This window comes from Pseudoalteromonas sp. APAL1, assembly GCF_021532475.1.
In the GTDB taxonomy this organism is placed as follows: Bacteria; Pseudomonadota; Gammaproteobacteria; order Enterobacterales; family Alteromonadaceae; genus Pseudoalteromonas; species Pseudoalteromonas lipolytica_C.
The window spans coordinates 57672-115342 of the sequence record NZ_JAKGAW010000008.1 but is presented as its reverse complement, the minus strand read 5'-3'; the positions used below and the strand labels follow the sequence as shown (position 1 = coordinate 115342).

The following is a 57671-nucleotide window of genomic DNA, read 5'->3' as shown; positions in this document are numbered from 1 at the left end:
CTTGATGTTATTCGTAAATATGTGAATGTAAACAGTGATGCAGTTCAGGTGCAGTTTGACCAAAACGAAGATGACTTAGCGGTACTTGAGCTAAACGTCACTTTACCTGACGAAGAAAAGAAATAGTCAAAATTGGGCGCTTAGTTATTCTTAACAGCGCCCTTTTTTTATTTCTGCTGTATTTATTTTTGCCACTGCATATGAAACTCGTAGTCATCTTCGCCTAGAGTTTTAAACCCTGCCCGTTGATATAGCCCATACGCTGGGTTCGCTTTTAGCACCGTTAAATTAATTTCTGATGTTTGCGCTTTTAGTGCATCTAACACCTGAGTGCCTAGCCCTTTGCCCTGCTCTTTAGGTACAATTTGTAGCTGTAATAAACTAATTGCTTGGTCACTAACTATGAACTTGGCAGCGCCTACACATTGGCCGTTATTTAACACTAAATGACTGTGCTCAAAGTGCTCTGCCACTCTTGCTTGATGCTGCTCAAGTGATAAAAATAATTCCTGATTCTCTAAGTGCTCAACCATGGTATTTAACCTTAAGTCGAGTAAATAGGCTTTGTCTTGCTCGGTAGTCGCTACAAATTCAATCATTATTGTCTTTAAAAAAAAGGTACTTTTATAAAAGTACCTTTTTAGGTTGCAACAAACAACATATCTAAGATTAGAAGCTATAATTTGCGCCTAAGTAAAAACGGCGGCCTGAATATTGGTTATAGGTAAAGCGATTACTTTGTTTCCAATAACCTTCTTCTAACTCTTCTGTTAGGTTTACAACTGACGCGGTAAACGAAAGATCCTCAGTTAGGTTATAAGAGGCATTCACATCAAGCTGACCATAGTCTTTGGTATATAAGTTGTAGCCTTGGTGAATACCGTTGGCCCGGTCGTCTTTCCAGTTATATGACGCACGAACACTAAAGTCGTCATTCTCAAAATACACCGACACATTATATTGGTGCTTAGCCGTGCCTGGAATTTCAGCCTTTGTTTTTTGCCCGTCAGTCGATACTTCGCTGGTGCTGGTATCTGTGTAGGTATAGTTGGTTAAAATACCAAAACCATTATCAAATGAGTGCTGGAAGAACAGCTCTAAGCCTTCTGATTTTGCATCACCGCCACCCACTTTGGTGTTCATTTCAACTTCAATTGGGCCATTACAACAATTGTGCTCACGCTCAACTATTTCCACTGATGAAATCGGTAAATTAGAAATATCCTTAGAGAATAAAGTTGCCCCTAGCGCAGAGCCATCATCGTAATACCATTCAATACCTAAATCGAATTGATCAGATAGCATTGGCTCAAGCCCGGTGTTTACAGAAGTACCTGTACCACGACCAGTCCATGAATCCGGCGAGTTAATGTTAACTGGTGGTCCGTATGATTCCGCTTGGCTTAAGTCTGAATAACTCACTCTTGCCATTGTGCGCGCTGCAGCAAAGCGAACGACAAGGTCTTCGGTTGCATCCCATGCTAAGTTGAAGCTTGGTAATACTTCACTGCCATCACTACTGCGTTCATTCGGGTCTGTATCATTATCATCATGGCCAATGACTTCGTCGTAAGTCAAAGTACTAAGCTCTGTGTTTACATAGCGCACACCAACATTACCGCGGAAATCTTGCCATTCGAAATCAGCTTGTGTGTAAACAGACCAAATTTTCTCTTCAAGGGCATAGGTACCCGACAGTGAAGGTACAACTGTCTGGCTAAAGTTCTCTTTTAAGTAGTTATCAAGCGCTCCAAAATCAAACGCTAAGAAGTTAAATGCACCGGTATCACCCGCACTGTTATCAACCACATGGTCGCTCACCAATGTTGGTGCATCCGGGTGAAAATCTGGATTATGGAACCACTCAGTTCCTGGTAAATAACCACGGTAACCACCGTTATCCGCTATGCCGTCATCCCAACGAAAGTCGTTACGAATACCTTTAATTTCGTGGTCGCGGTATTTAGCCCCCACATAGACACGGGTGAAAAAGCTGCCATCAAGGTCAAATTTTACATCAGTTTGAATGTAATCTTCTGAGTCTTCATTTTCAGATGAATAAGAATCAAACCAATCATAATATTGGTACGCTTGTTTATCGGTAGCTAAATCAGTCGACACTTCGTAGCTTGGTTTTCCGCCTTTGGTTGACCAGTGCCAACTATTTACTGAACCTAAACGCGCATCTATATTGGCGTAGGTTTCTTTTGAAGTACCGCCTTCAGCTTCGGTATGACCAAGCTTTAATGTCACGCTGTAAGTATCGCCATAATAAGTGCCTTCAAAATCATAAGTATTTGATTTTGACTCGCCAAAACGTTCACGCCCTGTCAACTGCGGCGATAACAAACCACGACGAACGGGCACACCGCCATTTACATCGGCATCACCCCAGTTATTGTCATTCAGTAAACCGTTATCAGCATTACCATAGGCAACCACCGTATCACCATCTAACACAATACCGTAATACGGGTTGTGGTTATCGTTCCACTCAGCAAAAGTAATGCTTTGCCCTGATTGGTCATACCCTAGCTTGGCACCAAAATAGTTAAAGTTTAAGTCAAGTCTGTCACTTGGCGCCCACTGAATGGCCACTTGATAACCATCACGTGTGCGGTCTTGGTTTGAGTTTGTAACGTACATAGCCCGTGGTGCCCACACATTGTTGTACACTTCGCCAGTTGCTTGGTCTACAAGCGCTGGGCGCTCTGCCCCTTCAACCGTATCTGAGTGAAAACGCCAGTGTGAGGCGTTGTTAGTGATGGTTGTTACGGTGCGATCTTGACGAGTAAATCCGGCAAGCACACCAAAGTTTTCGTCGTCATTTTTCCATGAATACAGCACATTAACTTGCGGCTTAGTGTCTTCAGACACATCATCGTAAGTTACCTCAGCGCTCAACGCCCCTGAGTTTGCTTCCATTTCAAGTGGTTTACGGGTGTGTAAAATAACTGTACCACCAATACCGCCTTCATCAATGCGAGCTTCAGCACTTTTGTATACTTCTACACTTTTGATCATGCTTGAAGGCAATAGCGTGTAATTAAAACTACGGGTAGGAGTACCAGAACCTGATGAAGCGATATAGTTACCGTTTAATTGGGTAAGTGTCCAATCAGGTGACGTACCGCGAATACTGACACGGCTACCTTCGCCACCATCGCGGTCAATCAAAACGCCCGATACACGTTGCAATGAATCAGCGACATTTTTATCAGGAAATTTACCAATATCCTCTGCTGTAATTGCATCGACAGTTGCAGCTGAAAGTCGTTTTATTGCTAAGTTTTCTGCGGTTGAAGAACGAATACCACGTACTTCAATCACTTCTACATCGTCATTTACTTGCTCTGCCGCGTAACTTGTATTAACTGCAGCCAATAACGAAATCAAAATTGCATTACGCTTGAAATGCCTTCCTTGCCCTTTTGTTTTTATTACAGTTTGCTTGCCCATGCCTATCTCCAGTTGTGTGTTCGGTTTTTGTTTATGAGGCTTTAGCCTCTGCAAAAACGATTTATTGTTGTCGGTTTTTAAACTGATTTTTGGTAGTTAACAGCTTGTTAAACTCAAACTCAGAATAGGGGGAGGTGGTCAAAAAGTGATAATAAAAATTCGGTGACAGATATGACAAAATCGGCGTTAAGAATATTTTATCTTATTTTTTGTAATTTATGTTTTATAGTGAATCACAAGTTTATAGAGTCAAAAACACTTGCATTTAAAATAGGAACTAAATAATAAGTCACTGATTTATAATTAAAATACTAACATAAACAATACTATCATTATGGTTCTTAAATAGATACTTTAAAGCTGGTGTAATAAACATGGCAAACAAATAACAATGAGCAATGGTAAAATTCTTGAAGTCTGCTTAAATGAAACAGACACAAAGCAGCTGACAAACAATGTTTTAATGGCTGGCAACTTAGGTGTAAGCCGTTTTGAGCTATGCAGTAATTTACATTTAGGTGGCCTAACACCGAGTAAACCTGCAATTGACAGTGCTGTAAAAAGCCTAACTAATGGCGCAGAGTTATTGGTGATGATCCGCCCTGAAGCTGGTGATTTTATTGTTAGTGCCGAGAGTCACAAATTAATGGAAAAACAAATAATAATGACAGCTAATGCGGGGGTGCATGGCGTGGTATTCGGTGCAGTAAAGCATGGCAAACTTGATTTAGAGGTGACCCGCTCTTTAGTTGCCACAGCCAAACAGCATGGCCTGATGGTGACCTTTCACCGTGCATTCGATAGCCTAACAAACTCGTTAAGCGCACTTGATAAACTCATTAGCTTAGGCGTTGATCGCGTTTTAACAGCAGGCACGCCGTGGCAAAGCGGCCAAAGTGCCGTAGATGGCTACAAGCTGCTCAACACATACTTAGCGCACTGCGCTAATCAAATTGAAATTGTTATGGGTGGTGGCGTTACTTTAGAAAACGCGGAAGCTCTTTGGCAATTAATAGAAAATCATTCAGCACATGCATCTGTGCATGTACACTCATGCGTGCATAACGAAAATGGTGCAATTAACGCTGAGGCTATCAAAAAGCTTCTTTCAAAGGATTAAGCATGGCAAGCAAAGCAACGTATTTTTTAGGAATTGATGGCGGTGGCAGTAAGTGTAAAGTCCGTTTAGAAAACGAAAACGGCACTCTACTCAGCGAAGCTATAAGTGGCTCTGCAAACGTGGCCACCAACTGCCAACAAAGCCAAGAATCAATACTCCACGCCACTGAACATGCTTTTCATGTGGCTGGGCTTGCCCTAAGCGAGCTAAAAAACACTTATGTGCATGCAGGACTTGCCGGAGCTAATATCGACTCAGCTTACCAAGCTATGACCAAGTGGCAGCACCCTTTTGCCAAGTTTACCCTCTCAACAGACATGCTAATTGCCTGTAAAGGCGCTCATCAACACCATGATGGTGCGGTGATTATTCTTGGTACGGGCTTTTGTGCGGGTTACCAGCTGCAAAACCAATTTAGCGAATTAGGGGGTTATGGGTTATTACTGAGCGATAGTGCCAGTGGTGGTTGGTTAGGTTTACAGCTTTGTCGAAAAGCATTTGAAGTTCTTGATGGTGTTGAAAAATGTTCAGCGGCTGTAGATGCCCTGCTCACCCAGCTTAACTGCTACTCGAGCCAAGCGTTAAGTCAACGTTTAATATCGGCTCGCCCTGCTGAACTTGCCAAATTTGCGCCGCTTGTTTTTAGTCATTCAGACGACGCTTTTTGTCAGCAATTAATCAGTGAAGCTTGTGCATTCATTGCGCGCTATATCACTTACTTTGAAAAACAAGGTATTAAAAAAGTCAGCTTGATGGGCGGCATTGCCAGTGCCATCACCCCTTACTTACCTAATGCCAGTAAAGCGCGTTTAACCCCTGCCCTTGCCAGTGCTGAGCAAGGGGCTATTTTAATGGCGAGAGAGGCAATTTAATCGTCTAATTGTTCACGCATTTGCGAAGGTATTTCACCAAACAAACGCCGAAATTGTTTGCTGAAGTAACTCGGTTCAGAAAACCCGCACTGATAAGCGACTTGTGAAATGGGCAGTCGCGTTTCGATAAGCAGCTTACGGGCATTTTCGAGACGCACTTCGTTAATAAATTGATTGGGTGTTTTTGCTAAGTGCTTTTTAAAACGACGCTCTAAAGCGCTAACCGACAAGTGTGCAAGCTCTGCCAATTCATCAATACTGATCTGACGATGAAAATGCTCACGAATAAATTTTACCGGCTCTTCAATTGCCCTGACATGAGAAAGCGCTTTTGAGGTTTTTTGTAAATGTCGGGTCACCCCATAGGTGCCAATCACATTGCCATCGTGATCTTTTAAAGCATGCTTTGATGTAGAAAACCAACCAAGCTCACCTTGTTGGGTTTGGTTAAGCTCTAAACGGTCAGTTACTATGTAGCCTTCCATCACCCGTTTATCATCATTGACGTACTGAAACGCAAGGTGCTTTGGCGAAAAATCAAAGTCAGTTTTTAGCAATATTTGCTCCAGAGTTTTATAACCCTGATGCTCAATAAAATGTTGATTACAATGCACGATTCTACTATCTGTATCTTTTACCCAAAAGAGGATATCTGGCAGTAAATCAAATGCAGCAATCAGCTGATTTACGCCAGCTTTTTTAATTATTTCTTGAATATCCATCGCTTTAATTTGTCTCTATAAAGAACAATCCTATATATTTTAAACGCCGATTTTGTTGCATTGTCAACCGAATTTTTATTAGCGCTTATCGCTTAAGCTTTCCTATTATCAATAACATGATATTAACAGTAGCCGACGCTATTTAAATTAGGAGCGCTTAAGATGAGCAAAGCTAAGATCCGCATGGCAATGGTAGGCGGTGGCGATGGAGCCTTTATTGGCGCTATTCATCGAATTGCAGCGCGATTAGACGGAATGATAGAGCTTGTTGCAGGCGCATTCAGTTCAGACGCAAACAAATGTAAAGCAACCGGCGAACTACTCGGGCTTGATAGCAGCCGCTGCTACGACAGTTACCAGACACTATTTACCGAAGAAGCAAAATTACCCGCTGATGAGCGTATCGATTTTGTAGCTATTGTCACGCCAAACCATTTGCATTTTCCGGTCGCGAAAATGGCGCTTGAGCACGGCTTTCATGTGTTATCAGATAAACCTGCAACGCTTACTCTTGCAGAAGCAGAGCAATTACAAAGCATTATTGCAAAACAGCAAGTTTTATATGGACTGACCCACACTTATACCGGTTACCCAATGGTAAAAGAAGCCAAGCATCGCGTTAAAGCTGGTGAGCTTGGCACCATACGAAAAGTGATTGTTGAGTACACCCAAGGTTGGTTAGCACACAGCGAAGACGAAGGTTCAAAACAAGCGAGCTGGCGTTTAGACAGCAGTAAGTCTGGCATTAGTTGTTGTATGGGCGATATTGGCGTGCATGCTGCTAACTTAGCCGAGTATGTTTCTGATCTCGAAATCACCGAGCTTTGCGCCGATTTAAATCATGTGGTTGAAGGCCGAGGCCTTGATGATGATGGCACCGTGCTACTTAGATTCAATAATGGTTGTAAGGGCGTTTTACTGGCAAGCCAAGTTGCTATTGGCGATGAAAACAACTTACGCCTGCGTATTTATGGCGATAAAGCCAGCCTTGAATGGTCACAACTTGAGCCTAATAGCTTATGGCTAAGAGGCCACAATCAAGCCGCTACGTTACTAAGAGCTGGCGTGGGAGAATTACACTCTGACACACACAATGCCCTGCGCACCCCTGCCGGTCACCCAGAGGGCTACCTTGAAGCATTCGCCAATATTTACCGCAATTTTGCAGCGCAAATTCATGCATTTCAGCAAGGCGAAAACGCAACAAATTCAGCATTTGATGTACCAGGCATTAAAGATGCCGTGCGCGGTATGGCGTTTATTGAGCACGTTGTAGCTTCTTCAAAACAAGACACTAAATGGCACAAATTACAGATTGGATAATAAAGAATGAATAAAATCAAAGGGCCAGCAATATTTTTGGCGCAGTTTATTTCAGAGCAAGCGCCCTTCAATAACTTTAAAGGTTTATGTGAGTGGGCAAGTGGTTTAGGTTACAAAGCGATTCAAGTGCCAACCTCAAACCCAGACATTTTCGATTTAGAAAAAGCAGCTCAAAGCCAGCAATACTGCGATGAAGTCACTGGTATTGTCACAGAGTATGGACTTACAATTTCAGAGTTATCAACGCATTTGCAAGGTCAGCTAATTGCTGTACACCCTGCCTACGATGAAATGTTCGATAACTTTGCCGCAGAACATGTAAAAGGTAACCCTGCTGCGCGTACCAAATGGGCAACAGAACAACTAATGCTAGCTGCGAAAGCGAGTAACAACCTTGGCTTAACCACCCATGCGACTTTCTCGGGTTCTTTTTTATGGCATACCTTTTACCCGTGGCCACAGCGTCCACAAGGACTTGTTGAACAAGGCTTTAGTGAACTTGCTAAGCGCTGGTTACCCATTTTAGATTGCTTTGACGAGTATGGCGTGGACGTGTGTTATGAATTGCATCCGGGTGAAGACCTACATGATGGTGTGACATTTGAGCGCTTTTTAGCAGCAACCAATAATCACCCACGCGTTAATATTCTTTATGATCCGAGCCATTTTGTATTGCAACAGCTCGACTATTTAGCGTTTATCGATATCTATCATTCGCGCATTAAGGCATTTCATGTCAAAGATGCCGAATTTATCGCAAATGGCCGCTCAGGTGTTTATGGCGGATTTCAGAACTGGCAAAACCGACCGGGGCGTTTTCGTTCTTTAGGTGATGGCCAAGTAGATTTTAAGCAAATCTTTAGCAAGTTAACTCAATATGGTTTTGATGGTTGGGCTGTACTTGAATGGGAGTGTTGCTTAAAGCACCCAGAAGATGGGGCAAGAGAAGGCGCTGAGTTTATTAAAGCACACTTGATAAACCCAACAGACAAAGCCTTTGACGATTTTGCCAGTGGCGCAACAAACACTGAGCGTAATAATCGAATTTTAGGTTTATAAAACCGACAACAATTGAACACACAGGACACACAGGACACACAATATGGACAACAATAATTATAACCGCATAGTCTTTCGGCTTTGCTGTATAGCACTGATTGTGACCTCTATGACCTTTGCCATTCGTGCTGGTATTTTGGGTCAACTTGGTAGTGAGTTTGGCTTAACCGATACCGAACTAGGTTGGGTTAATGCCATGGCATTTTTAGGTTTTCCCGTTGCGACTATGGTCGGCGGTATTATTTATAATGCCATTGGCGCTAAGAAATTAGTGGCTTTAGCGTTTATTTGTCATTTACTTGGTCTTGTTTTAACTATCACTGCTGATGGTTTTTGGGGCCTACTGGTTTCTACCTTTTTGATTGGTTTTGCCAACGGGGCGGTTGAAGCGGGCTGCAATCCACTGATTGCAGAAATGTACCCTAAAAATACCACCACTATGCTAAACCGTTTTCATGTTTGGTTTCCTGGAGGCATTGTGATAGGCGCACTTGCGTCGAATTTTATGTCGGGAGCGGGTTTAAACTGGCAATGGCAAGTGGCTTTAATTTTAGTTCCTACGGTTATTTATGGCGCTATGCTGATCAAAGCGCAGTTTCCACGCTTTGATACACGTACTCACTCAACTAGCAGCAATATTCGCCACTTATTCACGCCGTTATACATCTTTTTAATTGCCTGCATGACATTCACCGCAACCACTGAGTTTGGCACACAGCAATGGATTGAGCGTATTTTAGGGTCTTCAGGCGCCTCTCCTATGGTGGTGTTAGCCTTGATCACCGGCTTAATGGCTGTTGGTCGCTTCTTTGCTGGCCCAATTGTACATAGGCTTAATCCTACCGGTGTGTTACTTGGCTCTGCCATTTGTGCAAGCTTGGGGATTTTTATGATGAGTCAGGCCGAGGGCAGCATGATTTATCTGGCAGCGATGCTGTTTGCACTTGGCGTTACCTATTTTTGGCCGACCATGCTTGGCTGCGTTGCTGAATATATTCCAAAGTCAGGGGCGCTGGGTATGTCGTTAATGGGCGGTGCAGGCATGTTTGCTATGAGCATTTGGAACCCTGTAATTGGTAGCTGGATAGATACCGCACGCTCATCGGCACAGGCAAGTGGCGCAAGCGCTGAACAAATTGAAATTTTAGCCGGACAGGCTGTATTACAAAACCTACTGATCTTCCCAATTATTTTAATCGTCGCATTCATTGGGTTGCATCTAGTAATTAATAACAACAAACGCACCGAAAAATGTGCGTCTTAAGCAAGTAAATCGTCGAGGAACACTATGTTTAAATCTCTTAAAGCACTGACTTTAATGCTCACCGTTAGTAGCTGTGCACTCGCTAATGCGGCTGATAATCAGCTTACACAACAAGAAAAGCAAGCTGGCTGGCAGTTATTGTTTGACGGCAAAGATATGTCGCAGTGGCGTAACTTTAAAAGCGAATCTTTAAATCCTGCATGGGTCGTTGAAGACGGCGCTATGACATTAACCAAAGGTGGTGGCGACCTGCTTACTAAAAAGCAGTACCAAAACTTTGAATTACAGATTGATTGGAAAATCTCTACCAAAGGCAATAGCGGTATTTTCGTATTGGCTGATGAAACCGGACAGATGATTTACTCTCATGCGCCTGAAATTCAAATTATTGATAACGAAGAGCATCCAGATACCGAAATTGACTCGCACTTAGCTGGTTCGATTTACGATTTATTTGCTGCGCCAGTTGCGGCGCACAAGCCAGCAAATAGCTGGAACCACGTGCGTATAAAAATGCAAGACAACCACTTGCAAGTTTGGCAAAACGGTATTAGCACCACCAGCATTGTGATTGGTAGTACAACATGGAATACCCTTGTTAAAGGCAGTAAGTTTGCAACTTGGAAAAACTTTGCAACGGCTGAGCAAGGTCATATTGGGCTTCAAGACCACGGTGACAAAGTGTGGTTTAAAAATATAAAAATCAAGGAGCTATAAGATGTCTGAATTTAAACACAAGGTATTGGTTGTTGGCTCTGGTGCTGGTGGTGCAATGGCCGCTTATACGCTAACTAAACTTGGTCACAAAGTGTTATTACTTGAAGCGGGCCGTAATTATGACCCGAAAACAGAAAGCCCAATGTTTCGTCGTAACAGCGAAGCCCCGCTTATGGGTGCAGGTAACAAAGACAAAAACTTTGGCTTTTACGATGCAACCGTTGATGGCGGCTGGCAAGTACCTGATGAGCCATACACCAGCGCCAAAGGTAGCGACTTTTATTGGTGGCGCGCACGTATGTTAGGTGGTCGAACAAACCACTGGGGCCGCTATTCATTACGCTTTAGTGAGCACGATTTTAAAGGTAAAAGCCGTGATGGTCACGGTGCCGACTGGCCATTTGAATACGCTGATTTAGCACCTTGGTACGATAAAACAGAAGAGCTTGTTGGCGTATGTGGCACTAATAGAGGCCATGAAGATATGCCAGATTCGTCACCAGGTATTTTACAGCCGCCACCAAAACCGCGTGTGCCTGAACTTCTAATTGCCGCTTCTGCAAAGAAAATGGGCATTCAAGCAGTGCCGATGCATCGCGCTGTATTAACTCGCCCGAAAGATGATCGCATGGCGTGTTTTTATGCAACACCTTGTGGCTCTGGTTGCTCAATTGGTGCTGCTTTCCAAACTACGACATCATTACTGCCAATGGCAAAAGCCACCGGAAACTTAAAAGTCATTACCGATGCTATGGTTAAATCAGTTAAGGTTGATGAGCAAGGTAAAGTCACTGGCGTCACTTATGTTGATAAACACACAGTAACCGAACACGCTATTGATGCCGATGTGGTTATCTTAGCCGCCAGCGCCTGTGAATCAGCACGTATTTTATTAAACTCAAAGAATAAAAAGCACCCGAAAGGCCTTGCTAACTCAAGTGGCCAAGTAGGTCGAAACTTAATGGATTCGACGGGTGCGTGGTTAGGTGCGCAAATTCCGGCACTTAAAGGTCGCCCACGTTATAACGAAGATGGACATACCGCAAACCACTTATTTATTCCTTGGTGGGGTCATCAAGCACAAGCTAACAATGAATTAGATTTCCCACGTGGTTATCACTTTGAAATTGGCAGTGGCTTTGGTCAGCCGGGCTCGGGGGTGTCGGGTGATAAACAAGGTTATGGCCCTGCCCTTAAACAACAAATTCGTGATGCATATGGCTCTTACGTTGGCTTTGCCCTACGTGGCGAGATGCTACCGAACAAAGATACCTACATGGAAATTGACGAAAACGTTAAAGACAAATGGGGTATTCCGGTATCAAAGTTCCACTTTAAGTGGTCTGACAGAGAGTTAAAGCAAATCGAACATGGTTTAAAAACCGCGAAACAAATCCTAGAAAACATGGGTGCGACCGTTGGCGAACTCCCGCCTGCTGAAAAGGCAATTTCAAAAGGTGGCGAAATCATCCACGAAGTGGGCACCACACGAATGGGTAGCTCGAAGAAAGACTCGGTCACCAATCAATGGGGTCAAACATGGGATTGTAATAACCTATTTGTAATGGATGCGGGCGTATTTGCTTCTAACCCTCATAAAAACTGTACGCTCACCATCATGACACTGGCAATGCGTAATTCAACTTGGCTTGCTCAACAAATTGATAACGGGGTACTTTAATTATGCATCATCGTAACGAACACGACTCATATAACTATGTTTCTAACATGAGCCGCCGTGAGTCTTTAAAATGGCTTGGCTTATTAGCTGCAGGCTCGGCGGTTGGTTTAACTGCAGGTTGCACAAAAGCACTTGAAGATGATGGTGCAGTCTCTGCAAAAGAGCATTGGCCTGATTTAGATATTAAGCCTGTGACCGCTAAAGGCTATGGTCAAGACCCTAATTTGGTGATGCCACCAGAATCACCTTGGCCACTAACCTTAACCGCAGACGAGCTTACGTTAGTAGCATTATTAGCTGATTACATTGTGCCACGCGAAGGCGCTATTCCTTCAGCCAGTGAGCTAGAAGTACCGGCAGTTATTAATGAGTGGGTGAGCGCGCCTTATGAAGGCCAACAACGTGATAGAATTAAAATTTTAAACTCTCTAGCGTGGCTTAACGATGAAGCGCAGCTTCGCTTTAAAAAGCAATTTGTTGCACTTAATGAAAAGCAACATCGTGCGATTTTAGACGATATTGCATTTTTAAACGAGCAAACACCTGCGCAATTTCAGCGTATTGGTAAAGCCTTTTTACGCTTTAAAGAATTAGTGCTGGCAGCATTTTTCTGTACGACTGAAGGCTGTAAAGACATAGGCTACCTAGGCAATGTTCCTATTGCTGGTGATTACCCAGGGCCTTCAGATGAAGCAAAAGCCCATTTAGATCAGGTTTTAGCTGAGCTTGGTTTAAGCGAGTACGCCTATACCGATTAACTTTCCCCCTTGTGTTGTTTAATAACACAATTTAATGCAGGGGGTCACTCCCCTGCTTTTTTAGGATTTGAGTATGTTTAAAACCCGCATTTTATTGCTTATTATTAGCCTTGTATTTAGTGGTCAATTATTCGCAAAACTGCCAGTTAGTGTGCAATTGTGGTCAGTCAAAGACACCTTAAAAAGTGACTTTCATGGTACGCTTAAATCACTTGCCGAAATGGGATTTGACGGCGTTGAGTTTGCCGGAGATTTTGGCCCTTATTCTGATAACCCAGCGGCCTTAAAAGCAAAGCTCTCTGAGTTAGGTTTAGTTGCCAGTAGTGCCCACATCGGCTTTGATGCTCTCACCGAAAGCACTATTGATAGCACCCTACTGTTTTACAAAACCCTTGGTGTTACCACACTCTATGTACCTTGGGATGAGCGAGCATGGCATCCTGAAGGGGTTAAGTCACTGGTTAAAGAGCTCACTAAAGTTAGTGATTATGCAACTCGCTTTAATATGAAGATCGGTTTTCACAATCATAATAAAGAGTTTAATGCATTTAATAACGCTACATTTTGGGATTATATTGCCAGTAACACACCCAAGACCATGCCATTGCAGTTAGATATTGGCTGGGTCAATTACGCAGCTAAAGATCCAATTTACTTCATTAAACAGTACCCTAACCGCACACTTGCTACGCACATTAAAGTACGTACGATTGAGGGAAGCAACATGAGCCCGATTATCGGCGAAAACAACATTGATTGGCCTGCCATCATCGATACTTTAGAGTCGCACGGCAACACCAAGTGGTTAGTGCTGGAGCAAGAAGAATACCCGAGCGGACTAACACCGCTACAAAGCGTTGCGAAATCAAAACAAAATCTGGATAAGATTTTATTAAATAAGTAATTGATTTTGATCTCTAGTCTGAATTAATTGTTTGTTTAAAAGTAAGTGAATTTCATACTAAAAACCTAAGAAATCAATACTGACACTATTTATTTTTTATACTTATAAAATCCGTTTTTTATTCGTCTGTGTCGGTTAAATAGGCATGCAGCTATTAGTTGCATGCCATATTACTTACTATTCACTTTATTGTAAGCAATAACGAAGCTTCCTTTATTTTTCAGTATAGTAAGTTTAATTGGTACTAATAATAAGCTGATATTAAGTTATCTATAAATAACATTATTCACTTTTTTTGCATTAACCTGCTCTGACCTTTGGTCAATTTCAAGTTGTTTCAAAGCGGCTATAAAACAGCCCTCACAACCACATAATATATTGATTAAAAATATATTATTCATCATTCCTAGTAAAAAACATAGATAAAAAAATAATAATAAAAGCTGAACACTTGTCCCTATTTTCATTTTTTTGGCAGATTGCTTTAAATTCTTGGAGAGGTAGCATTAAGCTATAAAAATCTCAAAGGATGAGTATGAAAGTTCTAAATCTTAAGAAAAGGTCAGAAAAAAAGGTTTATTCTTTTTTAGCCTTATTATTGTTTTTCACATTGATGTTGTTAAAGCTTTTTTCTCCACAGCATATTATTTATGAGCTAATCGCTGCGCTGTGCTTTTTTATCGCGCTGGTTTTGTTCTTTCTAGCAATTAACTGCAAACATGCTCTTACTGTTTGCCGACACGGTATTTATTATCATTCAATTTGGGGGCACCACTACATTGCAGCGCAAGAAATAAAATTGATTCAGCATTACTCAAAGTTTGGTTTAAGCTGCATATTTATAATAGGTCCTAGGTTTATTATATTCGCTCCCTTTTATTGTTTAACATCAAAACAAATGCACAGATTAAAACGGTACGATTACAACCTATTACAATGGCTGCAAGTAAGTAATAAACGCGACAAATTTTATGGCTCTAAGCTCTGAGCAATTGCTTAGAGCCAAATTTTTAGTTATCCCACTCTTTAAGGGTGTCTTTTACAAGCTCATAACGCCACGAGTTTAATAAGTCGGGTTTTGAACTGTCTTTACGCTCTTGTGCATCTAGCTTCCAATTCCAACTAATCAATTGATTGATTTGCTTTTTAGATGCAAGCACATCTTCTGGGATTCCATTTGCTTTAGCAGCTTTGGTAATTTTTTGTTTTATATCTTTAGCGGCTTTTTTGTATGCCGGAAAATCAATAAGTCGTTTTAGTTGTGCTGGTTGCTCTTCTGGCGCAACCGCTTTACCCAGTTCGATGCATTTTAAAATTTCAACACCTGAACGGTTTACTTCCATTGGCTCAACACCCGGAACGCGGCGAAGTGCATTAAGACTTACTGGTTTACGTTTAGCTATTTCAACCAAGTTATGTTCTTTTAACACAAAGTTAAGAGCGAGATTTTTGCGCTCTGCCTTTTCACGGCGCCACTTAGCAAGTTCACGTAATACCGCTAAATCATGCGGTCGTAACTGCCAAGCATTTTTAATGTCTTTGTAAAGCTGCTCTGCAGGTGTTTGATAAGCACGTTTTTGCGCGACTAACTCACTTTCACTGATCACAATGTCAAAAAAGCCTGCTTCATCAATTTGTTTTTTAATAATTTCAAAGCATGGGAGTAAATGAAAGGTATCGGCAGCGGCATAATCTAGCTGTTTTTCTGTAAGCGGGCGCTGCAACCAATTAGTGCGCGATTCACTTTTATCAATTTCGATATCTAGTAACTCTTTGACCATATGCGCAAAGCCCATGCAGTTACCATGACCTAAAATTTGCAATGCAAATTGGGTATCAAATAGCGGTGTTGGTACAAAGCCAGCGTACTTTTGAAACACTTCAATATCTTCTGACGGTGAATGCAGTACTTTTAACACCTCTGGGTTTTTAAGTACTTGCCAAAAATCATAGAGCGATAACTCTGCCAGTGGGTCGATTAACGCTAAATGCTCACCATCATATACTTGAATAAGTGCAACTTCAGGGTACAGGGTGCGGCGGCGCATAAACTCAGTATCAATTGCTAATACTGGTTTTCCTATTATTTTTTCTACAAAATCATTTAACTGATTTTGCGTTTCGATCAGTTGGTATTGCACTTACACCCCTTTGTTTCACATAAAAAAGCCGGCTAATGCCGGCTTTTATTATTTCTCTTCGTCCTTTAAGGCTCTTCTAAGAATCTTACCAACGTTGGTTTTTGGTAATTCATCTCTAAACTCAACGAGTTTAGGCACCTTATAGTTCGTTAAATTATCACGACAATGCTTTATTATATCTTTTTCAGTTAAAGATTGATCTTTTTTCACGACAAAAACTTTAACTTGCTCGCCACTTACTTCATGCGGGACACCAATAGCAGCTACTTCAAGCACACCATCGTGCATTGCGACAACTTCTTCAATCTCATTAGGGAATACATTAAAGCCAGATACGATAATCATGTCTTTCTTACGATCAACAATGTAGAAGAAGCCTTCATCATCGTAAGTTGCAATATCACCGGTTGCAAACCAACCGTCTTTTAAGCATTCAGCTGTTGCATCTGGACGGTTATAGTAACCTTGCATAACTTGTGGGCCTTTAACCCAAAGCTCGCCTGGCTCACCTTTCGCTGCTTCTTCGCCGTTTTCAAGCATTAGTTTAATGTCAGTACTTGGAGCTGGTAAACCAATTGAGCCGTTATAACCATCAAGGTCGTATGGGCTTACAGTTACAAGTGGTGCGCACTCAGTTAAACCATAACCTTCCATTAATTTGGTTTTAGTTACAGCTTGCCATTTTTCAGCAACTGGACGCTGTACCGCCATACCACCGCCAAGTGACATTTTTAAGCTTGAGAAATCAAGTTCAGCAAAACCCGGGGTATTTAGTAAACCATTAAATAAGGTATTTACACCCGTTACCGCAGTAAATTTGTGTTGTGCTAACTCTTTTACAAAACCCGGCATATCGCGTGGGTTTGTAATAAGTACATTTAAACCACCATATTTCATAAATGTTAGGCAGTTAGCTGTTAAAGCAAAGATATGATAAAGCGGCAGTGCCGTGATAACGACTTCTTTGCCACGCTCAAGCACGTTATCTAAACAGCCCGATACTTGCTCAAGGTTACCAACCATGTTGCCATGCGATAGCATTGCACCTTTAGATACACCCGTAGTACCACCAGTGTATTGTAAAAATGCTAGGTCGTTTAAATCAACATCAGGCTTTTTGTAGGTTGCTTCGTTACCAGCAAGTGCATCTGCAAATTTAATTGCATTTGGCAATGAGTAGCTAGGCACCATTTTTTTAATGTGCTTAACCACAAAGTTAACGATGTGCTTTTTAAGGCCACCCACCATGTCACCTACTTGGGTAACCACGATGTGCTTAACGTTGGTTTTTGGTAAAGCCTTTTCTAGAGTATCTGCAAAATTAGCAAGAATGAAAATTGCTGATGATTCAGAGTCATTTAGTTGATGCTCTAATTCACGCACCGTGTAAAGTGGGTTTACGTTTACCACTACACAACCTGCACGAAGAACACCTAGAATAGTCACAGGCGTTTGCAGTAGGTTCGGCATCATAACCGCTACTTTATCGCCTTTTTTCAGACCAAGATCATTTTGAATGTACGACGCAACACGTTTTGTAGCACTGTCTAACTCACTATAGGTCAACACTTTACCCATGTTGGTAAAGGCTGGAAGGTCACTATAGTCAGCAAAACTTTTTTCAAACAAGTCGAGTAGCGAGTGATAATGCTCAGGGTCGATTGTTTCAGGCATACCTTCTGGGTAGCGTTTAAGCCAGATTTTTTCCACTCTTAGCTCCTGTTTATAATTATATTTTTTTAATAACCTTAATCTAACTAAGGCCGTTTCTCAATGGAGTAAATACTCTAATGGTGCAGATAATCCCACATTTGGTGCAATTATACAATTAACTTGCTTTATACTGCCCAATAAATGCATGAATGTGCTCTAAGGTTAATGCAGGACTTTGCATATGGCAATGGTGACCTCCAGGTATCTCATGAATTTTTAACTCCTTGTAATATTTACCATATGCCTCTAGGTTATCTTTCACAAAAGGATACCCCTTATCCCCTAAGATAAGCTGACATGGTGCGTTTATTTGTTTGATGGTTGCAATACATTGTGCCTCATCAAAGCGAAATCCTGAGTGATTTTTAAGCTTTGGATCGGTTGTTAAATACCACTTCCCTGCTTTTTCGTAACTATTGCGTGTCATTAATAGCTCAGCTTGTGGGTATTCAAGATCCCCACTTGCAAGCCTTGCACTAATAATGTGCGCTATTGAGTCAAATGCACGTGGCCCTTTAGTGTTTACCCGCGCTCTATTTAAAATTGCTTTACGAAGTTGGCTGCTCACTTCATTACTGTTTGTTGTAACGCAGCCTATTCCTTCAATAAAATTTACCGTTGCTACCTTTTCAGGAAAACAGCTGGCAAAAACCCCGGCAACCATGGCCCCCATTGAGTGGCCAACTAAGTGCACTTTCGTTACATCAAGTGACTCAATAAACTTATATACGTCATCAATATAGTCAATAAAGTAATAGTGGGCATCACTACTTCGCCAATCAGATAAACCATGGCCAGGAAAATCGAGACAATACCAACGCTGATTAAGCTGCACATTTTGTAACATAGGTATGTAACTATGTGCGTTATCAAGCCAACCATGTAAGGCAATCACAACTTCTTCGCCATGACCAAAGGTTAGGCCATGCATTGCCTGACTGCCAGTTTGAAAAGAAAAAGGTTGCACAATTGCTCCTATTTATTAAGCGTTTCAACTTAAAGGCGTTTATTTATCGTCTGGCTAGTATACAATAATCCTCGCAGTATAAATAAGGGCACAATAATAAGGTTACATCAATGAAATTAAAATTAAGTCTTTTAGCATTATTATGCTCAGCAGGCTCAGTAATGGCTGAATCAGCACCAAAAAATATCATTTATATGATTGGTGATGGTATGGGCCCGGCGTACACAACTGCATATCGTTACTTTAAAGATGATCCAAATACTAAAGTTGTTGACCCAACTGTTTTCGATACTATTTTACGTGGTATGGCACATACCTACCCTGATGATCATACCTATGTAACAGACAGCGCAGCAGGTGCAACAGCACTGAGCAGTGGCCATAAAAGTTATAATGGCGCAATTGCCGTTGATACTGATAAAAAACCAGTAAAAACCATGCTTGAAGTTGCAAAAGAACGCGGTATGACAACAGCACTCGTAGCTACTTCGCAAATCAATCATGCCACACCAGCAAGCTTTGCTTCGCACAACGAATCACGCCGCAACTACGACGAGATTGCTAACGACTATATCGATAACAAAATCGCAGGTAAATTACCGGTTGATTTAATGTTAGGTGGCGGCACTAAATATTATGTTCGTGAAGACCGTAATCTAGTTGAGGAGTTTAAAGCTGCAGGTTATCAATACAGCGATGACTTCGCAGCAATGAGTGACTTAAAACAAGTTCCTGCACTTGGTTTATTCGCTGAAGTAGGTTTACCGTTTGCGCTTGACGAAAATCCAACGCGCCTTACGCAAATGACAACTAAAGCACTTGATTTACTTGATGGTCAAAACGACAAAGGTTTCTTTGTGATGATCGAAGGTAGCCAAATTGATTGGTGTGGTCATGCAAACGATATTGCTTGTGCGATGGGTGAAATGGACGACTTTGCTAAGTCAATTGAGCAAGCAAAAGCGTATGTAGATAAAAACCCAGATACTCTACTGGTTATCACCGCCGATCACTCAACAGGTGGTTTAACGCTTGGTGCTCATGGTCAATATAAGTGGGAAACTGAGGTGATTAAAGGTGTTAAAGCAACAGCTGGCACTATCACAAAAGATCTACTTGAAAGCGATGACTTAAAAGCAGTATGGCAAAAGTATTCTGATATCGAATTCACTGATGCAAACAGCATTAAGCTTAGCGAAGCTAAAAAAATGGGCGAGAAAGCACTGCTACTTGCAGTAAAAGATATCATCAATCATGCCAGCTTCACCGGTTGGACTACTGGCGGTCACACGGCTATCGATGTGCAAGTATTTGCCTATGGTAAACGTGCTGAAGATTTCTACGGTTCGCAAAACAATACTGCGATTGCCGACAAGCTGATTGATTTTATTAAACAGTAATTTATATTGAATACTGTCCAAACATAAAAAAAGCCTAAACAATTAGTTTAGGCTTTTTTTTGTGAATTCAGTTTTAGCAATTAGCTAAGCATATACATCAACGCCAATGAGGCTTTGCACTTCGGCGCGGCGCTCTAAGTTAGCAAATTCCGTGTAGGTTGAAATTGCCCGGCTGATTTTTGGGTTGCTTGGTTTGTCATAAATTGTTTGCTGATAGTTTTGCGACTCAGCTTTAAATTCATCGGCAATAGCAACAGCTTGAGGGCTCGATTTAACATATTCGGTTGACGATTTTTGCTCAGCCGTTTGGACTGATATCGCCTTAGGCTTATCAGTAACGGTATTTTTACGGCTATATTGACCGGGAATGTCACCGGTATAAAAGCCTGAGCCAATTGGTAAAGTCAAACTCGTAATTCCACATCAAACATGACTAAATTATGTGCCATAACTGACAAGCACGCAAGTCCCGTTATTTTCTCAGTTAATATCTCAGTTACTCTCGGCCTGGTAGCTTTTTCCAAGTCACTGTATCACGAACATATTTAGGCTGTGCATTGGCTGCTGTCACTGTTTCACCGTTAGCAAAAGCCGTTGCAACCGAGGCCAGCATATACTTCGCATCAGGCAGTAGAATAGTTTCATTTAAACTTACATTTGCAAGTTCTGAAACAAGCGAAGGATAGGTCTGCCAGCCAGTACCCACCGCAGTTGCTGCTGTTTCGGGTAGCGTTAGCAACTCAGGTTTAATAACTTGCTCTTCATCAACAAGTAGCATTAAGCCATTATCATCTGCTTTGTAGTGAGCGAAATAAATCTCACCCATACGCGCATCAATCGCAGAAAACACATCACTTGCTTGGTGTTGTTCAAATGCTTGTTGCGCCATCATCTGCAATGTTGATACGCCAACCAAAGGTAAACGTGCGGCATAAGCTAAACCTTGAGCAATTGCAACACTGATGCGCACGCCCGTGAAGCTACCCGGCCCTTGACCAAAACCAATGACATCTAAGTCGGTTAATTTACATTGCGCCTTTGCGAGCAACTCATCAATTAAAGGCAAAATCTTTTGGCTGTGCTGCTGAGGGCACTCTTCAAAATGATGAAATGTTTGCCCTTGATAATGTAGCACCAGCGATAAAGCTTCAGTTGATGCATCTAAGGCAAGAATATTGTGTTTAATCATCTAAGTTACTCTAATTGATCTGTTCTAAAAACGCGTTTGCCATTGCTAAGTCGCGCGTGCGGCGCATGGGTGGCAAACTTTTTAAAAATACTTGGCCGTAATGGCGTGTTACTAGGCGGTTATCGCAAATAACCAATACACCTTTATCTTTACTATCGCGAATAAGTCGCCCTACCCCTTGCTTTAATGCAATCACCGCTTGGGGTAATTGAATATGCGCAAATGGGTCTTTGCCTTGTAACTGGCAATCTTGCATTTTTGCTTGCAATAATGGGTCATCAGGTGCGGCAAACGGCAATTTATCAATGATAACACAACTTAATGTGCTGCCTCTAACATCTACGCCTTCCCAAAATGAGGCTGTGCCGAGTAAAACGGCATTACCGTGACGGGTAAACTTCTCAAGGATAATGCGTTTAGACATTTGCCCTTGCATATAAACCGGATAATCCATTTGTGTAGTTAACCCTTCCGCCACTAAATGCATCATACGATAGCTAGTAAACAGCACAAAGCAGCGACCTTTTGCTGATTTAATCAACTCAAGGGTCAGCTTGATAATTGCGTGGGGCATATTATTCGCATGAGACTCAGGTAAGTAGCGCGGCAAACAAAGTAGTGCTTGTTGTTGATAATCAAACGGACTTTCAACAATCATGCTTTGCGTTGGTTTTAAGCCAAGGCTAGCGTTAAAGTGCGCTAAGTCGTTATCGACCGATAAAGTCGCCGATGTAAACACAAAACCTGCCCCAGTGTCTTTCATCATTTGTGCGAATTTAGCCGATACATTAAGTGGTGTAATGTTTACCGTTAGGTATCGGCGAGTGGTTTCGTACCAATAACTATAGCCCGTTTGTGCGGTATCAAATACCCGCTCTAACTGACCTTTAAAGGCCAGTGTACGCTCAAACGGATGCTCTATTTTTTCGCTACGGTCTAAGCATAACTTTAAAACTTGGTATAAAAAGTCGAGGTCGCTAATGACCCGGTGCAGTGCAGCACAAATCTCTTTATCGGCCAGTTTTTCACGCCAGTCACCACGGCTACCATCAACCCCGAACTGTAAGCGTAAATCTGCCACGCTGGTTTCTAACTTGTTGAGGGTTTTACCTAATTGCAGCATATCTGGGATATCTGCACGGTATATTGCTCGTAAGTCATTAATTAAATCCACCAGCTTTTTAGTGCTAACACTTTCACCAAAATAGTCACTGGCAATTTCACTAAGCTGATGCGCCTCATCAAAAATATAGGCATCTGCCGTAGGCATTAATTCAGCAAAACCCGTGTCTTTTACAGCCATATCGGCAAAGAATAAATGATGGTTGATCACCACCACATCGGCTTCCATGGCATTTAAGCGGGCTTTACGAATATAGCAATCTTGAAAATCGGGGCACTCTTTACCCAAACAGTTATCAGCGGTTGAGCTAACATAAGGCAGTACCTTGGCATCTTCTTCTATGCCAATACAATCTGCCAAATCGCCGGAACGGGTTTCACTTGCAAACTTTGCTACCATCGCGAGTTGATGCATTACATCAGGATCATCAGTTGGCACATGCGCAACATGCTGACTTAAACGATACGTACACAAATAATTTGCGCGGCCTTTTAAAAGGGCGACTTTTTTAGTGGCGCTCAGTGCTTTGACTAAATTGGGTAAATCACGGTGAAACAACTGCTCTTGTAGTGCTTTTGAACCCGTAGAGATGATGGTTTTGCCTTTTGATTTTAACGCAGGCGCTAAGTAAGCATAGGTTTTACCCGTGCCTGTGCCCGCCTCAACCACTAATTGGTGACGTTTTTTTAAGGCATCGTCAACTGCAACAGCCATATCAATTTGTGGCTGCCGAGGAGTATATCCATCAAGAGAAAGTGCAAGGGGGCCAGTGGCACTGAAAAGTTGTTTGATAAACTTCGCCAATAGATTAAAAGTGATGGGCAGATTTTACGTAACTGACTTGCCAAGGGCAAGACTAAATGAGGAAGCAAGGCTTCCTCATGGTTAAAAGTATGATTGCATTTAAATCATTGTCCTTGAATCGTTAATGTCACGCCTGATGCAGCTCGGTAACCCTGTAAATCTATGTACCAAGTTCCACTTTGTGGGTTATCAAATTGACAACTTTCTTCGTTACCATTTTTGTAAGGCCGACATAGATAATTTGAACTTGTTGACGCTGAGCCATAGTTAACATACAAATCTGAATCGCCACTACCGCCAGTAATCGTCACCGTTAAATTACTAAGGCCTGCCGGTATTTGTTGAGTAAAGCGCTGCCAACTACCGGTAGCGACACTCACGTTTGTCTCAGTTCGATCAACGTTGTCGCCGCCACCTGAGGTGCTATAACTTCCCGTGAGTGACACATTCGAAATCTCATTCCACGCTTCAACCATTACATGATACGTGCCAGTTTGAACTGACGACATCACACAGCTTTCATTACTTGTAGAGGTTGTGCTTTTACAATCAAAGTCCTGTAAGGTCGGCTTACTGCCAAATTTAACGTATAAATCGGCATCACCAGAGCCCCCCTCAGTTACAAACTCAAGGTTACTGCTCATTGCAGGTACTTCAAGCGTAAAGAATAGCTGCTCTTTTGCTGCGCCCGCCAAACCCGTTTTAGCTACGCCATTTTCAAGCTGATTAGTCGGCTCAGTTACCACATCACCAGCGTTCTTTGCCATTTCAGCAACATAGCTCACAGCTAGTTTTGCAAACTTACTCGCGTGAGCCGCATCAAATTGGGCATCATTTGATGTGTGGATCAAAGGGTTAATGTCACTCATTGTTGATTCAAATGGCATTGAGGCGGCAAACCCTTGTTGATACCAAGAGGCATGATCTGAGCAGCCATAACCACATTGATCAAAGCCATAGCTCACTGTGGGCTGATAAGCATCAAGCAACTGCGATAAATACTGATTTTGCGATGAGTTTGTGTAATCCGTCATCATCACAATATCTGTGCTGCTGCCGTTATTACCAGTCATATCAAACTGCACCATGCCTACAACATTCTTACCCAGTGTTTTATAACTTTGAGCAATATCTTTTGAGCCTCTAAGGCCTACTTCTTCAGCGGCAAAACCCATAATTTGTATGGTCCGCTGAGGTTGGTAGTTATTTTCCACTATTGCTTTTAGGGTTTGTGTGAGCACTGCAATACCCGAGGCATTATCATCTGCACCAGGAGCTCGACCATTACTTGGATTAGACTGATTGATTGAGTCTAAATGACCACCAATAATGACGATTTCATCTGCTTTTTCTGCACCAGGAATGGTCACAATAACTGATGATTGAGAAAAGCTATGGTTAAAATACTCAACAGTTATATCACTGCGGCTACTGGCTATTTGTTGCCAATGGCCCTTTAACCAATCTGCTGTATCAACACCACTTTGCACTGCATAATATCGGTTATGAAAGTTCATCATGCTATTAACCGTATCACTCAGTTCACTACTATCAATCGATGATAGTAGCGCATTAACTGTCGCGGCATTATCAATACTGTAATTAACAAGGCTCGCATTCATTGTACCTTGCGAAACCGCATTTAATTGCTGAGTATAAAGCTCGGCATCTGCTAATGATTCATGGGCGACAAAACCACCGCAGCGATGATAGTTATCGTGCATAAACTCACTTAAACCAGCAATATCCTGCTTGTTAACGCGCATAAAATTAACTTGATTCAAAGCCGATTTTTGCATCGCAAAATTACTGCTTTGTTTACGTTTACTCACTGTATCTTGTTGAAAATGTTGTGCAGCAAGGGCATCAATGGTGACCCAAATTGTTTCGTCTTGCGCTGCATAACTTACTTGGCTCAGTGATAGCGTGGCAAAACCCACGAGGCACTGCGTTAGACGGGTTGTCATAATCAATCCTTTTATGATCTGTATTTTAATAAAATAAAAAAGGGAGCCGAAGCTCCCTAAAAGGGTGGCTAGTTAGCCGAAATGGTGAGAGTTACACCACTTGCAGCGCGATAGCCGCGAAGGTCGATATACCAAGTACCCGCTTGTGGGTTTGTAAATGTACAGGTTTCGCTATTGCCGTTTTTATAAGGACGGCAGTCATAGCTAGATGTTGTCGATTGCGAACCAAAGTTCACATACAAGTCAGCATCACCAGAGCCTCCAGAAATAGTCACATCCAGTGACGAGTAACCCGCATCGAGGTCTTGCGTGAAACGAGTCCAGCTATTTGTACCAACACTTAAGTTAGACTCAGTGCGGTTAATTGGTGTTACACCACCACCGCTGCCCGAATCAAAGCTACCTGTAAGTGATACACCTGAAATTTGATTCCACGCTTCTACCATTACATAGTAAGTACCCGCTTGCACATTACTAATAGCGCAGCTTTCTGTGCTAGTAGATGAAGTGCTTTTACAATCAAAGTTGCTCAGTGTTGGTTTTGCGCCATACATAACGTAAAGATCTGCATCACCACTTCCACCAGTTGTATTGAATTGTAAATTCGTTGCACCTGCTGGCACTTCAAGAGTAAAGAACATTTGATCTTTCGCTGCACCACTGATCCCTGTGCGCGCAACGCCATTAGTTAGTTCTTCATCACCGCTTGGAGGTGGCTCAGTCGTGCCACAGCTACTACCCGCACTTAAGCTTGAAGTCACACCCACCGCCGCAAGTGCCGCTTGAACATCGGCTGGGTCATAGCTTAAATCACACGCCGCATCCATCACGCCATTACCTGCTAAATCCCAGTTTGTGCTGGCTGTCCAGTAAAGTTGGTTAGCACGCGCCATCACAACAAATGCCTTTTGCGTATCCCAACCTGGTGTGGTTGCAAGGTTATAAAATGCCTTGTTGAATACACCTGAGCTGTAGTGCACATCCATACCAGAGTAGTAATTGTTTTGATGGTCAATCGAGCTGCCATCTTGGGTTGGGTTATTCATGTAACGTAGTGCACCGTTACCTTTAAAGATTTCCTGACCCACTAACCAATCGTTTGAGCCTTTCATATAAAACTCAGCCGCTTCACCTGCCATATCAGAGAACGCTTCGTTCAAACCACCAGATTTACCTGAATAAACGAGGCCTGAGTTTTGTTCGGTAAAACCATGGCTTACTTCATGCGCCGAGACATCAAGACTAACCAGTGGGTAGAAGGTATTTTGACCATCACCAAAGGTCATGGCACTGCCATCCCAAAACGCATTTTCGTAATTACTGCCGTAATGAACGCGCATTTGCAATTGGAAAGTTAATGGCGCAGTGCCGACCCAATCGTTATACATATTAAAAATAACGTTACCGAAATAATGCGCATCATTTAAAGGTGAGTACGCACCGTTAATTTCTTTAAAGGTATTTTCAGGGCATGTAAACGAATATGCTGTAGAACCACTCGTACTTCCATTTAAGTTAATGGTTTTTACGTTAGCGTTATTCATCGTACAAGTGTTGCCAGACTGGGTTACATCTAGGCTATCAAAGTCAGTACCGTAAATGTATTTACCGGTTTTTAAGTTACCACCTGGGCCTGTTGCACTAGCATGTTGTAAGTTATCGAAGCTGAATAAGACTTCACCGCTGTTGGCATCAATAATTTGATACGGACGAGATGGGTTATCACCATAAGTCACATAAGATACTTCATACACTAGGTGTGCAACACTATCTTCATCTAGCCAAATAGCTAAACGTGATTGTTCATTATGCTTTTTTAACCCAACTGATTTAATTGCAGCAGGTGAGTTAGCAAGACCTTTCGCCATTGCTTTTTTCTTGTTAAGAGCCGGAGAGACAGAATCGATGTCGGCGGCAATATCATATACCGCAGCACCATGTGCACGTTTTAATTGGCCATTACCATCAAATGTAAGGCTAACCGTATCGCCAATGACAGGTAGACCTTGATACATCTGTTGATAACGGCGAGTGGTGTTGCCGTTACTGGTTTTGATTTCTTTTAATACAACTAAATCATTCCCTGCACCTAAACCAACTAACTGATTAGGATTTGCACTCAATACCGATGACGCATTGGTTTGCAAAGCTTGGTTAATCCCTGTTTGTTCGTTTAGGTATTTCTTGTTCGCAGCTACTGCACTTGTTGCTTGAGTCAAAGCAAAAGCAGCAAGAGTTGCTAATGTGATTTTAGATAAATTCACGTTTACGCTCCGTTAGATTGTTATGTATTTAATATTTTCTTAGTAACCGGACTGCACTGTTCCCGATTAGTGACCAGCCTAGATTGAATGGAGCGAAATTGAAAATGAAACAAAAAATTTACAAGTAAAGTATTAGCTCTAATTTAAAACACTATAATTAACAGCAAGATAAGCATTTTCAGGTTTATTAAATGTTAACAGGTACAACTTAAATGTAAATTTATTGATACAAAAAGATAACATTTAATAAACATTTGTACCTTTTATTTGTATTTATTTTGCTCACCTTACCATTTGTGATTCATCGCTAAAAATTCAGCTATTAACCAAAAAGCCTAGGTACATAACTTGCAGCTATCGCAAGTATCTAGGGTTTAAGGACTAAGTATGATTACTGAACTAATACAAAATGAATGGCTAAATGAGCCTTGGCTGGTCGTCATTGGCGGCACTGTACTAGCCGCCATAACCCTGTTTTTATTAAAGTTTGTAATTATCTATTGCCTAAAAAAATGGACCCAACGAACTGATTTTGTGTTCGATACCTTGCTGGTTAACTCACTCTCTACACCATTGACCTTGTGCACAATGATGGTGCTTGTGATCATTTTTGGTCAGTTATTAAACATCACCGGCTTTATGGCCGAACACCCCTTACCCATTGCAGCCACCGCTAAAGCCATTTGTATTTTTGCCTTAGTGTTATTTTTAGACCATTTCTTATTTGGCACCGTTGATTATTACAGTGCCCGCTCAGTGGTTGTTTCGAATAGTCATAGCATCATTAAAGGCTTGATCCGCTGCGCAATAGTCTGTATTGGCTTATTGGTGTTATTGGGCACGTTGGGGATTTCAATCACTCCGATTATTGCCTCTTTGGGCATTACCTCACTTGCTGTTGCTTTGGCTTTGCAACCGACACTTGAAAACTTCTTTTCAGGCGTTCAGTTGGTGATTGATAAACCTATTCGGGTTGGCGATTTTATAGAACTTGAAAGTGGCGACCAAGGTTTTGTTGAAAAAATTGGTTGGCGCTCTACATGGGTAAAAATGTTGCCGAATAACATGATAGTTATCCCAAATAGTCAGCTGTCTAAATCACGCATCATTAATTACTTTTATCCCGAAAAAGAACTCAGCGTCCCCGTTGAGGTGGGTGTTCATTATGGCTCAGATCTTGAAAAAGTTGAGCAAGTGACTTTGGATGTTGCCAGACAGATTTTAAAAAGTCATCAATGGGGTGTCGATGACTACGATACTTTTGTGGTGTTTCACACCTTTGATCAATCAAGTATTAACTTTACGGTGATGCTAAGAGCAAAAGAGTACTTCAACCGATTTTGGGTTAAATCAGCGTTTATAAAAGCACTCCATAAACGTTACGCCGAAGAAGGCATTGTGATTCCTTATCCAATCAGGGCTATAAATACCAGTCAAGAATCTGCCCAGTTCAACAAATTGACCTAACTAAACTTATCAATGCTACATGTTTTGCAGGGCTTTTTATGTCTCTTTTTAGACATTTTTAACAGCAATTATACATATGCAATCAGCATCAAGTATTTTTACTCTAAAAAGTCATAAAAATCGCATAAACACTGTGACATACCTATATTAGAGGCGTACTATATGCGGCCAGAAAGTGACAGCTTTCTGCGTCTTGTTATAAAAATATTTAAGGTCAAACAATGAATGCTTGGTACCTCATTTGTTTTCTTTCAGCATTAGCTATTTTTATTGCTTTTGCTAATCAATATATCCTCAAAATGCAAACCACGATTGCTATAACAACTGGCTCTGTTGTTATTTCTTTGCTACTTATTCTTGCCGTTAAAATGCTTGGTGATACAACGGCCCTCGAAATAACTCAGATTGTTTCTAGTATCAACTTTAATCAGTTGCTATTAAAAGGCATGCTTGGGTTTTTGCTATTCGCAGGGGCATTGGAAATCAACTTGGCAGCCCTTCGTAAACAACGATGGGAGATAACTGCATTAGTGCTATTTTCAACCATAACCTCCACGGTCATAGTCGGTTATTTAAGTTATTACTTATTTGCCTTTGTTGGCTGGCCAGTGCCGTTTATTTATTGCTTGCTATTTGGAGCATTAATAAGCCCAACCGATCCGATTGCCGTGTTAGCCATTATTAAACAAATGCGAGCCCCAGAAGGAATTTCTGTGCAAGTTGAAGGTGAGTCTTTGTTTAATGATGGTATTGGCTTAGTCATATTCACCACCATATTTTCAGTGGCCTTTTATGGCACCGAAGCAACTTTTGCTGATGTTGCTGAGCTGTTCTTAGTGGATGCCATTGGCGGTATTGTGTTTGGTTTAGTCATTGCATTGGTTGGGCACTTTTTGATCATCAATAGCCGCGATGTGAATATTCGGTTACTTCTAACTTTGACCATCCCAACCGCTGGTTTTGCTGCGGCAAATATATGGGAAATATCGGGCGCACTTGCCATGGTTACCAGTGGTATTTTGCTTGGCAATATTACCCGCTCAAAGGCAACAGAGCGCACAGGGCCTGAAGATACCCGTTATGTAAAAGACTTTTGGCATGCCACCGATAGTTTTTTAAACGCCTTGCTGTTTTTGATCATCGGTATGCTCATCGTGACTATGCCTATTACCTTTGAAGAAATCGGTTTAGGTCTACTCATGGTACCTGTGGTGTTATTAGCGCGTTTTATAAGTGTAGGTGCGCCATTTGTATTCTTTAAAAAGTATCGTCAATACGATAAACACTCGGTAAAAATCTTAACTTGGGGCGGCCTGCGTGGTGGATTAGCACTAGCAATGGCAGCTGCCATCCCACGCGATCAAGTGATGATTGCAGGGTCTGACTTGCATGACCTAATAGTAATAGTGACTTATGTAGTTGTGATTTTTTCGATTATTGTACAAGGCTTAACAATCTCACCATTGATCCAAAGCAGTATTCAATCTGCTAAAACGCAACAGTGAGTATGCCATTAGTCATTAAAAAGGCTCATAATTGAGCCTTTTTTTGTACCTTTGCGTTATACATTCTGCTATCAGCAACAGCTAATAGCTTTGCAAGTGAACAGGGTTGCTGGCCCGAAAAATCAGCAATTCCATAAGAAAAACTCAATATGCTTTGACCTGTAAAGCTCGAAGGTAAATTACAAAATGACTGAAGTAGACGTTGCATGATTGTTTCGCATTCTGAGGTATTTAAATCAGTGAAAAGAATCACGAACTCATCCCCACTCAAACGTGCATATAAGTCTGCTTTTCGGCAGTATTCTTTTAGTAATGATGCAAATTCTTTCAGAACTCTATCACCAGCAGAATGCCCAAAGTTATCATTAATGTATTTGAAGTTATCTAAATCTATAAATACCAATTTGGCATTTAATTGCTGCCTAATACACAAATCTAAATAATGCTCAGCAGTGCTTGTAAAACCTCGACGATTAGGGAGCAAGGTCAATTCGTCCATTGTAGCAAGTTGCAATATTGCAAATTCACGCTCAATAATTGCAGCAAAATCTTTCAGCGCTTGAAGATTTTTATTACTCAATGTGCGTGGTTTATAGTCAATAATACACAGTGTTCCAATACAATTACCTGATTTAAGGATGATTGGGCATCCCGCATAAAAGCGAATATGTGGCTCTCCAACTACTAGCGGATTATCTGCAAACCTTTTGTCTTTCAACGCATCATTAATCACAAAAGGTTCGTCTTGTAGGATTGCATGGCCACAAAAAGAGATATCTCGGGCAGTTTCAGTGACATTTAAACCAACACAAGACTTAAACCACTGACGTTGCTCATCAACTAAACTTATGATGCAAATTGGCACTGAAAAGAATTGCTGAGCAAGGCGTGTGATTCTGTCGAAAACAGGTTCTCTTTGCGTATCTAATATTTCAAGCGAACGCAATTCGTCAAGGCGAGCTTGCTCATTCAATGGCACTGCAGGTTTATCCATTAATCTGCCCTGTAAAATATAAATGAACTTACTTAAACGTTAGCAGAAATTGCGCAACTGTTGCAGAAAAATTTGGCTTTCGTTTAAGCCCAGGTATCTAGGTGCTTATTACCCTCTTCATCTTCTTCAATAGCATTTTTACTGTTTTTATCGCCATTTTCAGCAGCTTTTTTACGTCGTTCAATTTCACGTTTTTGCCGTTTTTCGAGCTCAATTCGCTGCACGTTCGCGTCTTTTACGCCCGCAATGTGAAACGCGCCTTTACTCTCCAACTGTAAGCGCGTTATGCGACCTAAAAAGGGGATCATGATATCCATTTGTACCTCCTATCACTCCATTTATTATCGGCAGTTATAGCTTATACTTTAATTTAGAAAAAAAATGCTTGCCAAAGATTAGCAAAGCATGTTTATCTATATACGTAAATTATTTAAACAGATATACGCACTGGTTTACATAAACGAGTGCAATACAGGAAAAATTATGCGTTTCAATCTGACAACTATCCATCATCACCATCATTCACCGGAATAGCCTGTCAGGTTTTTCGCTGAGAGGTTATTCCTAAAAGGAACCTCTGGCGAGCAATCAACCAAATTATTTATTTTCGCCCTGAGGTTCCCTTGGGGTTTTTAGTTTTTGAATTAAAGGAAAATAAATAATGAGCAATACCAATCGTTTACGAATCGCCATCCAAAAAGGTGGCCGCTTATCAAAAGACTGCCAAGAATTACTTAAGCAATTAGGCGTTAAATTAAACCTTCGTGAACAACGTTTAATCGCACACTCTACCAACATGCCAATTGATGTACTTCGTGTACGCGATGACGATATTCCGGGCCTTGTAATGGACGGTGTGTGTGACCTAGGTATCGTTGGCGAAAACGTACTTGTTGAAGTACAAGCCGAACGCGAACGCCAAGGCGCAGCATTCGAAGTAAATAAACTTTCTAAACTTGATTTCGGTTACTGCCGCCTAGCACTTGCATGGCCACAAGAACTTGGTCCGCAAGATAAAAGCTGGTTTGAAGGTAAACGCATTGCCACTACCTACCCAGAAATCTTGAGCCAGTACCTAAAACGCGAAGGCATTAACGCAAGCACGGTAATGTTAACGGGTTCTGTTGAAGTAGCCCCGCGTGCAGGTTTAGCTGATGCAATCTGTGATTTAGTATCTACTGGTGCAACATTAGAAGCAAACGGCCTAATGCAAGGCGAGACCATCTTAGAATCAAACGCATGTTTAATTCAAAACAAAGACCTTAAAGACCAAAGTAAACTTGATTTAATCAATACGCTAATGCCGCGTCTACGTGGTGTTCGTCAAGCTAAAGAAAGTAAATACATTATGTTACACGCACCAAAAGCAAAGCTTGATGAAGTGTGCGATTTACTACCAGGTACTGGCCAGCCAACATTGTTAGCACTTGCTGGTAGCGACGATTACGTAGCACTGCACATGGTTAGCAGCGAAACTCTATTTTGGGAAACAATGGAACAGTTAAAAGCACTGGGTGCTAACTCAATCCTTGTTATGCCAATTGAAAAAATGATGGAGTAATAATCCATGTTTCGCTGGAATGAGGAAAATCAACAAGCACAGCAGGCGGTACTCACCCGCCCTGCTGTTACTGCAAGTAAAGAGGTCGAAGCAATTTGCATCGACATCTTAAATGCAGTTAAAACCGAAGGTGACGCTGCGTTGTTAAAGATGGCTAAAGAGTTTGATAAGCGCGAGACACCACGTTTATTAGTGCCAGTTGAAGAAATTAATCAAGCTGAGCAGTTATTATCAAACGAGTTAAAAGCCGCCATCGAAACGGCCTACGCCAATGTAAAACGTTTTCACCAAGCACAATTACCTAAAGACATTAAGTTAACAACGCAACCTGGTGTGTTATGTGAACTTAAATATCAAGCCATTGAAGCGGTAGGTATTTACGTGCCAGGTGGCAGTGCGCCATTGCCATCATCAGTGATCATGCAAGGAGTGCTTGCACAATTAAGCGGTGCACAAACTGTTGTGCTTACTACACCTGTAAAAGCCGATGAAACCATCAACCCTGCCATTTTATATGCTGCAAAACTATGTGGTATTAAAACCATTGTAGAAAGTGGTGGCGCCGGAGCGATTGCAGCAATGGCATACGGCACAGAGTCAGTGCCTAAAGTGAACAAGATTTTTGGCCCGGGAAATAGCTTTGTCACCATGGCAAAACAACTTGTTGCGCAAACCATTCCGGGCATGGCGATTGATATGCCAGCGGGCCCTTCTGAAGTGTTAGTGATTGCAGATGAGCGTGCAAACCCAGAGTTTATTGCGGCAGATTTATTATCGCAAGCAGAGCACGGTGCCGATTCGCAGGTTATTTTACTGTGTAACAGCGAACGTATTATTGAAAAAACACAGCAAGCTTTAACTGAGCAGCTAGCAAAATTAAGTCGTAAAGACACTGCCGAGCAAGCGCTTGCAAACTCAAGCTTGATATTAGTCGACTCGGTTGAGCAAGCCTTTGCGGTGTCTGCCCAATATGGTCCTGAGCACCTTATTTTACAACTTGCTGATGCGCAGCCTTATTTAAACTTAGTGAAAAATGCTGGCTCAGTATTTGTAGGCGATTACACCCCAGAGTCTGCCGGTGACTATGCGTCTGGCACGAATCACGTACTACCAACGTATGGTTACAGTGCGACCTATTCGAGCTTAAACTTACTGGACTTCTTTAGAACTTACACAGTGCAAACCATCAGCAAAAATGGTTTACGTGAATTATCTAAAGCAATTTTACCTTTGGCCGCAGCAGAAGGGCTTGATGCTCACGCTAATGCTGTTTCAATTCGTCTTGAGGCTATGAACAATGAGCGATAATTCAAAAATAACAACGCTGTTGCCAGATAACATTGCAGCGCTTACAGCCTATAGTTCAGCGAAAAGTGAAAAACTAACAGGTACAACGTGGTTAAATGCCAACGAAAGCCCGTATTCACGTACGCCAAATATCAATTTAGCTGATTTAAACCGCTACCCAGATCCGCAGCCTCAGCAAGTGATCAATCGTTACGCTTGCTATGCTAATTTAGAGCCAGAGCAAGTACTGATGACTCGCGGTGCTGATGAGGGTATTGAACTATTAGTACGTACTTTTTGTAGCCCAGCTAAAGATAGCATTGCACTCTTTTTGCCAACTTACGGCATGTACAAAGTAACAGCTGATACCCACAACATTGCGATTAACGGTTTAACTCAAGAGCTGTTATTAAAAGGCACAGCTGATGAGATTGTCACTGCAGTTGCTGATTCAAAGTTGGTGTTTATTTGTAATCCAAATAACCCAACCGGCAGCATGACAAGCCTAGACAAAATCAGAAAAATCACCCAACAACTTGCGGGTAAAGCGATTGTAGTGGTTGATGAAGCTTATATAGAATTTTGCCCTGAACAAACAGCAGCAAGCCTGATCAACGAGTTTAGTAACCTTGTGGTACTAAGAACCTTATCAAAAGCATTTGCACTTGCGGGTTTAAGAACTGGATTTACCTTAGCCAACAGCGAGCTACTTGCGCCTATTCGTAAAGTGATTGCGCCTTATCCTGTATCAACGGTGGTTGCTAGCATTGCAGCAGATGCATTAAGTAGTGACAACATCGCTTCAATGCGCCGTCAGGTGACTATTCTAAATAGCTTAAAAGGCAAACTGAAAAGCTGGCTTGAGCAATCACCTGCTGTTATCAAAGTACTGAGCGGTGAAGGTAACTTTGTCACCTTAAAATTAAAAGACAAACAATCATTTAATATCGCACTTGAGCAAGGACTCGTGATGCGTGCCTTCACCTTGTATGGCGAAAATGATTGGTTACGAATTTCTATCGGTAACGAGCAAGAACTAGAACAAGTAAAAATTTGGTTAGATGGCTTATCACTGACCAGCAATACAGTAGAACAGGAATTATCATGAGCAACCCGTATTTATTTATTGACCGCGATGGCACGATTATCGAAGAGCCTATCACCGACAAACAGGTTGATAGCCTCGAAAAATTAGTGTTTTTGCCAAATGTGATCCCTGCTCTGTTACAACTTCAAGCGGCAGGTTACCGCCTTGTAATGGTTTCAAACCAAGATGGTTTAGGCACTGATAGCTTCCCGACAGCTGATTTTGATATTGCTCAAGACAAGATGATGAATATCTTAAACAGCCAAGGAATTAAATTTGATGAAGTTCTGATTTGCCCTCACTTTGATGAGCAAAATTGTGACTGCCGTAAACCAAAAACCGGCTTACTTACAGAGCTGATGCGTTCAGGTAAAGTCGATTTAGCACGCTCATTTGTGATTGGTGACCGCCAAACTGATATTGGACTTGCCAATAACTTATGTTGTGAAGGCATTTTGTATGACGGCAGCTGGGATGCCATTGTCACTAAGCTGACAACAGCAAACCGTGAAGGCCGTGTCACTCGCAACACCAAAGAAACGCAAATCGATGTGCAAATTAATTTAGACCAAACAAAAAATGGCGAAATTAGCACTGGTCTTGGCTTTTTCGATCACATGCTTGACCAAATTCGCACTCACGCCAATATCGGACTTAATATTCAAGCCACTGGCGACTTACACATTGACGAGCATCACCTTGTTGAAGATATCGGTATTGCGCTTGGCCTAGCCCTTAAACAAGCGCTAGGTACAAAAACACAAATTGGTCGCTATGGTTTTGCACTCCCTATGGATGAATGTAAAGCAGAAGCGCAAATTGACTTATCGGGCCGCGCCTCGTTTGTATTAAATGCTGATTTTAGCCGTGAAAAAGTGGGCGACCTAGACGTGCAAATGGTTGAGCACTTCTTTAAAAGCTTAAGTGATAATGCCGCCATGAGCCTTATTTTGTCGGTTAGCGATGGTAATTGTCATCACCAAGTTGAAGGTCTATTTAAAGCGTTTGCAAGAGCACTTCGCGCTGCGATTGCAAAAGATGCTTCACAACAAACAGCAAGCTCTAAGGGGTGTTTATGATTGCCATAATTAATACAGGTTGTGCCAACATTAACTCTGTTCGTTTTGCCTTTGAACGCTTGGGCGAAAAACCAGAGGTGATCACCTCACCTGAACAACTAAAAGGCTTTGAACGTGCTATTTTACCAGGTGTAGGCCATGCTTCCGTTGCAATGAAACGCTTAAAAGATGGTGGTTGGCAACAAGCAATTGATGAATATCAACGCCCGCTGATGGGAATTTGTTTAGGCATGCAATTACTTTGTGATAGTACAGAAGAAGGCAATGTCGATTGCCTTGGCAAAATTCCGGGTGTTGTTAAGCATTTAGATGTGGGTACATTAACTTCTCCACACATGGGTTGGAACGACCTAAGCGTACTAAAAGAGCATGCCCTTACCAAAGGGTTATCGGCGCAGGATCAAGTGTACTTTGTGCATAGCTTTGCTCACACAGTGAACGATGCCACCCTAGTAAGCGGTGAATACGGGCAAGCTTTTTCGGCAATTGTTGCCAAAGATAACTACGCAGGCATGCAGTTCCACCCAGAGCGAAGCGCCAAAGTAGGCACACGACTTTTACAAAACTTTTTAGATTGGCAGCTGTAAGCGCAGCAAAAAATAAGAGAAATAAACGTGATTATTCCAGCACTCGATGTATTACAAAACCAAATTGTGCGCTTATACCAAGGTAAGTATGATACAGCACAATTTTACCCTTACGAACTTGGCGCACGCTTACAAGAGTACGCAAGCAGCGGCGCAGGCAAACTGCACCTAGTTGATTTAGAAGGCGCGCGCGATCCAAATAAAAAACAATGGCAGCATATTCAAGCCGCAACCAAAGCGCTTAATGTACCTTATCAAGTGGGCGGCGGTATTCGCTCTGAGCAAGATGTTGCTGACTGGCTTGAAGCCGGTGCTAACCAAGTTGTAATAGGCTCAATGGCCGTTGAAAAGCGTGAGCAAGTGCAGGCGTGGATTGAAAAATTTGGCAGCGAACACTTTGTTATCGCACTAGATGTTAATAAAACTGACAACGGCTGGGCACCAGCAACACATGGTTGGTTAAGTGAATCTGAGTTTGGCTTGTTCGAACTTGTTGATTTTTACGTGGCACTGGGTGTGGTTGATTTTCTGTGTACTGACATCAGTAAAGACGGCACCATGACCGGCCCTTCGTTTGCACTTTATGAAGATTTAACTAACCACAACAGCGAGATTAAAGTTCAAGCATCAGGCGGTGTAAGCTCTCTTGATGATATCGCAAGGCTGAAAAAACTAGGCGTTGGCGGTGTTATCTTAGGTAAATCATTGCTCGATGGTGCCTTTAATGTTGAGGAGGCGTTAGCATGTTATCAAAACGCATAATCCCTTGTTTAGATGTAAAAGACGGCCAAGTCGTTAAAGGTGTTAAATTTAAAGGCCATGAAGTGGTTGGTGATATTTTAACGCTTGCCAAGGCATACAGCGATGCTGGTGCGGATGAGCTGGTGTTTTATGAAATCAGTGCCAGCGTCGAAAAACGCCTACTTGATGTCAATTGGGTAGAGAACATTGCGCGCCACATTGATATTCCATTTTGTGTGGCGGGCGGCATTAAATCTGTTGCCGATGCAGCACGTGTTTTAGAACGTGGCGCAGATAAAATCAGTATTAACAGCCCTGCAATTGCTCGCCCAGAGCTTATCAAAGAGCTACACGATGAGTTTGGTAAACAATGCGTAGTTGTGGGTATTGATAGCTTTTATGATGAAACCACTGGCGAATATTTAGTGTACCAGCTGACTGGCGATCCTAATGCATCAAGCCGTACTCGCTATAAAACCGAAGAATGGGTTAAGCGCGTGCAAGACCTAGGCGCTGGTGAAATTGTACTCAATTGCATGAACCAAGATGGCGTGCGTAAAGGCTACGACAATGTTCAGCTATCAAAAATGCGTGCACTGTGTGATATTCCACTAATTGCATCGGGCGGCGCAGGTACGATGCAAGACTTTGTTGATGTGTTTCAACAAAGCCAAGTTGATGGCGCGCTCGCTGCCAGCGTATTTCACAAGAACGTCATTGATATTGGCGAACTAAAACAATTTTTAACTGATAATAATGTAGCGGCAAGACTATGCAATTAACCAAAGACACTCTTTCTCAAGTCGATTTTGCCAAAAGCGAATTGATCCCAGCTATCGTGCAAGACGCACGCTCTGGGGTGATTTTAATGCAAGGCTTTATGAATCAAGACGCATTAGCTGCCACTTTCGACAAACAAAAAGTAACCTTTTACTCGCGCTCTAAAGAGCGTTTATGGACCAAAGGCGAAACATCAGAAAACTATCTTGAAGTAGTTTCTGTGCACACCGACTGTGATTACGACTCACTATTAGTACTGGCAAACCCACTTGGGCCAACATGCCACCTAGGTACACAAAGCTGCTTTGGCGATGATGCTAAACCTAGCTTGTCGTTTTTAGCTGAGCTTGAACAAGTGATTGTCTCGCGTAAAGACGATGATCCAAGCAAAAGCTACACTGCGTCTTTGTTTGCAAAAGACTTAAGCCGTAGTTGCCAAAAAGTGGGGGAAGAAGGCGTTGAAGTTGCCCTTGCAGCCATGAAACATGATAACGATGAATTAACCAATGAATCGGCAGACTTACTGTATCATTTAACTGTGTTATTGCAGCGCCAAGGCCTATCATTGGCTGATGTGGTGAACTGTTTACAAGGCCGCCATAAGTAAATGAATAAGCTGCAGCGCTTGCTGCAGCTTTTTATACATTCGACACTTTTAGGCAATAAATCGACTGTTCTAATATAACGCCAAACTGCATAAATATCCGACAATAACCTCATCAAAGCTGCATTGTGAAAACAAATTGCAGTCCCTGTTAATCACAAAATAGGAGAGTGTTATGACTACCTCAACGGATAATTTTTACCAAAGCGATGCTGTTAACTTTGAAAAAGTAATTTTCAAAAACCAATTACAGATGAATGTAGTCGGTAATCTTTTTACACCAAAAAATGCTGAGAAAGGCGCGAACCTTCCGGCACTTGTAATTGGTCATCCTATGGGTGCGGTAAAAGAGCAAAGTGCTACTTTATATGCAACTAAACTTGCAGAACTTGGCTTTGTTACTTTGGCAATTGATCTTAGCTTCTGGGGCGAAAGTGACGGCGAACCACGTAATACAGTGCTGCCTGATTTATACGCAGAGTCATTCAGTGCGGGTGTCGATTACCTTGCTAGCCGTTCATACGTCAACAAAGAAAGCATTGGTGGTTTAGGTGTATGTGGTAGTGGTGGTTTCATCATTAGTGCCGCTAAAATTGACCCACGTATCAAAGCTGTAGCAACAGTGAGTATGTATGACATGGGTGGTGCAACGCGCAATGGTTTAGGTAACTCTATCGACCTTGATATGCGTAAAGGTATGCTTGATGAAGCCGCTGAGCAACGTAATGTTGAGTACCTAGGTGGCGAAGTGCAGTACACCGGCGGCTGCCCGCATCACATTGATGAAAGCTCGCACCCAATTGCAAAAGAGTTTTATGACTTTTATCGCACTGAGCGTGGCGAATATACACCAGAGCGTTCATCAGCAGATTTAACAACACACCCAACATTAAGCAGCAATGTGCGTTTTATGAACTTTTATCCATTTAACGATATTGAAACTATTTCACCACGTCCATTACTGTTTGTTGCTGGTGAACAGGCTCACTCATTTGAGTTTAGCCAACAAGCCTATAATTTAGCTGCTGAGCCTAAGCAATTATTGGTTGTGCCAAATGCAGGTCATGTTGATTTATATGATGATGTGGGTTTAATTCCATTCACTAAAATTGCTGAATTTTTCACAGCAAGTCTTTAACTAAAACGTGTCATGGTAACGAATGGGACATAGGGATATGCCCATTCGTTTTTTATATCAATTCGCTTAATTAACTATTATTGCCCATTGGTATTATAAGTAGCAGGCTATTTAGCCGTTGCTAAAAACGCCTCAACATCTCGTTTTGGTGATAAACCAAAAAACCGAGAATACTCGCGAGAAAATTGTGAGGGGCTTTCGTAGCCAACCTTAAAAGCAGCACCTGACGCATCCATACTCTCGCCAACCATCAACCTTCTTGCTTCCATTAACCTTAAACGCTTTTGATATTGCAACGGACTCATTGAAGTTAGATCTCGAAAATGATGGTGAAAAGTCGATTTACTCATTTTCGCAAGACCCGCTAAGTCCTCTACACTCAAGGGTTGATCATAGTTTTCTTTTAACCATTTAACACTACGTGCAATTCTCAGCCCTTGACTACCTGTCGATACTATATGGCGAAGCTCCGCCCCATGCTCACTATTAAGTACACGCCAAAAAATTTCGCGCTTTATTAATGGTGCAAGCACAGGCATAGACTCAGGATCATCAACGAGCTCAACTAATCGCGTAAAAGCGTTAAGCAGAGGCTCTGTCATCTCACCTAAAGTCATACCCTTGTTCAGTGATTGCTTGTTTAATTTATCGAGCGGCACCTGCGAAATTAGTTCTCCTAACATCGCCAAATCAAGCTTTAACACTAAGCCTAAATAAGGTGCATCGTCTTTTGCTTCAAGGACTTGCATTTTTGCGGGCAAATCAATAGAGGTGATCAAATACTTGTGAGGGTCATACTTGAAGACATCTTCGCCCAAAGTCATGCTTTTTGCCCCTTGTAGCACCAGTGCAATACTTGGTTCAACCACACACATTGAACAAGAGGTGGCGGCCTGTGTTTGTCTATAAAAAAACAAATCCTCAATCACACTATCAGCGGTTTCTTGCTGACCTATATGCGGCGCAATTTTATCTGCTAAAGAGGCGCTCATTTTAGCAAGAGTTTCATAATCTGAGTGCATAACCAACCCAATCAAAATTAAGATACTTAACTATACACTCGATTTCATAAAGTTGGCTAGTTAAAAAATCTAACCCTCGGACTAATAGGCAATAACTTGCGTGCATTGTACTTTTTAAAGGCACAATTTTTAGCCAAAATGATTTCTCATCAGGTTACAAACACATGGAGAAAGTATGAAGTATATTATCGGTACCCTTATCTTAACGATGAGTGCATTTAGTCATGCAGAAAACGCCTCTTCACAACGTTTAGAATTACCGCAAATTACAGTGCAAAAAAATGGCACTCAGTACCCAATGACTGGGCTCGACAAGTATTTCACGGGCAAAGTACGCGTCGAGCCTAGTTTCCAAGCTCATGGCGAAGCGAAATCCGCTGGTGCCATGGTAACCTTTGAGCCAGGTGCTCGCACAAACTGGCACACTCACCCTGTTGGCCAAACCTTAATTGTTACATCAGGTATGGGTTGGGTTAATCAGTGGCACGGACAACCTCAGGTTATAAAACCAGGTGACGTTGTACATATTCCTGCTAATGTTAAACATTGGCACGGTGCTACAGATAAAACAGCCATGATGCACTTAGCTATTCAAGAGTCAAAAGACGGTAAGGTTGTTGATTGGTTAGAGCCAGTAACAGATAAGCAATATTTAAAAAAGCAGTAAAGATGGTAAGTGAAATGCAAATAAAGTTCACCAGTAACGGCAAAACTATGCAAGCGACTCTAGAAAGTAACAATGCCGCTAAGCATTTTTATCAACTTCTACCACTGACTCTAAAAGTAGAAGACTTTGCCAATGCTGAGAAAATTGCCACTTTACCAGAGAAATTAAATCTACAAGGCTTACCTGCTGGCACCGATGCTAACGCAGGAGACATCACTTATTACGCACCTTGGGGTAACCTTGCGCTCTTTTATAAGCAGCAAAGTTATGCAAATGGTCTGATAAAACTTGGCAAAATAACGGGCGATAGTCAGTTCTTTAAAAGTTTAGGCCAAGCGGATGTCACTATAGAGCCCTTGTAGTAGATACTAACTCTCCAGTTAGCAAAGCTGCTTCTGTACGCCACAAAGTAGCTTTTTTATTGCCTGACTTTATCTGCCCAGTGCTTTTAAAACATCACGGGTAAAGTCATGTTCACTAAAGCCTTTAAGTCCTGCAAGGTCGTACCCTCGCCTAACAATCACTAACTGCTCGCTTGGAATGATCACTAAAAATTGACCACGGTTGCCTCGCGCTGCAATGGTATCGTTTGGTAACTCAGGAAAACGTTCGTTATAAAGCCACCACTGTGCGCCGTATCCTGGTGCCGTTACAGGGGGTTGAGCAGGGGCTGGTTTACTAATATAACTTAACCAGTCTTTTGGTAATATTTGCTCACCTTGCCAGCGACCATTATTCAGGTGTAATAGCCCCAAGCGAGCAAGATCCCGTGAAGTAGTCCACACTTGCGATGACAAAATATAGTCACTTTGCCAATCTGACTCTAAAAACGTGTGCTGCATCCCGATTTTGTCGAGTAAATTGTCATATGGGTAACGCAAATAGCTCGCCTCATCGTTAAACGTTTCTCGTAAGGTGCGTAGCGCTAACATGGTGTCGTTATTAGCGTATTTCCAACGGCTACCAGGCTTAACTTCTAATGCGGTATGCGTTGCAGTATCAGACACTAAACCGCCTCCCATATACACACGGTCTGTCCGGTTACCCGCTTTATTACTATCTAAACCTGATGCCATGTGAAGTAAGTTTTCAAGGGTAATTTCGCCACGTGGGTCAAGCGGATGAGACCAGCTTTCAAGTCCCGCAGGCTTTGTAACATCAAGTCGCTTTTGCGCTACCGCCACTCCAATAATGCTCGCGCCAATACTTTTTGCAACAGACCAAGTACGCTGGGCGGTTTCAGGGGTAAAACCGGCTTTATATTGCTCTGCTAGAATCGCATCAGGGCTTGCTATTAAAATTGCTGAAGTTCGTGCGCCTTCACCATAATGACGAGTAAAAGCTTGTGCAATAACCTCATCAAGTGCCTTATTGCCCGTCGCTTTATTAACACCATTTAGCGTTTGCCAAGGCTTACCATCATCCTTTTGGTAGGCTAAGTTTTCTTTAAACGGTGCTTGCACGAGTGATGCAGCTTTCAGGCTTGCCCCTACGGGTAAATCAACACAGCCTAAACGAGGCCGCCACACCGATATGCGCTGCTTATCTTTATCGTAATCAACAATGACTCGTTTGTGCTCAGTTTCAATGTTCGCTTTTAGTGTTTTTACAGGGTCTGCTATTAAAGGGTAAATACCGGTAAGTTCATCTATATTGATTTGATCTTTGCTTTTGCCAGCGTTAAACGTGGCACTACAGGTAAAATTGGCGACGTACCCAGCGGCATAAGCGTTCAAGGTTGTATCTGTTTCTTCGCTACAAACAAAAAAGCTAGTGCACAACAACGTACTCAGGAAGGTTATTTTTTTCATTATTACTCCATGGAGGCCAAAGAGTTTAAGTTAGCAAAAGAAAAAAATAATGATATGTTTTTACGGCAGTATTCGCTCTTTAAGCGATAAATCACCGAATAAAAAAGGAACAACAAAAAACGCCATACTGGGTATGGCGTTTGGCTTACTCAATCTAAAAATTATTTAAAATGTCGAGGCATCAATTACATAACGATAGCGCGCTTTTTTCTCCACCACGCTTTGCCATGCATTATTGATTTCAGAGGCTTTGATTAACTGGGTTGCTGGCAGAATATTATTCTTCGCACAGTAATCAACAACTTCTTGCGTTTCTTGCATATCACCAATTAACGAAGCATTAAAGTTTACGCGGCTTGCAGCCAATGCTAATGCATTCATATTTAATGAAAACTCTTCTGGCATACCCACTTGGGTATACGTGCCGAATGGTTTTACTAATGATGCATATTTAGCAATATCATATTTCACTGGCAAGGTATTAATTAAATAATCAAGCTGCGACTTATGCTCGTTGTAAGCGTCTTCACCGTCAACAACAACCACTTTAGCGCCAAAGGCTTTAATATCGGCTACTTTATCTTTAGAGCTAGTGAACGCATAGACATCAGCACCTTGCGACACAGCCAATTTAACAGCTAAGTGCCCAAGCCCACCAATACCAACAACACCTACTTTATCGCCTTTTTTCAAGTTAAATTTAAGCAACGGAGAATACGTTGTAATGCCGGCACATAATAAAGGAGCAGCATGCTCTAAACTCATGTTTTCAGGAATATGCACTGCAAAATGATCGCGAACAACAATGTTATTCGAGTAACCACCTTGTGTGATACCAGTCGGTGAGCGTTCATCAGGGTAGCCATAAGTGAATTTTGTTTCTGGGCAATATTGCTCGCCTTGATCTTTACAGCTATTACAGTCAAGACAGCTATCAACCATACAGCCTACACCAGCACGGTCGCCCACTTTAAACTTAGTCACATTCTTACCGACCGCAGTTACGATACCTGCAATTTCATGACCTGGTACTTGAGGGTATTGCTGTGCGCCCCAATGCCCTTTCATCTGATGAATATCTGAGTGGCAAATACTGGCGAATTTAATTTCGATTAAAATATCGTTATCGCCTACTGGGCGTCTTTCGAATTCCCATGGTTTTAGTAAGCCTGAATTATCAAAAGCCGCACAGCCACGAGATTTTATATTGCCATTTGCAAGCTGCTCAGATGATGCTGCAAATGAAGGCGCCGCAAAGCCACCTAATAACAGGCCTGCACCTAAAGCTGAACTCGTTTTAATAAAATTACGACGTGATAAGTCTTGCGTTTCATGTTTGTCACACATCTTAATGTACCTTATGCTAAATAATCTTCATCTGAAACAGCTTCGAACCAGTCAACAGGTTTACCATCGAGTGCTTCTTGAACTGCTACATGTTTCATTGCACTATCAGCAGTCGCACCATGCCAGTGCCTCTTTCCGCAGTTACACCAAATTAAATCACCTGGATTGATGACTGTTTTCTCACCACCCTCACACTGTGTCCAACCTTGACCTTCTGTAACTAATAATACTTGGCCGAGTGGATGAGAATGCCAATTTGTGCGAGCTCCTTTTGAAAACTCCACCACAGCAACACCAACGCGAGCAGGTGCTGGTGCATTAAATAAAGTACTAATTTGCACTTTACCTGTGAAACATTCTGCTGGCCCTGCAATTGGATCTTGAGAACCTGACTTAATTACTTGCATATCGTTTGTTTGCGCTGAATCACTCATATGTTTCTCCTTGGCTTGCTTAGGTTATGGTCTACTATTTCAGTCTAAAGCATCGCGAAAAACCATAAATGCCTGAAGCTCGCGCTTTCTTGCCTATTTGTGTAAAAAAGTTTTTAAAGCCTTTAAACCTTTTTTATCAGCAGCTGCGACTAAGCTAATAACACCACAGATATGAAAGGGAACAACCATGTTAAGTACAGTAAAAACACTCTCGCTAATTGCCGCAGGTTTATTATCAGCACAAACTTTTGCTTGGGGTGAAATGCCACTGCAAGCAACTAAAAACCTAACGCTAGATGCAGCATCATTAAGTGCTTTAAAAGTAGAAGCGGGCTCAGGTTTTTTACACATTACCGGTAGTGACAGTGATCAAGTGAGCGTTAAAGCCGAGATTTATCAAGAGCAGCCACATGATGAATATTGCTTAACGCTTGAAGCTAAAGGTAAGAGTGCAGCGCTAAGTGCAGGTCAATGTGAATATCATACCAATAAGCAAACTCGCATTGATTTAACCGTTGCGATCCCTCGCTCATTTAATGTCGATGTGCACGATGGCTCAGGTGAAATTATCATTAGTAAAGTCGCGAATACCGTTATAAACGATGGTTCTGGTTCAATTACCGCAAATGACATTGAAGGCACATTAGAAATCAATGATGGTTCAGGCAGCATAGATGTTCGTAATGTTAGCCGTGATATTAAAATTCATGATGGCTCTGGCAATATTGATGTTGCAAACGCACAGGGCAATATTGAAGTACACGATGGCTCTGGTGGTATCGACTTAAATGATATTTCGGGTGATGTTGTCGTTTCAGATGGTTCGGGAAGCATTCGCGTTGATACTGCGGCAAACTTTGAGTTACTAAGTGATGGTTCTGGCTCAGTAAAAGTAACCAACATTGCTGGTAAAACTAAGATGTAAGCTTACGCTTTTATTAATATACGCAACTAAAATGCCTTCCTTTGCGAGGGCATTTTAAATTGTAATCACCAATCTTTATTAGCATTTTTACAAGGGCTTAGGTATCCTTTAGGAAACGTTTAAGGAACTGCTATTTAAAAGGATAGCTTGATATGAAAAAGCCACTCGCCGCCTTACTAACTGGCCTTGTATTAACAGGTTGTACAGGACTGACAACTGAACAACAAGCAGCCATTGATAACTTAACACCTTGCGAGAAAATCAATGCCCTATTAGGTGCTTACGACAACCGCTTTGAAGGCTTAAAACGTAGCCGTGTAAATACTAAGTACATGGAAACATGGACAGCAAAATACAACCTAATTGCCGATAACTGTCAAATCACGGCGCTTGATAAAGACAATGTTACCTACCGCTGTGTAGGCAACTATGAGCAACAGCAGCAAGCTGTCGCCGATCACACCCGTGCGGTTAATTTTACCCAAGCTTGTTTAGCAGGAAATAATTGGCATCAAACACAAAAAGAGTCAGCTGAATCGTTACGCACAACCTTTGTACTTGACGAAAATACCCCTGTTATCTCAATTCATTCGGGTAAAACTCTATCGCGTAAACAGCCTTGGTCTACTACCCTTGAAATTGGTAAGCCTGTTGAAGGTAAGTAATACATTTAGGAAGGCTAATAGACATTAGCCTTCGTATCTCTATGGCACATTCAAAAAAACTAACCAGCGAATTTAAAACAGATTGCATCGGTCAATGTCATCGCCTCAATGGCTATTGCACTGGCTGTGGTCGCAGTAATGATGAAATTTTTGATTGGATCATTTTATCCGAACAAGAAAAGCAAGCGATTTTAAATACTCCTCGCCCTGACATAAAAGCGAAATAGTTCTGACACCCAAGCGTCATTAAAGCTTGTTAGCCTGATTCAAACTGACCCATCAGGTAACAATAATGACCGCTATTTTTGTAATTAACTTAGCAAGCTCTACTGAACGATTACACCGTGTGAGCAATGAACTCAACGCGCAAGGTTTAGCATTTGAACGCATTGATGCAATTGATGGTAGAGAGCTGTCTGATACAGCGATTGCTGAGCATTATAATGCTGATTTAAATCTAAAAAAATACCATAAACCATTGAGTAAAGGTGAAATTGGCTGTTATCTGAGTCACAGAAAAGCATGGCAAACCATGGTCGATAGGCAATTAGATTACGCCATTATTTTAGAAGATGACTTTGTTCTCGACCGCTCAATTCACAGTGCAATTGAAAACATTAATACATTAAAACAGCCTTGGCAGCTAATAAAATTGGCGGCTTATAAAGACCGAAATCGGGAAATTGCCTTTACAAAACCCCTCGCTGATGAGCAGCATTTAGTCATTCATAAAAAGCTTATGTCTGGCTGCTGTGCAACGGCTGTTAGTTTAGCTGGTGCAAAAGCGCTATTAAAAGCCACTGCTACATTTGGCCGTCCTGTCGATTGCGATTTACAGCATGTGTGGGAAACCGGCGTATATGGATACTCTTTACTGCCCTACCCGGTATCACAACCCGATAATTCACAAAGCGATATTCGTGATAGATCAGACAAAGTTAAAAAGTCGTTTTGGCGACGTAAAAAGCAGCAACTTAATAGTGCACTGCTAAATGCAAAATACACTAAGCAGTTTATCAAGGCGCAACAAACGCCGAATAAAAAGAAAGGAGCCGCAGCTCCTCTCTTACCAATTAAAGATCATTAACTATTTTGCTAGGTTTGGGTGGTCAACGCCCATCCACGCTTTAAACAGTGCCATTTGAGCTGGTGTTGCATCTTTTAATGCTTTTACCTTTTTCTCTTTATCAAAATCTTCGCTCAGTGTTAGCGTTGTGCTTTGCAGTGCATCACGTCTAATAAAATCAACAGTCACTGTGTCGCCTGCTTTAAACGTTTCAAGGCTGGCTGTTAAGTCTTTACCAACATGCTTTTTGTTAAACGCAACGATTTTATCATCTGTAGTTAAGCCTGCTTGCCATGCAGCGCCACCACGACGAACATGAGTTAGGGTTAGTAACTCACCGCTATCTTTTGCCATCGAATCAATACTAGGTACTGATTTAGCGCCTTCAGGACGAATTAAACCTAAGCCCACTTTTTCAAGTAGCGAATCAAAGTCGATAGCTGCTGGCTCATCCACATTCGCTTGCCACCAAGCACTGTAATCACGACCTGTAAGTTCTTTTAAAATCGCTTTAACATCATCAGGCGTAAAACCATCAGGTAAACGATGCTTGTTGTACAGTTCACGGTGAACATCGCGGTAACTGATTTTGCCATCGCTTTTTTCTAGCAAATCAATATCAAGCGCCATTGAGATCAATGAACCTTCTAAATAGATATTGGTGCTATAGTTGCGAGCGTGGTCACCGCCTTGGTTGATCCACTTATCAAAACTGGTTTCGGTTGCGCTTTGTACTTCGCGACCCGGTGTTTGTAAGTGACGATTAATCGTTTTCGTTAACGTACCGAAAAACTCATCGGTTGTTTCAATTCCAGAGCGAACCATTAAGTGATCTTCAAAGTAGCTGGTTGAGCCCTCTGCAATCCATAATGTTTTAGCGTAGTTAATATTGGTGTAATCGTATGGAGCAATACCTTTTGGACGGTATGCTTTAACGTTCCAAGTATGAATAAATTCGTGAGCTGCGGTGCTGATAAACGCAAGGTAGTCTTTACGAGAACCAAAACGGTCACGTGGGCGCTGGATAATCGTAGAGTTTAAATGCTCTGTTGCGCCACCGGCACCAGACGTAGCATGGACCATAAATACATAGCGCTCATATGGGTAACCGTCCCAAATTACATTGCCAGTTGTCACTAGCTTTTTAAGGTCAGTTAGCATTTGATCTACGTCGTAGTTGCCATCGCCCCAAATAACTAATTCGTATTCACGGCCATCAACGGTGAACTTGTGTAGCTCATTGATACCACTTTCGATTGGTGAATCAACTAAAATGTCGTAATCAGCGGCTTTAAAGCTGTGTTTAGAGCCCGCATTTTCCATACCCGATACTGAACGCCATTGTTTTGGTACGTTTAATTTTACGGTTACCGGGTCTTGACGGAATGATTCACTAAACATGAAAAAGCCAGATGCATCAATAAATGCATGGCTGTCATCAATATGACGAGCGCGTTTACCTAGCTCGTTAGCGTAAACTTGGTAATCTACATTGACTTGAGTTGGCTCGTTTAGGTGAACACGCCACGTGCTGTGATCAATTTTTTCCCACTTTAATGGCTTGCCGTCATCATCTTTTGCTTCGAAAAAACGTACGCCATTAGCAAGATTCAAAATTTCATAACGACCAGTACGCCAAGCGGGAAGTTTAACATCTAAATGTGCTTGTGCAGTTTCAGGAAACTCAACACTCACATTACCTAAATGATGCTCTGGCTCAGTAATCGACAGTGAATAGTTTACATCTGCAAACACACTGCTTGAGCACGCTGCCAAAATTGACAGTGCCAAAAACTTTTTCATAACAACTCTTTTTATTACTTTTAAAATTGCGGACAAGCCTAACAATTGCGAGAAAAAATGTGAATTAAAAACCGATAAACAGCCATTGCAACAGGTTTGATATACAAATTAACTAAGTTTTTGACTTGGAACCTACATTTCGTATTAATTTGTTGTAAACTTACCCTATAGAAAATTTGAATCTTCACGGCGGTATTACTAGGTGCAGCAACAGCATGATGTTCTTAATAAAAAGTTAAAGCAGGCTATCGACGCACGCACAGTGGTCGAAGATGCACGCAAACATCAAGTTGAAGTGCTTTCACAGTTTGCGGCAAAACTGTCGCTCAGCTGTAAAGGGCTAGACATTGAGCTAGATAACCGTTTAGCCAAATTTAGAAACGCACTAAAAAAAGGTGTTAATTTTGAATTACTAACACCTTTCATAGATGATGTGCTTGGTCTTCTAAAACAACAAGAAACCAAGCAAATGGCTCAACAACGCGAGCTTAACAAAAGCATCACTGATGCAGGTAAACAATTACAAAAAGTCCAAGGTTTACCTGATAATGCCCGTCGAACATTGCGTTATCTGCTTGACCACGAATTGAATAATATACAGTCTAATCATGATTTTATACCTTTATTGTCTAAGCTGGTTACTATTTATCACCAAGCACTTCAAGCAAAGCTCGCTAAAAGTAGTCAAGCCGAGGCATTAATCAAACCTGAGTTAGCGTCTGAGCTGCTGTCTCTTGCTAATGAGCTTGTGCTCGAGGATGAAAGTGCAGAGCAAATAAATATAATTAAAAGCAAAATCACTCATAATGACAGTGTTGACGATTTACTTGATTCTGCGCTGAGTATTATCACCATCATCACGCGTAATATGAGTAAAGAGCGTCAATCTGCACAAAGCTTTTTAATCTCATTAAATCAAACTATTGAAGATTTACATCACTCTATTGTTTCAACCAGTAAACACTCAGAGTCGATTAGCGCAGAATACGATTCGCTGAACAAACAGATTGAAGCAAAAATTAAGAATCTTCATACGCAAACTCAGCAGGCGACTTCAATAACATCACTTAAAGAATTAGTAGAAGAAGAACTTAAATCTTTAAGTGATGATTTAATTGCCAAAGAAAAACTAGAGCAAACGGAGCGAGAAAACTTGCTCGCTAGCTTTAACGATATCAATAGCCGTATTAGCCATTTAGAAGCTAAACTTTCAACTTATAAACAACGCTTAAATGAACAGCGATTTAAAAGTTTGCTAGATGGTTTAACAAAATTACCCAACCGCGCAGCGTTTGATGAACGGTTTAATCAAGAGTTTCAATTATTTGATCTACAAGAGTCGGCAGTGACATTTGTAGTAATTGATGTAGACCATTTTAAATCAATCAATGACCAATATGGCCACAGTGCCGGTGACAAAACATTACAAGTCATTGCTAAAGCACTACAAAAATCAATACGTAAATCAGACTTTATTGCCCGTTACGGTGGCGAAGAGTTTGTGTTACTAATGAGTGGTATGTCACTTGAAAGTGCAGCAGCACCACTTGAAAAGTTGCGTAAGACAATTCAAGGTATTCCATTTAAATTCAAAGATAAGCAAGTAGAAATCACCATTTCTGCTGGCGCAACCCAGTTGAAAAAAGGTGATACCCCACTGATTGCCTTTGACCGTGCAGACGAAGCACTATACAAAGCCAAGAACGAGGGACGAAATAAAGTTTGCATTAGCAAATAAAGGCCTCATCTTGTTAGTAAGGTCTTTGACACACAATGATAAAGGCTCATTGACGAGCCAGGAGAGTGCTTATGTTAAAACAACTGAATCCTACAGGTGTACTGGATTTACTATCGCAACTAGAAGTTGATCTACTCGAACAATCATCCACCAGCGAGCGCTATAAATTATTTAGGAACTGTGTGCTCGCGGTTCTTAATGTGGGCAGCCACACTGACTCAAGCTCTGAGATTTACAACAAATACGAAAATTTCGATATTCGCTTATTGAGCCGCGAACGCGGGATTAAAATTGAGCTTGAAAACCCACCCGAATCAGCCTTTGTCGATGGCGAAATTATCACTGGTATTCATGAACATATCTTCTCGGTTATTCGCGATATTCTATTTATTTGTCAAAAATACGAAAAAGATTTAACTGAGCAAAAAGCCATAACTCATATGGTGTTTGACATGCTCAGGAATGCAGGTGCGCTAAGAGTAAATAGCGATCCGAGCATGATAGTTTGCTGGGGTGGCCACTCTATAAACGAAGTCGAATACAAATACACCAAGCAAGTTGGCTATGAGCTTGGGCTTCGTGGCTTAAACATTTGTACAGGTTGTGGCCCAGGTGCAATGAAAGGCCCAATGAAAGGCGCGACGATAGGCCATGCCAAACAGCGTATTACTAATAATCGTTATTTAGGTTTAACTGAACCAAGTATTATTGCCGCTGAGCCACCTAACCCAATTGTAAACGAATTAGTGATTTTGCCTGATATCGAAAAACGTTTAGAGGCGTTTATCCGTACAGCCCATGGCATTATTATTTTCCCAGGTGGCGCGGGTACCGCAGAAGAGCTGTTATATCTTTTAGGTATTTTACTGCACCCTGAAAACGAAAAACAATCTTTACCTGTGATCTTAACTGGCCCTAGAGAGAGTGAAAATTACTTTATTGAGCTGTGTAAATTCGTTGAGAAAACGCTTGGTAAAGAGGCACTTGATAAGTTTGAAGTGATCATCGATGACCCAGAGCGAGTTGGCAAAACACTCAAATCAAAAATGGCTGAAGTGCGTGAATACCGCAAGAGTCAAGGTGATGCATACTACTTTAACTGGACGCTAAAAATCGATAATGATTTTCAACAGCCGTTTGCACCGACTCATGCCAATATGGCGAGTTTGGATTTACACTTAGATCAGCCGACTCAGCAACTAGCCGCTAATTTACGCCGTGCGTTTTCAGGTATTGTGGCTGGTAATGTTAAAGACGAAGGCTTGCAAGCCATCAAGCAACATGGCCGATTTGTATTAAGTGGTGAGCCTGCATTAATGGCTGATATGGATAAACTACTTGCTGCTTTTGTTGAGCAAGGGCGAATGAAATTACCCGGTAGTAAGTATATTCCTTGCTATGAGATAAAAGCTTAACAGGAGACTATGTGACAACCCAGTTACTTTTAATAGATGCGTTAAATCTTATTAGGCGCATCTATGCTGTTGATAGTAATCAGAGTCATCACAGTGAAGAACATATGATAAAGGCAAGCTGTGCCCGCGTGGCACATGCTTGTAAAAAGTTACGTCAGCAAACTAATGCTACTCACGCGATTGCTGTGTTTGATGGTGAAAAAAGCTGGCGTTATCACTACTATGAGGCGTACAAAAGCACTCGCTCACCGATGCCAGATACCCTAAAACAAAACTTATCGCTTTTTAAACAAGCCATTGAACAAACAGGCATTGTGGTGTTTTCACCTAACAATGATGAAGCTGACGATATAATTGCCACGCTGGCACATAAAGCCGCGACTAATGATGTACCTTCTACTATCGTTTCTACAGATAAAGGGTTTTTACCATTTTTATCTGAGCAGATTGCTATTTATGATTACTTCAAAAAACAGTATCTTGAAGCCGACGACATTAAACAGCGCTTTAATGTTCCAAAACATCGACTCGCTGATTTTTGGGCTTTAGCTGGTGATAAAACCAATGACATACCCGGCGTGAAAGGTATTGGTAACAAAACTGCGCAGCAATTAGTAAATGAGTATGAGTCAATTGCAGCCGCAATCAACGACGATGAACTAAACCCTTCAGTAAAGCGTAAATTGAACGATGAGATGGATATGTTTGTTATTTCGAAAAATCTTGTGATGTTACGCACAGATATTCACTTAGGCTTTAGTTTAAAGCAGTTAAGGCTCAATTAATCGCAATCTCGTAGCGCACTTGGATATCACAGCGTATACTGCAAATTCGCGTTAATTTTAAAGAGTTACACATGTTTAAAAAGGTTTTCCAATATCTGGTGCTGGGTTTAGGTGTTTATGCACTTATCGCCACTCTTGTGATCACTTTTTATAAAGATGATCCACAAGCCATGATCTGGCAAGACCGTGAAGCTTTTAATAAACGTTACATCTCGAAACTATCTATCGATAAGCCTGAAAACTTAAACGCCGTACTTGATTACTTAGGCAGCCCAGACCTAACCTATGCTAAACGAGTCGAAGACAATGTTTGGCAAATCATTTTTTACCGCACGCAACACGTAAAATCGGATGGTATTACAACAATAGATGAGTGCACTGGCTTGCTGTTTAAAAATGGTCAATTAGTATTGTGGGGGCCAAGTGCCTATGAAAGCTATCAACAAGAAACCTAACCGCTTATGATGGAAAACGTGACGCCTCGTGAGTTGGCACGCTTATTTGATAGTACGCACCAGTTGCTCAAGCTTTATTATCAAAAGCAGAAATGGTCGCAAATTTATCCTTTATTAAGCAACCTTGCTGAGCGATATTACTTAATCTACCAAGCCTGCCCAAAAGGTATGCAAGCGCAACTTAGCTTATATGTTCCTAATCATGGCTACACAACAAATTTAGTTGTTAACCAATGCGTTATTGCTTGCATTCTATGTCGTAGCCTAAATTACAACCAAGCAATTAGTGAACAAATTATTAGCTGCTGTTTAGCTAATTACCTGTGCGTACAAACTCAAAGCAATAAGTTAGCTGCCTGTGAAAAGCTAACATTACAAGATAAAAAACTTTGGCAGAGTCGTCACCAGCTTGCTGCAAAATTACTGCAAAGCTCAGGTCCTCATACATTATCTATTCAGCATTTATTAGCGCGGTTAAATAAATACAAACAAGCACTTTTAAGTGCGCCAAAAATTATGATTTATGACGGAGCAACAACACTTGTAGCTTTAGCTAACATTATCGCCATGAATACCACTTATCGTGAATCTGGTGGGCATATTAGTATACATAAAGCATTGGCTGATATTTATCTTCGTACACCTAATGAGTTTGCTCAAAATGCAATAAAGGCGCTCATTGCGCACATAGGCCCATACATTCCAGCAAGTGAAGTAAATTACGCTGAACGCATTCTTATCTATTTAACCACCGATGAGCAAGGTAGGCATATTTTAGTCGATGCTAGCCGCCCAGAAAAAGTACGCTGGCATCGCATCAAAGCTAATTTGAGCATTTTAGACAAACAAAGAACATGTAAAGACACGCGTTTGCTCTACACCGTATGGTTTAGTGAGAACATCAATTTTACAGAACCACCACCTATAAATCAGCAACGCAGACAGCAATACTTAGCATTAATTAGTGACTTAAAAGTATCAAAAGAATACAGCTATCGTGGTTTAAATAAGCTGTTAAGTCCCTACCCTGAATTAATTACGCAACTTACAATTGCCGCTAAGCCCTATAATAAAGAGCAGCAAAGAGCCAAAGACTTGCGTCATTGTTTATCGATGGTTGGATACGACAATGCACCGGCAATCATTCAGAAAGTATTATTTCAACGCTTAGTAGCAACAACTACTCACCCACTGTTTCAGCATATTTCTAAACGACTTGAAAATATGGTGCGGATTATTCAAGCATTGTTTAAACACTCTGACTCAGTGCAATTTGAACACGTGAGCTTGCCATTATATGCCTACGTTTTATACCTTTGCGAATATCAAGCTACGAGCCTGTCTCGAAAAACTATATTTGAACAAGCCGAAGAGCATGTTATTAGCCCACCATTGGCCTGCCTATTTGGTGTTAATCACCTAGATCAAGCCCCATTGACTGAATATTTAAATCAGCTAATTGGTGACAACGTCTGGACTCAACATTTACTGGCTAGTGAACAACACAAAAAGCAGCAACTCACCATAAATGAGAAACATTGGATAGCTATTAAATTATTTACTTATTATGTTTTTCAACCAAAAGCTTTATTTAGCAGCTGGCAAGAGCAAATCATTTTCGACAGCCTATCGGCTGCTGGTTGGGACTCAAAAGCTAATTTTTATGCATATTTGAAAAATTGCGAGTTTGCAGACAATTTTTAGAATGTGTTGTTAAAAAGTGCGAAAACGTTAAATAAATATGAACTTTAGTCTGTTTATAGTCAGTATTCACAGGATAAACTGGTAAAAAGCTGAATAAATTGCTATAAAAGCCGCTTAAATTTTCAAACACATCCACGTAAACCTTCTAACAAGTAAATCGCATGCTATTTCGCGACGAGTTTACGTGTTTATCTACTCATAAATAGGAAAAGTAAATGGCTAAACAAACCATCACAGTGATCAAAGGCGACGGCATTGGTCCTAGCATTATTGATTCAGCACTTGAGATCCTTGAAGCTGCAGGTTGCGATTTTGATTATGAATTCGTTGATGCTGGCCTTGCTGCCCTAGAAAAAACTGGTGAGTTACTTCCGCAAGAAACAATCGACACAATTGCGCGTAACAAGATCACTTTAAAAGGCCCATTAACTACACCAGTTGGTGAAGGTTTCACTTCAATCAACGTGACTTTACGTAAAAAGTTTGGCCTATATGCTAATGTTCGTCCTGTTAAATCATTTGCAGGTACACAAGCTCGTTACGACGATATCGACATCATCACTGTTCGTGAAAACACACAAGGTATGTACTCAGGTCTTGGCCAAGTTGTATCTGAAGATGGTAACGAAGCAGAAGCAATGTCAAAAATCACCCGTGAAGGTGCAGAAAAAATCGTAACTTTTGCATACGAACTAGCAGTGCGTGAAGGCCGTAAAAAAGTAACGGCTGTTCACAAAGCTAACATCCTTAAATCAACATCTGGTTTATTCTTAAAAGTTGCACGTGAAGTAGCTGAGCGTTACCCGCAAATCGAATCAACAGAAATGATTGTTGATGCAACATGTATGAAACTAGTTATGACTCCTGATGAGTTTGATGTAATCGTTACTACAAACTTATTCGGTGATATCTTATCTGACCTATGTGCTGGTCTAGTTGGTGGTCTTGGTATGGCTCCTGGCGCAAACATTGGTGAAGATGCAGCTATCTTCGAAGCTGTACACGGTAGCGCACCAGACATCGCAGGTAAAAACCTTGCAAACCCAACTTCAGTGATCTTAGCATCAATCCAAATGCTAGAGCACTTAGGTATGGCTGACACTGCAGAGCGCATCCGCAGTGCAGTTGCAGATGTTATCAAAACAGGCGACCGCACAACGCGTGATCTTGGCGGCAGCCACGGTACTACAGACTTCACTCAAGCTGTAATTGAGCGTCTATAAGAGAATAATTGTTTAGGGCTTAAGACAACCTAACCCTTAAACACTCCCTACCCAAAGCCAGTCTAAGACTGGCTTTTTTATACCCTCAATTAATTGGACATCCACATTAATTAGACATCCATAACACACACATAAAACTAGACACCCAACTTAATAGTTCTCACTTCTCAAAATTATGACTAAACTTACATAGTTCACTCATGGAGGAGAAGAACATGGCAACCCCTCGCAGAAACTTAATTAGCGTTTCAAACACACCCTATTATCACTGTATTTCACGCTGCGTTCGTCGCGCTTTTTTGTGTGGGCATGATCCACTAACAGGCCGCTCATA

At 41.6% G+C, this 57671-nt stretch carries 53 protein-coding genes (2 of these 53 cut by a window edge); 35 read left to right on the top strand and 18 right to left on the bottom strand.

Annotation, left to right across the window (positions count from 1 at the left end; all coding sequences use genetic code 11):
• On the top strand, window positions 1-126 hold the 3' end of the coding sequence (gene minE, locus L1264_RS06030) for a cell division topological specificity factor MinE (protein ID WP_135926433.1). Its footprint begins 138 nt before the window's first position; only the last 126 of its 264 coding nucleotides appear in the window; the start codon falls outside the window, past its left edge; it ends in the stop codon at window positions 124-126.
• Between the two features lie 56 nt (window positions 127-182).
• Here minE and L1264_RS06025 read toward each other — a convergent pair whose 3' ends face one another.
• Together L1264_RS06025 and L1264_RS06020 are read right to left on the bottom strand one after the other, a co-directional pair.
• The gene (locus L1264_RS06025) at window positions 183-599 is read right to left on the bottom strand and encodes a GNAT family N-acetyltransferase (RefSeq protein ID WP_235403796.1); all 417 of its coding nucleotides are present in this window, start codon (window positions 597-599) and stop codon (window positions 183-185) included.
• A gap of 70 nt (window positions 600-669) precedes the next feature.
• Complete coding sequence (locus tag L1264_RS06020) at window positions 670-3459, bottom strand: TonB-dependent receptor (RefSeq protein ID WP_235403795.1); 2790 nt, start codon at window positions 3457-3459, stop codon at window positions 670-672.
• 391 nt (window positions 3460-3850) lie between these two features.
• Between L1264_RS06020 and L1264_RS06015 the strand changes: the two genes are divergently transcribed.
• Complete coding sequence (locus L1264_RS06015; RefSeq protein ID WP_235403794.1) at window positions 3851-4579, top strand: copper homeostasis protein CutC; 729 nt, start codon at window positions 3851-3853, stop codon at window positions 4577-4579.
• 2 nt (window positions 4580-4581) lie between these two features.
• On the top strand, window positions 4582-5451 hold the full coding sequence (locus L1264_RS06010) for a BadF/BadG/BcrA/BcrD ATPase family protein (protein ID WP_235403793.1): 870 nt from the start codon (window positions 4582-4584) through the stop codon (window positions 5449-5451).
• Here L1264_RS06010 and L1264_RS06005 read toward each other — a convergent pair.
• Window positions 5448-6173, bottom strand: coding sequence for an AraC family transcriptional regulator (locus L1264_RS06005; RefSeq protein ID WP_135926429.1), 726 nt, complete (start codon window positions 6171-6173; stop codon window positions 5448-5450). The two genes, L1264_RS06010 and L1264_RS06005, sit on opposite strands and share 4 nt — an antisense overlap.
• A gap of 162 nt (window positions 6174-6335) precedes the next feature.
• On the opposite strand from L1264_RS06005, the gene L1264_RS06000 reads away from it, so the two are divergent.
• The 7 genes from L1264_RS06000 (at window position 6336) to L1264_RS05970 (ending at window position 13879) form a co-directional block, all read left to right on the top strand.
• Window positions 6336-7496, top strand: coding sequence for a Gfo/Idh/MocA family protein (locus L1264_RS06000; protein ID WP_235403792.1), 1161 nt, complete (start codon window positions 6336-6338; stop codon window positions 7494-7496).
• Between the two features lie 6 nt (window positions 7497-7502).
• Window positions 7503-8555 (top strand): sugar phosphate isomerase/epimerase family protein, encoded by a 1053-nt coding sequence (locus L1264_RS05995; protein ID WP_235403791.1) that lies wholly within the window; start codon window positions 7503-7505, stop codon window positions 8553-8555.
• A gap of 43 nt (window positions 8556-8598) precedes the next feature.
• Window positions 8599-9819, top strand: coding sequence for an MFS transporter (locus tag L1264_RS05990; protein ID WP_235403789.1), 1221 nt, complete (start codon window positions 8599-8601; stop codon window positions 9817-9819).
• Window positions 9820-9843: 24 nt separating this feature from the next.
• A complete protein-coding gene (locus L1264_RS05985; protein ID WP_054552038.1) occupies window positions 9844-10536 on the top strand; it encodes a 3-keto-disaccharide hydrolase in 693 nt (230 codons plus the stop codon).
• Between the two features lies 1 nt (window position 10537).
• Window positions 10538-12217: a GMC family oxidoreductase gene (locus L1264_RS05980; RefSeq protein WP_235403788.1), complete on the top strand. Its 1680-nt coding sequence runs from the start codon at window positions 10538-10540 to the stop codon at window positions 12215-12217.
• Between the two features lie 2 nt (window positions 12218-12219).
• On the top strand, window positions 12220-12975 hold the full coding sequence (locus tag L1264_RS05975; RefSeq protein WP_235403787.1) for a gluconate 2-dehydrogenase subunit 3 family protein: 756 nt from the start codon (window positions 12220-12222) through the stop codon (window positions 12973-12975).
• Between the two features lie 73 nt (window positions 12976-13048).
• Window positions 13049-13879 (top strand): sugar phosphate isomerase/epimerase family protein, encoded by an 831-nt coding sequence (locus L1264_RS05970; protein ID WP_199527738.1) that lies wholly within the window; start codon window positions 13049-13051, stop codon window positions 13877-13879.
• A 1010-nt stretch (window positions 13880-14889) separates the two neighbouring features.
• Here the strand turns inward: L1264_RS05970 and rnd are convergent.
• The 3 genes from rnd to L1264_RS05955 all read right to left on the bottom strand — a co-directional run bounded on the left by rnd (window position 14890) and on the right by L1264_RS05955 (window position 18700).
• Window positions 14890-16020 carry a ribonuclease D gene (rnd, locus tag L1264_RS05965; RefSeq protein WP_138557684.1) on the bottom strand — a complete coding sequence of 377 codons (1131 nt, stop codon included), beginning with the start codon at window positions 16018-16020 and terminating at the stop codon, window positions 14890-14892.
• Between the two features lie 48 nt (window positions 16021-16068).
• Window positions 16069-17730 carry a long-chain-fatty-acid--CoA ligase FadD gene (gene fadD, locus L1264_RS05960; protein WP_135926420.1) on the bottom strand — a complete coding sequence of 554 codons (1662 nt, stop codon included), beginning with the start codon at window positions 17728-17730 and terminating at the stop codon, window positions 16069-16071.
• A gap of 118 nt (window positions 17731-17848) precedes the next feature.
• Window positions 17849-18700 carry an alpha/beta fold hydrolase gene (locus L1264_RS05955; RefSeq protein ID WP_235403786.1) on the bottom strand — a complete coding sequence of 284 codons (852 nt, stop codon included), beginning with the start codon at window positions 18698-18700 and terminating at the stop codon, window positions 17849-17851.
• 110 nt (window positions 18701-18810) lie between these two features.
• On the opposite strand from L1264_RS05955, the gene L1264_RS05950 reads away from it, so the two are divergent.
• The gene (locus tag L1264_RS05950) at window positions 18811-20100 is read left to right on the top strand and encodes an alkaline phosphatase (RefSeq protein WP_135926418.1); all 1290 of its coding nucleotides are present in this window, start codon (window positions 18811-18813) and stop codon (window positions 20098-20100) included.
• An 84-nt stretch (window positions 20101-20184) separates the two neighbouring features.
• Here the strand turns inward: L1264_RS05950 and L1264_RS05945 are convergent, their stop codons facing one another.
• The 5 genes from L1264_RS05945 to L1264_RS05925 form a co-directional block, all read right to left on the bottom strand.
• Window positions 20185-20508: a hypothetical protein gene (locus tag L1264_RS05945; RefSeq protein WP_235403785.1), complete on the bottom strand. Its 324-nt coding sequence runs from the start codon at window positions 20506-20508 to the stop codon at window positions 20185-20187.
• An 88-nt stretch (window positions 20509-20596) separates the two neighbouring features.
• Complete coding sequence (gene tsaB, locus L1264_RS05940; RefSeq protein ID WP_135926416.1) at window positions 20597-21289, bottom strand: tRNA (adenosine(37)-N6)-threonylcarbamoyltransferase complex dimerization subunit type 1 TsaB; 693 nt, start codon at window positions 21287-21289, stop codon at window positions 20597-20599.
• Between the two features lie 10 nt (window positions 21290-21299).
• Window positions 21300-23216, bottom strand: coding sequence for an ATP-dependent DNA helicase (locus tag L1264_RS05935; RefSeq protein ID WP_063707466.1), 1917 nt, complete (start codon window positions 23214-23216; stop codon window positions 21300-21302).
• Window positions 23217-23320: 104 nt separating this feature from the next.
• Window positions 23321-25183 carry a M28 family metallopeptidase gene (locus L1264_RS05930; RefSeq protein WP_235403784.1) on the bottom strand — a complete coding sequence of 621 codons (1863 nt, stop codon included), beginning with the start codon at window positions 25181-25183 and terminating at the stop codon, window positions 23321-23323.
• A 68-nt stretch (window positions 25184-25251) separates the two neighbouring features.
• Window positions 25252-27447: a M4 family metallopeptidase gene (locus L1264_RS05925; protein WP_235403783.1), complete on the bottom strand. Its 2196-nt coding sequence runs from the start codon at window positions 27445-27447 to the stop codon at window positions 25252-25254.
• Between the two features lie 387 nt (window positions 27448-27834).
• Between L1264_RS05925 and L1264_RS05920 the strand changes: the two genes are divergently transcribed.
• Window positions 27835-28914, top strand: coding sequence for a mechanosensitive ion channel family protein (locus L1264_RS05920; RefSeq protein WP_135926412.1), 1080 nt, complete (start codon window positions 27835-27837; stop codon window positions 28912-28914).
• A 221-nt stretch (window positions 28915-29135) separates the two neighbouring features.
• Window positions 29136-30419: a cation:proton antiporter gene (locus L1264_RS05915; protein ID WP_199527743.1), complete on the top strand. Its 1284-nt coding sequence runs from the start codon at window positions 29136-29138 to the stop codon at window positions 30417-30419.
• Between the two features lie 25 nt (window positions 30420-30444).
• On the opposite strand, the gene L1264_RS05910 is transcribed toward L1264_RS05915, so the two are convergent.
• Both L1264_RS05910 and L1264_RS05905 read right to left on the bottom strand, forming a co-directional pair.
• Complete coding sequence (locus L1264_RS05910) at window positions 30445-31413, bottom strand: sensor domain-containing diguanylate cyclase (protein WP_138557692.1); 969 nt, start codon at window positions 31411-31413, stop codon at window positions 30445-30447.
• 83 nt (window positions 31414-31496) lie between these two features.
• Window positions 31497-31730, bottom strand: a complete 234-nt coding sequence (locus tag L1264_RS05905) for a hypothetical protein (protein WP_063529102.1) — start codon at window positions 31728-31730, stop codon at window positions 31497-31499.
• 344 nt (window positions 31731-32074) lie between these two features.
• Here L1264_RS05905 and hisG point away from each other — a divergent pair, with 344 nt between their 5' ends.
• The 9 genes from hisG (at window position 32075) to L1264_RS05860 (ending at window position 40277) form a co-directional block, all read left to right on the top strand.
• Entirely contained in the window at window positions 32075-32974 is a 900-nt protein-coding gene (gene hisG / locus L1264_RS05900) for an ATP phosphoribosyltransferase (protein WP_135926409.1), read from the top strand.
• Window positions 32975-32980: 6 nt separating this feature from the next.
• Window positions 32981-34282, top strand: coding sequence for a histidinol dehydrogenase (gene hisD / locus L1264_RS05895; protein WP_135926408.1), 1302 nt, complete (start codon window positions 32981-32983; stop codon window positions 34280-34282).
• The gene (gene hisC, locus L1264_RS05890; protein WP_235403782.1) at window positions 34272-35369 is read left to right on the top strand and encodes a histidinol-phosphate transaminase; all 1098 of its coding nucleotides are present in this window, start codon (window positions 34272-34274) and stop codon (window positions 35367-35369) included. The genes hisD and hisC overlap by 11 nt, the downstream gene beginning before the upstream one ends.
• Window positions 35366-36427, top strand: coding sequence for a bifunctional histidinol-phosphatase/imidazoleglycerol-phosphate dehydratase HisB (hisB, locus tag L1264_RS05885; protein ID WP_235403781.1), 1062 nt, complete (start codon window positions 35366-35368; stop codon window positions 36425-36427). Before hisC ends, hisB begins: the two co-directional genes overlap by 4 nt.
• On the top strand, window positions 36424-37014 hold the full coding sequence (gene hisH / locus L1264_RS05880) for an imidazole glycerol phosphate synthase subunit HisH (protein WP_135926405.1): 591 nt from the start codon (window positions 36424-36426) through the stop codon (window positions 37012-37014). Before hisB ends, hisH begins: the two co-directional genes overlap by 4 nt.
• A 27-nt stretch (window positions 37015-37041) precedes the next feature.
• Window positions 37042-37776, top strand: coding sequence for a 1-(5-phosphoribosyl)-5-[(5-phosphoribosylamino)methylideneamino] imidazole-4-carboxamide isomerase (locus L1264_RS05875; RefSeq protein ID WP_235403780.1), 735 nt, complete (start codon window positions 37042-37044; stop codon window positions 37774-37776).
• Complete coding sequence (hisF, locus tag L1264_RS05870) at window positions 37758-38537, top strand: imidazole glycerol phosphate synthase subunit HisF (protein WP_054563887.1); 780 nt, start codon at window positions 37758-37760, stop codon at window positions 38535-38537. The genes L1264_RS05875 and hisF overlap by 19 nt, the downstream gene beginning before the upstream one ends.
• The gene (hisIE, locus tag L1264_RS05865) at window positions 38528-39142 is read left to right on the top strand and encodes a bifunctional phosphoribosyl-AMP cyclohydrolase/phosphoribosyl-ATP diphosphatase HisIE (RefSeq protein ID WP_062565657.1); all 615 of its coding nucleotides are present in this window, start codon (window positions 38528-38530) and stop codon (window positions 39140-39142) included. Before hisF ends, hisIE begins: the two co-directional genes overlap by 10 nt.
• 172 nt (window positions 39143-39314) lie before the next feature.
• Window positions 39315-40277: an alpha/beta hydrolase gene (locus tag L1264_RS05860; RefSeq protein WP_235403778.1), complete on the top strand. Its 963-nt coding sequence runs from the start codon at window positions 39315-39317 to the stop codon at window positions 40275-40277.
• 107 nt (window positions 40278-40384) lie between these two features.
• On the opposite strand, the gene L1264_RS05855 is transcribed toward L1264_RS05860, so the two are convergent.
• Window positions 40385-41299, bottom strand: coding sequence for an AraC family transcriptional regulator (locus tag L1264_RS05855; protein WP_235403776.1), 915 nt, complete (start codon window positions 41297-41299; stop codon window positions 40385-40387).
• Window positions 41300-41474: 175 nt separating this feature from the next.
• Between L1264_RS05855 and L1264_RS05850 the strand changes: the two genes are divergently transcribed.
• Window positions 41475-41966 carry a (R)-mandelonitrile lyase gene (locus L1264_RS05850; RefSeq protein WP_235403774.1) on the top strand — a complete coding sequence of 164 codons (492 nt, stop codon included), beginning with the start codon at window positions 41475-41477 and terminating at the stop codon, window positions 41964-41966.
• A 14-nt stretch (window positions 41967-41980) separates the two neighbouring features.
• Window positions 41981-42328, top strand: a complete 348-nt coding sequence (locus L1264_RS05845) for a cyclophilin-like fold protein (protein WP_062565934.1) — start codon at window positions 41981-41983, stop codon at window positions 42326-42328.
• Window positions 42329-42397: 69 nt separating this feature from the next.
• On the opposite strand, the gene L1264_RS05840 is transcribed toward L1264_RS05845, so the two are convergent.
• The 3 genes from L1264_RS05840 to L1264_RS05830 form a co-directional block, all read right to left on the bottom strand.
• Complete coding sequence (locus L1264_RS05840; RefSeq protein WP_235403773.1) at window positions 42398-43777, bottom strand: serine hydrolase domain-containing protein; 1380 nt, start codon at window positions 43775-43777, stop codon at window positions 42398-42400.
• 165 nt (window positions 43778-43942) lie between these two features.
• Window positions 43943-45124, bottom strand: coding sequence for an NAD(P)-dependent alcohol dehydrogenase (locus L1264_RS05835; RefSeq protein ID WP_235403772.1), 1182 nt, complete (start codon window positions 45122-45124; stop codon window positions 43943-43945).
• Between the two features lie 11 nt (window positions 45125-45135).
• A complete protein-coding gene (locus L1264_RS05830) occupies window positions 45136-45558 on the bottom strand; it encodes a (R)-mandelonitrile lyase (RefSeq protein ID WP_055021700.1) in 423 nt (140 codons plus the stop codon).
• A gap of 187 nt (window positions 45559-45745) precedes the next feature.
• Between L1264_RS05830 and L1264_RS05825 the strand changes: the two genes are divergently transcribed.
• From L1264_RS05825 to L1264_RS05810, 4 genes are all read left to right on the top strand, one after another.
• A complete protein-coding gene (locus L1264_RS05825) occupies window positions 45746-46483 on the top strand; it encodes a hypothetical protein (protein ID WP_235403771.1) in 738 nt (245 codons plus the stop codon).
• 152 nt (window positions 46484-46635) lie between these two features.
• Window positions 46636-47148: a hypothetical protein gene (locus tag L1264_RS05820; RefSeq protein ID WP_138557700.1), complete on the top strand. Its 513-nt coding sequence runs from the start codon at window positions 46636-46638 to the stop codon at window positions 47146-47148.
• A 41-nt stretch (window positions 47149-47189) separates the two neighbouring features.
• Complete coding sequence (locus L1264_RS05815) at window positions 47190-47375, top strand: DUF1289 domain-containing protein (RefSeq protein WP_235403770.1); 186 nt, start codon at window positions 47190-47192, stop codon at window positions 47373-47375.
• 65 nt (window positions 47376-47440) lie between these two features.
• Entirely contained in the window at window positions 47441-48235 is a 795-nt protein-coding gene (locus L1264_RS05810; protein ID WP_235383598.1) for a glycosyltransferase family 25 protein, read from the top strand.
• On the opposite strand, the gene L1264_RS05805 is transcribed toward L1264_RS05810, so the two are convergent.
• A complete protein-coding gene (locus L1264_RS05805) occupies window positions 48236-50017 on the bottom strand; it encodes a M61 family metallopeptidase (RefSeq protein ID WP_235403769.1) in 1782 nt (593 codons plus the stop codon). It abuts the gene before it with no gap.
• A 202-nt stretch (window positions 50018-50219) separates the two neighbouring features.
• On the opposite strand from L1264_RS05805, the gene L1264_RS05800 reads away from it, so the two are divergent.
• The 7 genes from L1264_RS05800 to L1264_RS05770 all read left to right on the top strand — a co-directional run.
• Window positions 50220-51755: a diguanylate cyclase gene (locus tag L1264_RS05800; RefSeq protein WP_235403768.1), complete on the top strand. Its 1536-nt coding sequence runs from the start codon at window positions 50220-50222 to the stop codon at window positions 51753-51755.
• Window positions 51756-51826: 71 nt separating this feature from the next.
• Window positions 51827-53170: a nucleotide 5'-monophosphate nucleosidase PpnN gene (ppnN, locus tag L1264_RS05795; protein ID WP_138557705.1), complete on the top strand. Its 1344-nt coding sequence runs from the start codon at window positions 51827-51829 to the stop codon at window positions 53168-53170.
• A gap of 11 nt (window positions 53171-53181) precedes the next feature.
• A complete protein-coding gene (gene xni / locus L1264_RS05790) occupies window positions 53182-53955 on the top strand; it encodes a flap endonuclease Xni (protein WP_199527752.1) in 774 nt (257 codons plus the stop codon).
• A 71-nt stretch (window positions 53956-54026) separates the two neighbouring features.
• On the top strand, window positions 54027-54410 hold the full coding sequence (locus L1264_RS05785; protein WP_075594547.1) for a DUF3192 domain-containing protein: 384 nt from the start codon (window positions 54027-54029) through the stop codon (window positions 54408-54410).
• A 6-nt stretch (window positions 54411-54416) separates the two neighbouring features.
• Window positions 54417-56114 carry a hypothetical protein gene (locus tag L1264_RS05780; protein WP_199527753.1) on the top strand — a complete coding sequence of 566 codons (1698 nt, stop codon included), beginning with the start codon at window positions 54417-54419 and terminating at the stop codon, window positions 56112-56114.
• 215 nt (window positions 56115-56329) lie between these two features.
• Complete coding sequence (locus L1264_RS05775) at window positions 56330-57337, top strand: isocitrate dehydrogenase (protein WP_130052654.1); 1008 nt, start codon at window positions 56330-56332, stop codon at window positions 57335-57337.
• Between the two features lie 215 nt (window positions 57338-57552).
• Window positions 57553-57671: the 5' end (the start) of a transposase gene (locus L1264_RS05770; RefSeq protein WP_199527754.1), read on the top strand. 856 nt of this gene lie beyond the right edge of the window; the window shows 119 of its 975 coding nt (coding positions 1-119); its start codon is at window positions 57553-57555; its stop codon lies off the right edge, out of view.

Excerpts from the sequence above, each read along its gene's own strand:
- L1264_RS06025 (WP_235403796.1), bottom strand. The coding sequence starts at position 599 with ATGATTGAATTTGTAGCGACTACCGAGCAAGACAAAGCCTATTTACTC.
- L1264_RS06020 (WP_235403795.1), bottom strand. The coding sequence starts at position 3,459 with ATGGGCAAGCAAACTGTAATAAAAACAAAAGGGCAAGGAAGGCATTTC.
- L1264_RS06015 (WP_235403794.1), top strand. The coding sequence starts at position 3,851 with ATGAGCAATGGTAAAATTCTTGAAGTCTGCTTAAATGAAACAGACACA.
- L1264_RS06010 (WP_235403793.1), top strand. The coding sequence starts at position 4,582 with ATGGCAAGCAAAGCAACGTATTTTTTAGGAATTGATGGCGGTGGCAGT.
- L1264_RS06005 (WP_135926429.1), bottom strand. The coding sequence starts at position 6,173 with ATGGATATTCAAGAAATAATTAAAAAAGCTGGCGTAAATCAGCTGATT.
- L1264_RS06000 (WP_235403792.1), top strand. The coding sequence starts at position 6,336 with ATGAGCAAAGCTAAGATCCGCATGGCAATGGTAGGCGGTGGCGATGGA.
- L1264_RS05995 (WP_235403791.1), top strand. The coding sequence starts at position 7,503 with ATGAATAAAATCAAAGGGCCAGCAATATTTTTGGCGCAGTTTATTTCA.
- L1264_RS05990 (WP_235403789.1), top strand. The coding sequence starts at position 8,599 with ATGGACAACAATAATTATAACCGCATAGTCTTTCGGCTTTGCTGTATA.
- L1264_RS05985 (WP_054552038.1), top strand. The coding sequence starts at position 9,844 with ATGTTTAAATCTCTTAAAGCACTGACTTTAATGCTCACCGTTAGTAGC.
- L1264_RS05980 (WP_235403788.1), top strand. The coding sequence starts at position 10,538 with ATGTCTGAATTTAAACACAAGGTATTGGTTGTTGGCTCTGGTGCTGGT.
- L1264_RS05975 (WP_235403787.1), top strand. The coding sequence starts at position 12,220 with ATGCATCATCGTAACGAACACGACTCATATAACTATGTTTCTAACATG.
- L1264_RS05970 (WP_199527738.1), top strand. The coding sequence starts at position 13,049 with ATGTTTAAAACCCGCATTTTATTGCTTATTATTAGCCTTGTATTTAGT.
- L1264_RS05950 (WP_135926418.1), top strand. The coding sequence starts at position 18,811 with ATGAAATTAAAATTAAGTCTTTTAGCATTATTATGCTCAGCAGGCTCA.
- tsaB (WP_135926416.1), bottom strand. The coding sequence starts at position 21,289 with ATGATTAAACACAATATTCTTGCCTTAGATGCATCAACTGAAGCTTTA.
- L1264_RS05930 (WP_235403784.1), bottom strand. The coding sequence starts at position 25,183 with ATGACAACCCGTCTAACGCAGTGCCTCGTGGGTTTTGCCACGCTATCA.
- L1264_RS05920 (WP_135926412.1), top strand. The coding sequence starts at position 27,835 with ATGATTACTGAACTAATACAAAATGAATGGCTAAATGAGCCTTGGCTG.
- L1264_RS05915 (WP_199527743.1), top strand. The coding sequence starts at position 29,136 with ATGAATGCTTGGTACCTCATTTGTTTTCTTTCAGCATTAGCTATTTTT.
- L1264_RS05910 (WP_138557692.1), bottom strand. The coding sequence starts at position 31,413 with ATGGATAAACCTGCAGTGCCATTGAATGAGCAAGCTCGCCTTGACGAA.
- L1264_RS05905 (WP_063529102.1), bottom strand. The coding sequence starts at position 31,730 with ATGGATATCATGATCCCCTTTTTAGGTCGCATAACGCGCTTACAGTTG.
- hisG (WP_135926409.1), top strand. The coding sequence starts at position 32,075 with ATGAGCAATACCAATCGTTTACGAATCGCCATCCAAAAAGGTGGCCGC.
- hisD (WP_135926408.1), top strand. The coding sequence starts at position 32,981 with ATGTTTCGCTGGAATGAGGAAAATCAACAAGCACAGCAGGCGGTACTC.
- hisC (WP_235403782.1), top strand. The coding sequence starts at position 34,272 with ATGAGCGATAATTCAAAAATAACAACGCTGTTGCCAGATAACATTGCA.
- hisB (WP_235403781.1), top strand. The coding sequence starts at position 35,366 with ATGAGCAACCCGTATTTATTTATTGACCGCGATGGCACGATTATCGAA.
- hisH (WP_135926405.1), top strand. The coding sequence starts at position 36,424 with ATGATTGCCATAATTAATACAGGTTGTGCCAACATTAACTCTGTTCGT.
- hisF (WP_054563887.1), top strand. The coding sequence starts at position 37,758 with ATGTTATCAAAACGCATAATCCCTTGTTTAGATGTAAAAGACGGCCAA.
- hisIE (WP_062565657.1), top strand. The coding sequence starts at position 38,528 with ATGCAATTAACCAAAGACACTCTTTCTCAAGTCGATTTTGCCAAAAGC.
- L1264_RS05860 (WP_235403778.1), top strand. The coding sequence starts at position 39,315 with ATGACTACCTCAACGGATAATTTTTACCAAAGCGATGCTGTTAACTTT.
- L1264_RS05855 (WP_235403776.1), bottom strand. The coding sequence starts at position 41,299 with ATGCACTCAGATTATGAAACTCTTGCTAAAATGAGCGCCTCTTTAGCA.
- L1264_RS05850 (WP_235403774.1), top strand. The coding sequence starts at position 41,475 with ATGAAGTATATTATCGGTACCCTTATCTTAACGATGAGTGCATTTAGT.
- L1264_RS05845 (WP_062565934.1), top strand. The coding sequence starts at position 41,981 with ATGCAAATAAAGTTCACCAGTAACGGCAAAACTATGCAAGCGACTCTA.
- L1264_RS05840 (WP_235403773.1), bottom strand. The coding sequence starts at position 43,777 with ATGAAAAAAATAACCTTCCTGAGTACGTTGTTGTGCACTAGCTTTTTT.
- L1264_RS05835 (WP_235403772.1), bottom strand. The coding sequence starts at position 45,124 with ATGTGTGACAAACATGAAACGCAAGACTTATCACGTCGTAATTTTATT.
- L1264_RS05830 (WP_055021700.1), bottom strand. The coding sequence starts at position 45,558 with ATGAGTGATTCAGCGCAAACAAACGATATGCAAGTAATTAAGTCAGGT.
- L1264_RS05825 (WP_235403771.1), top strand. The coding sequence starts at position 45,746 with ATGTTAAGTACAGTAAAAACACTCTCGCTAATTGCCGCAGGTTTATTA.
- L1264_RS05820 (WP_138557700.1), top strand. The coding sequence starts at position 46,636 with ATGAAAAAGCCACTCGCCGCCTTACTAACTGGCCTTGTATTAACAGGT.
- L1264_RS05815 (WP_235403770.1), top strand. The coding sequence starts at position 47,190 with ATGGCACATTCAAAAAAACTAACCAGCGAATTTAAAACAGATTGCATC.
- L1264_RS05810 (WP_235383598.1), top strand. The coding sequence starts at position 47,441 with ATGACCGCTATTTTTGTAATTAACTTAGCAAGCTCTACTGAACGATTA.
- L1264_RS05805 (WP_235403769.1), bottom strand. The coding sequence starts at position 50,017 with ATGAAAAAGTTTTTGGCACTGTCAATTTTGGCAGCGTGCTCAAGCAGT.
- ppnN (WP_138557705.1), top strand. The coding sequence starts at position 51,827 with ATGTTAAAACAACTGAATCCTACAGGTGTACTGGATTTACTATCGCAA.
- L1264_RS05785 (WP_075594547.1), top strand. The coding sequence starts at position 54,027 with ATGTTTAAAAAGGTTTTCCAATATCTGGTGCTGGGTTTAGGTGTTTAT.
- L1264_RS05780 (WP_199527753.1), top strand. The coding sequence starts at position 54,417 with ATGATGGAAAACGTGACGCCTCGTGAGTTGGCACGCTTATTTGATAGT.
- L1264_RS05775 (WP_130052654.1), top strand. The coding sequence starts at position 56,330 with ATGGCTAAACAAACCATCACAGTGATCAAAGGCGACGGCATTGGTCCT.